At 69.4% G+C, this 57,671-nt stretch carries 45 protein-coding genes (1 of these 45 running past the window's edge); 19 read left to right on the top strand and 26 right to left on the bottom strand.

Annotated elements, in window-relative coordinates:
- A protein-coding gene (locus D7Y15_RS10285) for a hypothetical protein (RefSeq protein WP_120574693.1) crosses the window boundary here: on the top strand, positions 1–124 show its 3' portion. It extends 59 nt beyond the left edge of the window; 124 of the gene's 183 nt are visible here — the last part of the coding sequence; its start codon lies beyond the left edge, outside the window; its stop codon occupies positions 122–124.
- 24 nt (positions 125–148) lie between these two features.
- Here D7Y15_RS10285 and D7Y15_RS10280 read toward each other — a convergent pair whose 3' ends face one another.
- From D7Y15_RS10280 to D7Y15_RS10270, 3 genes are all read right to left on the bottom strand, one after another.
- Entirely contained in the window at positions 149–679 is a 531-nt protein-coding gene (locus D7Y15_RS10280; protein WP_120574724.1) for a TspO/MBR family protein, read from the bottom strand.
- Between the two features lie 96 nt (positions 680–775).
- The gene (locus tag D7Y15_RS10275; RefSeq protein ID WP_120574694.1) at positions 776–1,546 is read right to left on the bottom strand and encodes a ferritin-like domain-containing protein; all 771 of its coding nucleotides are present in this window, start codon (positions 1,544–1,546) and stop codon (positions 776–778) included.
- Positions 1,543–2,748: a hypothetical protein gene (locus tag D7Y15_RS10270; RefSeq protein WP_120574695.1), complete on the bottom strand. Its 1,206-nt coding sequence runs from the start codon at positions 2,746–2,748 to the stop codon at positions 1,543–1,545. Before D7Y15_RS10270 ends, D7Y15_RS10275 begins: the two co-directional genes overlap by 4 nt.
- A 282-nt stretch (positions 2,749–3,030) precedes the next feature.
- Between D7Y15_RS10270 and D7Y15_RS10265 the strand changes: the two genes are divergently transcribed.
- Genes D7Y15_RS10265 through D7Y15_RS10255 form a run of 3 tightly spaced genes read left to right on the top strand, consistent with a single transcriptional unit; the run spans position 3,031 to position 6,956 of the window.
- Positions 3,031–5,379 (top strand): CHASE2 domain-containing protein, encoded by a 2,349-nt coding sequence (locus tag D7Y15_RS10265; RefSeq protein ID WP_121752438.1) that lies wholly within the window; start codon positions 3,031–3,033, stop codon positions 5,377–5,379.
- A 27-nt stretch (positions 5,380–5,406) separates the two neighbouring features.
- Positions 5,407–5,970 carry an SH3 domain-containing protein gene (locus tag D7Y15_RS10260; RefSeq protein ID WP_120574725.1) on the top strand — a complete coding sequence of 188 codons (564 nt, stop codon included), beginning with the start codon at positions 5,407–5,409 and terminating at the stop codon, positions 5,968–5,970.
- The gene (locus D7Y15_RS10255; RefSeq protein ID WP_233604881.1) at positions 5,970–6,956 is read left to right on the top strand and encodes a M48 family metalloprotease; all 987 of its coding nucleotides are present in this window, start codon (positions 5,970–5,972) and stop codon (positions 6,954–6,956) included. The genes D7Y15_RS10260 and D7Y15_RS10255 overlap by 1 nt, the downstream gene beginning before the upstream one ends.
- A 10-nt stretch (positions 6,957–6,966) precedes the next feature.
- On the opposite strand, the gene D7Y15_RS45620 is transcribed toward D7Y15_RS10255, so the two are convergent.
- Genes D7Y15_RS45620 through D7Y15_RS10235 form a run of 3 tightly spaced genes read right to left on the bottom strand, consistent with a single transcriptional unit; the run spans position 6,967 to position 11,803 of the window.
- Entirely contained in the window at positions 6,967–8,745 is a 1,779-nt protein-coding gene (locus tag D7Y15_RS45620; protein ID WP_233604880.1) for a hypothetical protein, read from the bottom strand.
- 9 nt (positions 8,746–8,754) lie between these two features.
- Positions 8,755–9,717 (bottom strand): ParA family protein, encoded by a 963-nt coding sequence (locus D7Y15_RS10240; RefSeq protein ID WP_120574697.1) that lies wholly within the window; start codon positions 9,715–9,717, stop codon positions 8,755–8,757.
- A gap of 49 nt (positions 9,718–9,766) precedes the next feature.
- Positions 9,767–11,803 carry a HEAT repeat domain-containing protein gene (locus tag D7Y15_RS10235; RefSeq protein ID WP_121752437.1) on the bottom strand — a complete coding sequence of 679 codons (2,037 nt, stop codon included), beginning with the start codon at positions 11,801–11,803 and terminating at the stop codon, positions 9,767–9,769.
- A 238-nt stretch (positions 11,804–12,041) separates the two neighbouring features.
- On the opposite strand from D7Y15_RS10235, the gene D7Y15_RS10230 reads away from it, so the two are divergent.
- Entirely contained in the window at positions 12,042–12,923 is an 882-nt protein-coding gene (locus tag D7Y15_RS10230) for a nitronate monooxygenase family protein (protein WP_120574699.1), read from the top strand.
- Between the two features lie 423 nt (positions 12,924–13,346).
- Entirely contained in the window at positions 13,347–13,721 is a 375-nt protein-coding gene (locus tag D7Y15_RS10225) for a helix-turn-helix transcriptional regulator (protein ID WP_120574700.1), read from the top strand.
- A gap of 14 nt (positions 13,722–13,735) precedes the next feature.
- On the opposite strand, the gene D7Y15_RS10220 is transcribed toward D7Y15_RS10225, so the two are convergent.
- Both D7Y15_RS10220 and D7Y15_RS10215 read right to left on the bottom strand, forming a co-directional pair.
- The gene (locus D7Y15_RS10220) at positions 13,736–15,133 is read right to left on the bottom strand and encodes a sensor histidine kinase (RefSeq protein ID WP_120574701.1); all 1,398 of its coding nucleotides are present in this window, start codon (positions 15,131–15,133) and stop codon (positions 13,736–13,738) included.
- Between the two features lie 46 nt (positions 15,134–15,179).
- Positions 15,180–15,806, bottom strand: a complete 627-nt coding sequence (locus D7Y15_RS10215) for a phospholipase D-like domain-containing protein (RefSeq protein WP_120574727.1) — start codon at positions 15,804–15,806, stop codon at positions 15,180–15,182.
- Positions 15,807–15,931: 125 nt separating this feature from the next.
- Here D7Y15_RS10215 and D7Y15_RS10210 point away from each other — a divergent pair, with 125 nt between their 5' ends.
- The 5 genes from D7Y15_RS10210 (at position 15,932) to D7Y15_RS44105 (ending at position 26,461) form a co-directional block, all read left to right on the top strand.
- Positions 15,932–16,603: a TetR/AcrR family transcriptional regulator gene (locus D7Y15_RS10210; protein WP_121752436.1), complete on the top strand. Its 672-nt coding sequence runs from the start codon at positions 15,932–15,934 to the stop codon at positions 16,601–16,603.
- A 32-nt stretch (positions 16,604–16,635) separates the two neighbouring features.
- Positions 16,636–18,087 carry an aldehyde dehydrogenase family protein gene (locus D7Y15_RS10205; protein WP_120574703.1) on the top strand — a complete coding sequence of 484 codons (1,452 nt, stop codon included), beginning with the start codon at positions 16,636–16,638 and terminating at the stop codon, positions 18,085–18,087.
- Between the two features lie 27 nt (positions 18,088–18,114).
- Positions 18,115–19,554: an aldehyde dehydrogenase family protein gene (locus D7Y15_RS10200; protein WP_120574704.1), complete on the top strand. Its 1,440-nt coding sequence runs from the start codon at positions 18,115–18,117 to the stop codon at positions 19,552–19,554.
- Positions 19,555–20,052: 498 nt separating this feature from the next.
- Positions 20,053–25,914 (top strand): RHS repeat-associated core domain-containing protein, encoded by a 5,862-nt coding sequence (locus D7Y15_RS10195; RefSeq protein WP_158629030.1) that lies wholly within the window; start codon positions 20,053–20,055, stop codon positions 25,912–25,914.
- Between the two features lie 46 nt (positions 25,915–25,960).
- On the top strand, positions 25,961–26,461 hold the full coding sequence (locus tag D7Y15_RS44105) for a hypothetical protein (RefSeq protein ID WP_147451965.1): 501 nt from the start codon (positions 25,961–25,963) through the stop codon (positions 26,459–26,461).
- A 164-nt stretch (positions 26,462–26,625) separates the two neighbouring features.
- Here the strand turns inward: D7Y15_RS44105 and D7Y15_RS44660 are convergent, their stop codons facing one another.
- Positions 26,626–26,781 (bottom strand): hypothetical protein, encoded by a 156-nt coding sequence (locus D7Y15_RS44660; protein WP_158624285.1) that lies wholly within the window; start codon positions 26,779–26,781, stop codon positions 26,626–26,628.
- 297 nt (positions 26,782–27,078) lie between these two features.
- On the opposite strand from D7Y15_RS44660, the gene D7Y15_RS10190 reads away from it, so the two are divergent.
- From D7Y15_RS10190 to D7Y15_RS10185, 3 genes are all read left to right on the top strand, one after another.
- A complete protein-coding gene (locus D7Y15_RS10190) occupies positions 27,079–32,970 on the top strand; it encodes an RHS repeat-associated core domain-containing protein (RefSeq protein WP_158629029.1) in 5,892 nt (1,963 codons plus the stop codon).
- Positions 32,967–33,191: a hypothetical protein gene (locus D7Y15_RS44100; RefSeq protein ID WP_126933088.1), complete on the top strand. Its 225-nt coding sequence runs from the start codon at positions 32,967–32,969 to the stop codon at positions 33,189–33,191. Before D7Y15_RS10190 ends, D7Y15_RS44100 begins: the two co-directional genes overlap by 4 nt.
- 144 nt (positions 33,192–33,335) lie before the next feature.
- Positions 33,336–33,725, top strand: a complete 390-nt coding sequence (locus D7Y15_RS10185) for a hypothetical protein (protein WP_120574707.1) — start codon at positions 33,336–33,338, stop codon at positions 33,723–33,725.
- Between the two features lie 538 nt (positions 33,726–34,263).
- Here the strand turns inward: D7Y15_RS10185 and D7Y15_RS10180 are convergent.
- On the bottom strand, positions 34,264–35,886 hold the full coding sequence (locus D7Y15_RS10180) for an ABC-F family ATP-binding cassette domain-containing protein (RefSeq protein ID WP_120574708.1): 1,623 nt from the start codon (positions 35,884–35,886) through the stop codon (positions 34,264–34,266).
- Between the two features lie 159 nt (positions 35,887–36,045).
- Positions 36,046–36,408 (bottom strand): cupin domain-containing protein, encoded by a 363-nt coding sequence (locus D7Y15_RS10175; RefSeq protein ID WP_120574709.1) that lies wholly within the window; start codon positions 36,406–36,408, stop codon positions 36,046–36,048.
- 74 nt (positions 36,409–36,482) lie between these two features.
- Between D7Y15_RS10175 and D7Y15_RS10170 the strand changes: the two genes are divergently transcribed.
- Complete coding sequence (locus tag D7Y15_RS10170; RefSeq protein WP_121752433.1) at positions 36,483–37,109, top strand: phenylalanine--tRNA ligase beta subunit-related protein; 627 nt, start codon at positions 36,483–36,485, stop codon at positions 37,107–37,109.
- Between the two features lie 7 nt (positions 37,110–37,116).
- On the opposite strand, the gene D7Y15_RS10165 is transcribed toward D7Y15_RS10170, so the two are convergent.
- Entirely contained in the window at positions 37,117–37,614 is a 498-nt protein-coding gene (locus tag D7Y15_RS10165) for a gluconokinase (protein WP_121752432.1), read from the bottom strand.
- Positions 37,615–37,797: 183 nt separating this feature from the next.
- On the opposite strand from D7Y15_RS10165, the gene D7Y15_RS10160 reads away from it, so the two are divergent.
- Complete coding sequence (locus D7Y15_RS10160; protein ID WP_121752431.1) at positions 37,798–38,616, top strand: cadherin-like beta sandwich domain-containing protein; 819 nt, start codon at positions 37,798–37,800, stop codon at positions 38,614–38,616.
- Between the two features lie 6 nt (positions 38,617–38,622).
- Here the strand turns inward: D7Y15_RS10160 and D7Y15_RS10155 are convergent, their stop codons facing one another.
- From D7Y15_RS10155 to D7Y15_RS10120, 8 genes are all read right to left on the bottom strand, one after another.
- Positions 38,623–40,725, bottom strand: coding sequence for a neutral/alkaline ceramidase (locus tag D7Y15_RS10155; RefSeq protein WP_120574729.1), 2,103 nt, complete (start codon positions 40,723–40,725; stop codon positions 38,623–38,625).
- Between the two features lie 203 nt (positions 40,726–40,928).
- On the bottom strand, positions 40,929–42,971 hold the full coding sequence (locus D7Y15_RS10150; protein WP_233596637.1) for an ATP-binding protein: 2,043 nt from the start codon (positions 42,969–42,971) through the stop codon (positions 40,929–40,931).
- Positions 42,972–43,177: 206 nt separating this feature from the next.
- The gene (locus tag D7Y15_RS10145; protein WP_120574712.1) at positions 43,178–43,846 is read right to left on the bottom strand and encodes a DapH/DapD/GlmU-related protein; all 669 of its coding nucleotides are present in this window, start codon (positions 43,844–43,846) and stop codon (positions 43,178–43,180) included.
- 33 nt (positions 43,847–43,879) lie between these two features.
- On the bottom strand, positions 43,880–45,682 hold the full coding sequence (locus D7Y15_RS10140; protein ID WP_121752430.1) for a histone deacetylase: 1,803 nt from the start codon (positions 45,680–45,682) through the stop codon (positions 43,880–43,882).
- A 115-nt stretch (positions 45,683–45,797) separates the two neighbouring features.
- Positions 45,798–46,526, bottom strand: a complete 729-nt coding sequence (locus D7Y15_RS10135; RefSeq protein ID WP_120574714.1) for a phosphatase PAP2 family protein — start codon at positions 46,524–46,526, stop codon at positions 45,798–45,800.
- A 74-nt stretch (positions 46,527–46,600) separates the two neighbouring features.
- The gene (locus D7Y15_RS10130) at positions 46,601–47,038 is read right to left on the bottom strand and encodes a biopolymer transporter ExbD (RefSeq protein WP_121752429.1); all 438 of its coding nucleotides are present in this window, start codon (positions 47,036–47,038) and stop codon (positions 46,601–46,603) included.
- Positions 47,038–47,451 carry a biopolymer transporter ExbD gene (locus D7Y15_RS10125; protein ID WP_121752428.1) on the bottom strand — a complete coding sequence of 138 codons (414 nt, stop codon included), beginning with the start codon at positions 47,449–47,451 and terminating at the stop codon, positions 47,038–47,040. Before D7Y15_RS10125 ends, D7Y15_RS10130 begins: the two co-directional genes overlap by 1 nt.
- A 136-nt stretch (positions 47,452–47,587) precedes the next feature.
- On the bottom strand, positions 47,588–48,022 hold the full coding sequence (locus tag D7Y15_RS10120; RefSeq protein WP_233604879.1) for a hypothetical protein: 435 nt from the start codon (positions 48,020–48,022) through the stop codon (positions 47,588–47,590).
- Between the two features lie 135 nt (positions 48,023–48,157).
- On the opposite strand from D7Y15_RS10120, the gene D7Y15_RS10115 reads away from it, so the two are divergent.
- Together D7Y15_RS10115 and D7Y15_RS10110 are read left to right on the top strand one after the other, a co-directional pair.
- Complete coding sequence (locus D7Y15_RS10115) at positions 48,158–48,622, top strand: SMI1/KNR4 family protein (RefSeq protein WP_121752426.1); 465 nt, start codon at positions 48,158–48,160, stop codon at positions 48,620–48,622.
- A 108-nt stretch (positions 48,623–48,730) separates the two neighbouring features.
- On the top strand, positions 48,731–50,137 hold the full coding sequence (locus D7Y15_RS10110) for an NAD-dependent succinate-semialdehyde dehydrogenase (RefSeq protein ID WP_121752425.1): 1,407 nt from the start codon (positions 48,731–48,733) through the stop codon (positions 50,135–50,137).
- Positions 50,138–50,151: 14 nt separating this feature from the next.
- Here D7Y15_RS10110 and D7Y15_RS10105 read toward each other — a convergent pair whose 3' ends face one another.
- On the bottom strand, positions 50,152–51,276 hold the full coding sequence (locus tag D7Y15_RS10105; RefSeq protein ID WP_120574720.1) for a hypothetical protein: 1,125 nt from the start codon (positions 51,274–51,276) through the stop codon (positions 50,152–50,154).
- Positions 51,277–51,423: 147 nt separating this feature from the next.
- Here D7Y15_RS10105 and D7Y15_RS10100 point away from each other — a divergent pair, with 147 nt between their 5' ends.
- A complete protein-coding gene (locus D7Y15_RS10100) occupies positions 51,424–52,398 on the top strand; it encodes a COX15/CtaA family protein (RefSeq protein ID WP_121752442.1) in 975 nt (324 codons plus the stop codon).
- A 3-nt stretch (positions 52,399–52,401) separates the two neighbouring features.
- On the opposite strand, the gene D7Y15_RS10095 is transcribed toward D7Y15_RS10100, so the two are convergent.
- From D7Y15_RS10095 to D7Y15_RS10075, 5 genes are all read right to left on the bottom strand, one after another.
- Positions 52,402–53,889 carry a glycine betaine ABC transporter substrate-binding protein gene (locus tag D7Y15_RS10095; RefSeq protein ID WP_121752424.1) on the bottom strand — a complete coding sequence of 496 codons (1,488 nt, stop codon included), beginning with the start codon at positions 53,887–53,889 and terminating at the stop codon, positions 52,402–52,404.
- Complete coding sequence (locus D7Y15_RS10090) at positions 53,889–54,638, bottom strand: ATP-binding cassette domain-containing protein (protein WP_121752441.1); 750 nt, start codon at positions 54,636–54,638, stop codon at positions 53,889–53,891. Before D7Y15_RS10090 ends, D7Y15_RS10095 begins: the two co-directional genes overlap by 1 nt.
- Before the next feature lie 15 nt (positions 54,639–54,653).
- Positions 54,654–55,553, bottom strand: a complete 900-nt coding sequence (locus D7Y15_RS10085; protein WP_199745910.1) for a hypothetical protein — start codon at positions 55,551–55,553, stop codon at positions 54,654–54,656.
- Between the two features lie 150 nt (positions 55,554–55,703).
- Positions 55,704–56,387: a DUF4142 domain-containing protein gene (locus D7Y15_RS10080; RefSeq protein ID WP_120574722.1), complete on the bottom strand. Its 684-nt coding sequence runs from the start codon at positions 56,385–56,387 to the stop codon at positions 55,704–55,706.
- 130 nt (positions 56,388–56,517) lie between these two features.
- Positions 56,518–57,540: a hypothetical protein gene (locus tag D7Y15_RS10075; protein ID WP_121752423.1), complete on the bottom strand. Its 1,023-nt coding sequence runs from the start codon at positions 57,538–57,540 to the stop codon at positions 56,518–56,520.
- Between the last annotated feature and the right edge of the window lie 131 nt (positions 57,541–57,671).

Genomic DNA, 57,671 nt, shown 5'->3' with positions numbered 1-57,671 from the left:
TGTCCGGGTGAAGGTCGGCGGGCGCATCCAGGAGGTGCGCTGCACCTCGGAGAACCAGGCGCGCTACTTCGCGGCCGTGCTGTCCTTCAACAACGCGGTCCCCCCCTCGCGCATGCGCCACTAGCGCGCGAGGAGGAGGCGCCCGGCGTCAGGCATTGCGCCGGGCGATGTCGGTCGACAGCACGTTGGCGAAGGACACCCAGCCCAGGTACGGGGCCATGAACCATGGCGCCTTGCGGTCCACGCGGCTGGCGGCGGCGGTATACGCCGCGATGCTGCCCAGCAAGGCCCAGTTCTCCACCGCCGCGGCCTTGAGCTGGCGCTTGCGGAAGAACAGATGGGACCACGCGGCGTTGAGCCCCAGCTGCACGAACCACAGGCCCAGCGCGCGCGAGCGCTCGGCGCCCGCCGGTGAGCCCCAGATGCGCCAGCCGGACACGGCGATGAGTCCGTAGAGCGCCGTCCACACCGGCCCGAAGGCCTGCCGCGGCGGTTGGTAGGGCGGCTTCTTCAAGTGCTTGTACCAGCGGCCCTCCACGGCCTCGCGGGTGCTGCGCGCGTTGAGGAAGACCGCGCCCGCGGTGAGCGCGCTGAAGGCACCCAGCGCCACCAGCGATTCACGGTTGAGCGTGGCATTGTGTTCCAGGCCCTCGGAGCCTCCCAGCTCGCTGAGTTGCATGTCGTTCCTCCCGGACGTGGCGAAGCCGTTGTGCGAGCCCACAAGCTGTGTCCTCGCACAACGGCCTGCCATGTCCGCCTGCCTGCCCGGCTGGCCTCAGGGCTGCGCGGGGACGGACGCGGAGTCCATGGGGGCACGCGCCTCCGTGGCCACTCCTGACGCGAGCCAGCCCTTCACCAACGCCAGGTGCTCGGCCTCCGCGTCCAGCGCCAGCGTGAAGCGGTCCGCGAGCGTGTCATGGCCCAGGCCGCGCGCCAGGTCGATGAGCAGCTCCCAGCTCGCGTTGTCCGTCAACTCCGCCACCAGCAGCGCCTGCGTGGCCTGCCGCAGGTTGGTGCGCGGGTCGGAGATGGCCGCGGGCACGCCCATGGAGATGACCGAGGTGAGGTCCGCCGACGGCGTCATCGCCGTGGGGTCCGCGCCCAGCTTCTCCAGCGCCTCCGTCAGCAGCGCGAAGTGGCTCAGCTCATCATCGAGGATCTTCATGAGCAGCTCGCGCGACGGGCCTCCCTCCCAGCTGCCGAAGACCTCCAGCTTGGAGAGCGCGCCCTCGTAGAGCCGGACGCCGGTGCGCTCGAAGGCGAGCCGTTCGCCCAGCTTGTCGATGAGCACGGTGGGCTTGCCGCCCTTGAGCATGTCCACCGCGGTCTTCGCCATGCCCTTGAGGCTCGCGGGCGGCGGGACGCGGCCCAGGCCGTCACCGGCCTCCCGCATGTACTGCTTGCGCACCTCCGCGATGGCCTGCGCGTCACCCGGGCTGCTGGGCTCCGCGCGCTCCGCTTCCGCGATGATGTCCTTGCTGTCCACGGGTGACGTCTTGATGCCGGTGCGGTTCATCCCCACGTCGGCGAGGGTGTCCTTGCTCATTGCAGCCTCCTGCCTTCCAGCACCGAGCCCATGCGCTCCGCCTTCGCGGCGAGCTCCGTGCCCGGCCTCCATTTGTATCCAGCCGCCGCCGTCTCCGAGGGCGACCCTTCCGAGTTCAGCTGCGCCTGGTACACGAGCGTGCGGTGGTCCGGAGGCAGCTGGGACTTGTCCACGTACTCGGTGCCGTCGGAGCGCATGTCCACCTCCTGCGAGAGGACCTTGCGCACGAACTCGCGGTGCTCCTTGAACGCGATGGGCTCCGGCAGCGTGCGGGGCAGCACCTCCGCGGGGTCGCGCTTCTCCAGGCTCTTGAACAGCTCCATCACGTAGTGGAGGTGTCCCAGCTCGTAGTCCACGAACCGCTGCCACACCTCCTTGATGCGCGGGTTCGTCTCGTACGCGAGGCACGAGTGGTAGTTGTAGACCTCCATGGCCTCGTGGAGCATCCACTTCTCCAGCAGGGACTCGCCGGGGTCCATCAGCGAGCCGTACTGGGTGACGTGCTGCTCCTCGATGGAGGCGATCTCCGCGTAGAGCTGCCGCGCGACGGGGTCCGTGAACGTGGGGCCCACGGTCATGTAGTAGTCGTGCGTCTGGAACTCGGACGCGGTGATGGTCATCGCGTGCAGCTTGGACAGCGGATCCGCGGCCTTGCGGTCATACGGGCGGCGCAGGTCGTCCAGCGGATGGCGGTGCTCCACGGACGTGGGGCGGCCCGGAATGATGTCCGTATAGGACTGGGTGATGTTGTTGGGGTCCTGGCCTTCCAGCCGATCGTAGAGCGCGGAGTAGCGGTACAGGTGGTCGAAGTCCTCCAGCATCCCGAACCGGTACGTCTGGGCCAGATAGGGGTCGGGCTCGTGGATGGCCACGCTGGCCGTGACTTCAATGGCGAGCTGCTCGAAGCCGAGCGTGGTCTCGATGACCTTCTGGTCCGGCGGCGTGAGCCAGTTCACCAGCGTCTGCTGGTGGTGCTCCGCGCGGCGCACCAGCGCCAGGTGCGGACGCAGCTCCAGGCTGAGCCGCGCGAAGATGTGTTTCATGCGCAGGGCATCCGCTTCGATGCCGTTCATCAGGATGACGCGCGTCCGGGTGAATGCGTCGTCGTCCATCTTGCTGTAGGGCCGCCGCACGAGGTCCTTCCAGGTGAAGGCCTGACGCTCCACGGGGACGCCTTTTTCTTTGAACAGGTCCAGGGCCACGAGGTGACTCCTTCAGGGCAGGGACAGGGCATTGAAACGCGGGCGATGAAGGTCACCGCCTCGGGTCCCATGGAGTTGAAGGTTGTGGGCCACGCGCCGTCGGCAACAGACGGGCAGCCGTCGCCCGTAGGCCTCCAGGGACTGCGACGGCTCGCCGGGTCTCCTGCTTCGCAGGCCTCTCTGGGTCCTCCTGGATGAAGGTCCAGTTCCGTCCTGCCCCGCACGTGCCGAGGGGGCATCTCCCGGAGTAGCGTCTCGCCATCGACCTCGTGGGGAGGGTCCGTGGCGGGTGAGACGTGGAAGCTGATCCAGGAGCGCTGGCGCCATCACGGACGCGCGATGCTGGGCATCGCGCTGGCAGCCACACTCATCGCGTGGGCGTGCGAGGAGGCGAAGGTCCTCGAGAGCACGGAGCACATCGCCTACGACGAAGCCCTGGTCCGGTTCACTGGTGGCCGGAAAGAGTCCAAGCAGGTGGTCGTGGTGGCCATCGACCAGGACTCCATCGATGAAATCAGCCAGAACGCGCAGCTCCAGATCAACTTCGGCAACTGGCCGTACACGCGCACGCTGTGGGCGAGCATCGCGCAGGAGCTGAAGGCCCAAGGAGCCAGGGCCGTGCTGTTCGACGCGGTGATGGACGAGCGGACGGCCGACGAGTCCGTGGACTTGGGCTTCGCGCAGGTGCTGCGTGAGACAGGCCTCCCTTTCTACCTGGGCATGTCGACCAGCGAGTCGGCGAAGCGACTCGTCCACGCGGACCTCCAGGCCCCCGTGCCGCTGACCGTTCCCGAGGCCGCTCCCGCCGCCAGCCCTCCAGAAGACGACTCCTTCCCCGAAGAGGAGGAGTTCAAGGAAGCACCCGCTCCGGCCACGCCTGTGCTGACGCCCGGAGCCCTGGCGCGGGCACTCGCCTTCCCCGCGCGTCGGGCGGAGGGGGAGCCGTTGCCCAGGATTGGGCAGATGCCATCGAAGCCGGCACCGAAGCCCCGCTACCCGGTGCCTCCGACGCCCGCGCTGGTCAGCGCGGTGAACGGGGTCGGGCTGGTGGACATGGAGGCGGATGGAGATGGCTCCATGCGCCGCACGCGCTTCGCGTACACGGACGGCACCAATACCTACGTGACGCTGCCCGTGCGCATGATGGCGGACCTGCTGGGCGCGAAGGAGGTCGTGTTCTCCGGCCGCACCCTCCGCCTGGGTGAGCACACGTGGCACGTGGACCCGGACGGCAGCGCGGCGCTGGACTACGGCGGTCCGCTGGAAAAACGCTTCGTGGCGGTGAGCCTCTTCGACGTGCTGAACGACTGGATCCACCGTTCCAAGGGCGAAAAGCTGGACCTGGCCGCGGACATCTTCCAGGACAAGGTCGTCGTCATCGGCGGCACGGCGGTGGGCCTCAACGACATCAAGGCCACGCCCTTCTCCGCCGCGGAGCCCGGGCTGGTGAAGCAGGCCACGGTGGTGGACACGCTGCTGTCGGGCACGTTCATCACCCGCGCGCCCCTGGCCGTGGACCTGGGCCTGACATTCTTCGTGGCGCTGGTGTCCGTGGTGCTGCTGATGACGGCGCGCTGGACACCGCTGGAGGTGGCTTGGCCGGTGGCGCTGATTCTGGGGCTGCACGTGCTCACGGGCCTGCTGCTCAAGACGGCGCACACGCACGTGCTGATGGCGATGCCCGCGCTGGCGGGCGTGGGCGCGAGCGTGGCGGCGCTGGCGTTCAACCACCTGGTGGCCAACCGCGAGACCCAGTTCATCCGGCAGGCGTTCCACCGCTTCATGGAGCCGAAGCTGGTGGAGCAGATGATCCGCTCACGGCAGCTGCCGCGCCTGGATGGGGAGAACAAGGAGATCACCGCGTTCTTCAGCGACATCCGCGGCTTCTCCACCTTCAGCGAGCGCTTCAAGGAGGACCCGCGCCAGCTGGTGCGCATCCTCAACACGTACCTCACGACGGTGAGCGGGGCGCTGCTGCGCGAGGGCGGTTGCCTGGACAAGTACATCGGCGACGCGGTGGTGTGTCTCTTCGGCGCGCCCATGGCCCAGGAGGACCACGCCGTGCGAGCGTGCCGGGGCGCCCTGGCGGCGAAGGCTGCCGTGGAGGCGCTGCGCGTGGACTTCCGCGAGAAGGGTTTCCCGGACGTGTACACGCGCATCGGCGTGAACAGCGCGGTGAACTTCGTGGGCAACTTCGGCAGCGACCAGCTCTTCAGCTACACGGCCATTGGCGACGGCATGAACCTGGCCGCGCGCCTGGAGGGCGCGAACAAGGCCTACGGGTCGGTCATCATGATTGGCCCGCGCACGTACGAATTGGCGCACGAGCACATCGAGGTGCGCGAGCTGGACCGGGTGCGGGTGGCGGGCAAGACGGAGGCCGTCACGGTGTACGAGCTGCTCGCGCTCAAGGGCCAGCTGGACGCGTCCACCCGTCACACGGTGGCGCGCTACCACGAGGCCCTGGGGCTGTACCGTGAGGCCCGCTTCGCGGAGGCCGTGAAGGTGCTGGAGGCGGAGGCCGCGCGGTCGCCGGAGGACGGGCCCACGGCGAAGCTGCTGGAGCGCTGCCGCGAGTATCAGGAGGCGCCCCCGGAGAAGTTCGATGGCGTCGCGAATCTGGAGAAGTGACGGCGTATCAGGTTGGGGAGGATGACGATGAGACGATGGACCTGGGGCGTCGTGCTGCTGGCGCTGGGACTGCCGGCGACGGCCGCGTGGGCAGTGAAGAAGGACGAGAAGCTCTACGTGAAGGCGCGCAACACCCGCGTGCTCAAGAGCGCGGTGCCCACTGCGGACGTGGTGGCGGTGCTCCAGCCCGGGCAGCAGGTGACGTGGAAGGGCGCGGACCCGAAGAACGCGCAGTGGCACCAGGTGACGGAGCCCGGAGGCAAGGCCGGCTACGTGTTCCAGACGAACCTGTCCACGAAGCCGCCCGACATGGAGCTGGTGTCCAAGGACGGCAAGACGCGCGGCATCGACACGGCCTCCTTCGTGTCCAGCGGCGCGGCGGTGAAGGCGCTGAGCCCCGGCGCGGAGAAGTACGGCAAGGAGAAGGGCGGCGACTACGCGGTCGCGGTGTCGCAAATCAAGGCGCTGGAGGCCCTGGCCCTCAAGGTCACGCCCGTGGAGATCGACGCGCACGTGAAGCAGGCCGGGCTGTTCCCGGTCGTGGCGCCCAACACGAAGCTGGGCCCCCAGGCGAAGAAGGCGGTGAAGTGATGCGCTCGCGCATGGGATTGCTGGCGGTGGCGGGCCTGGGGCTGTGCCTCACGTCCTGTGCCCAGATGGCGAAGGGCCTGAGGGCCGCGAACCTGGGCGAGGACGCGAACCGGCTGGCGACCGCGGCGGAGAAGGTGGAGTCCTGCGACAAGCTGAAGGTGGAGCCGGCCATCCAGGAGGAGTACGCGCTGGGCAGCGCGCTGGCCATCCACTGGGCGCAGCAGAGCGGCGGGCTGATGCTGTCAGGCGCGGCGGAGGAGAAGCTGAATGCCTACGTCAACACGGTGGGCCGCAACCTGGCCATGCAGTCCCCCCGGCCGGAGCTGAGCTGGACGTTCGGCGTGCTCAAGGACGCGGAGAACTTCAACGCCCTGTCCGCGCCCGGTGGCTACGTGTTCGTCACGCGCCGGTTGCTCCAGGGCGTGGACAACGAGGCGCAGCTCGCGGGCGTGCTGGCGCATGAGATTGCCCACATCGTGCTCAAGCACGCGCTGCAACAGTACGTCTCCGTGAAGGTGAGCACGTGCAAGGGCGCCGCGGTGACGGGCGCCGTGGTGTCCACGGTGGCCTCGAAGGTGGTGGGCGCGAGCCGGGCGGACGGACGGCTGGACCTGGACTCGGACACGGGCCTGATGGGGAAGATGGTCGAAGGCACCGTGGACGCCTTCAGCAAGGGCAACCGCCGGGACGAGGAGCTGGCGGCGGACGCGCTCGCGGTGGAGCTGCTGCTGTCCGCGGGCTACGACCCGGGGGAGTATTCGCTGTTGCTCGGCAAGACGACCGGGGGCGGCGGACTCCTGGCGAACCACCCCAGCGCGAAGGACCGCAGGGAGCAGATTTCCAGGCTCGTCGAAGCGCGGCGGAACAACGCGGATCCGCTCGCGCGGGTGGACGTCGCGTCGCTCCAGCGGCCGGCCCTGCCCGCGGCCTTCGCCGTCGTGGGGCCCGTGAAGAAGTCCACGGGCGTGGCGAAGGACGCGAAGTAGGCGGAGGCCTTCAGCGCACCGTGGCCTGGCTCAAGGCGCGGTGCACGGACTCCAGGGCCTTGCGCGCCTCCAGCAGCTCGGCACGCTCGGCGGTGAGGGACGCGACCTGCTGGGCCAGCACGTCGCGCTCGCCCTGCAGCGTCTCCACGGCGCGGCGCAGGGAGGAGGACTCGTCCTTGGCGCCTTCCAGCTCCACGGCGAGGCGCTCCTCCTCCGCCAGGCTGTCGGCCAGGGCCGCCTTGCCCCTGGTCACGACCTGCTCCAGCGCTTCGTGCTCCTTCGCCGCGGCCTGGAGGGCCTGACGGGACTCCTGGAGGGACAGAAGCGCTTCGTCGCGCTCGCCTTCCAGGGAGGCCAGTTCGCGCTCCAGGTCGGCGAGCAGCTTCACGCGGCCCTCCATCTCCGCGGACAGGCGGCGGGCCTCGTCCATGCGGAGGCGGGCCTCCTCGGTGGCCTTCTCCGCCTGACGGCGGGCGACCTCGAGGTCCTGGGTCAGCGTGAGGTTGGCCGCCTTGACCTTGGTGAGCTCCGCCTGGAGGTGGGTGATGCGCTCCACGGCGCGCTGACCGGCTTCCGCGACGGTGGCGGGCAGCGGCTCCGGGCGAGGGTTCTCGCGCACGGCCTTGAGGCGGGCCTTGAGCTTCTCGCGGCGGGATTCGGAGTCGTCCTCGCGGGGAGGCGCGGGCGTCTGCACCTCGACGGGGGCGGGCGCGGCTTCCTGTCGGGCCACCGTCTCGGTGGTGGTGACGGTGGAGGCCTGGACGGCAACGTACGTCGTCATGGGCTCGGCCTCGGAAGGCATGCGGAGGGCCTGAACGCCCATCCGTCCATCGAACTGTACTCCGGGAGGCGGGCCCGCGAACGTGGCCGGCATGCCCCGGGGGGCTTCCGCCTGCGCCATCGCCGGGGGCGGCGAGGCGAAGGTGACTGGCGCGCCCCGAGTGTCGGCGCGAGGGGCTTCCGCCTGGGGAGGCACCGGCGCGGGGACGGCTTCCGCACGCGGAACAACCGGAGCCGGGTGCTCCACGCGGGCCACGTCGGTGCGCAGCGCTTCCGTGTGCGTCACGGAGTGGGCCAGGGGCGCCACGCGCGTCGGGTCCACGTGCGTGGCGGCTTCCGGACGCGCCGTCAGCGCATCCCAGCGCGCGGCGGCGGGCGGGGGCGGCTCCACGTGCGTGGGCGTCGGCTCGGCGCCCAGGGGCTCCTGGCCGAAGGCCTCGACCGCGGACTCCCGCTGCTGCGCGACGGACACGTTCCACGCGGACGCGGCGACGGCTTCCGCCACTTCGCGGTGCGACACCGGCGGCACGGCTTCCGCGTCCCAGACGGACTCCTCGGGCGCGGTCTCCTGCGCCACGTTCCAGCCGGGCGCGGTCTCCTGCGAGTCCGAGTCCAGCCACGGCGCAGGCGCAGCCTCTTCCTCTTCGCGGTGAGCCTCCGGGGACACCAGCGCGGACAGCGCGTGGGACACCGGCGAGAACGAGGGCGCCGTCACCGCCGGCAGCCCCTGCGCGGCGGCGGGCGGCGCGGTGTGCCTGGGCGGTGCGTTCAGCGCGGCCTCCATCGCCTCGGCGGCGGTGGGACGCGGGCCGGCGCGGCGTTCGATGCGCGAGCGCACCTCGGAGGACAGGTCCGGCGACTCCGCGACGGGCGCAGTCGCTTCCGGCGTGGTGGGCTCCGCGGCGGCGGCGGTCCCCGTGGGGTCGGCCGGGTCGAGGGCACCCGTCAGCGCCCCCAGGCGGAGGCGCGGCTTCGCGCGGGACACGTTCTGTTCGAAGGCTTTCTTCATGGGGAAATCTCAGCCGGCTTTCGTCGCGGTGCCGGCCTTCACCGCCGCGGCGTGCGCGGCCACCAGGCGCGGCAGCACGTTGTCCAGCATGGCCTGGATGTCGTTGGCGCCCTTGGACGTGGGGTCCGCCACGAACACCGGGCGGCCCTCGCTGGAGGCCTGCGCGAACTTGGTGCACTGCCGGATGATGGTGGGCAGCAGGTACTCGGGGTAGTGCGTCTGGAGCGCCTCCAGCGCCTCCTTCGCCAGCTTGAAGGTGGCGTTGAAGGAGTTCACCACGATGAACACGTGGTCCAGCACGTGGTTGAGGTCCTCCTCCAGGCTCTGCACCGTTTCGAACAGCAGCTTGAGGCCGTGGAAGGACAGGAAGTCCGCGAGCACCGGCACGAACAGGTCGTTCGCGGCCATCAGCGCGTTCAGGTTGAGCAGGCCGAAGGACGGAGGCGCGTCGAAGACAATGAAGTCGTACTGCGACTCCACGTCCTTGAGCGCGTTGCGCAGCTTGAACTCACGGCCGGCCATGGGCATCAGCGCCAGGTCCACCGTGGACATGCTCAGGTTGGACGGGATGAAGTCCAGGTTGGGCAGGGTGGACTTCTGCACCACCTGCGCGAGCGGCGTCTTGCGGACGAGCACGTCCAGCAGCGTCTTCTCGAAGTCCTCGCCCTCGTAGCCCAGGCACTTGGTGGCGTGGCCCTGGCTGTCCAGGTCGATGAGGAGGACGGCGTAGCCCAGCTCCGCCAGGCGCCACGCGTAGGACGTGGACAGGGACGTCTTGCCGGTGCCGCCCTTGAAGTTGAGGAAGAGCTGCCGGCGCAGGCCCGCGGTGGGCGGGAACTTGTTGAGCGTCGTGCGCAGCTCCCACACGTCTTCCGGGCCGTAGGCGTCCTTGCGCAGCTCCGAGGGGATGGACTTCGGAGTCACGCCGAGCATCTCGGCTACCTGCTTCGAGCTGTACGTCGGCGCTTCCATGAACGACCCTTCGGATGACGTGTGAGGCCTGGGCGGGTTGCACCTTGCCTCAAGCGGCGAAGTATTTGTGCCCCCTTCGCACGATGGCCCCTCGGGCCACCAGCAGGGCAACAGCCTCCTGGGCCAGCTCCGCCGGAGCGGACAGCCCGGACGTCAGCTCGGCGAGCGAGCGTCCGCGAACGGCGACCCGCACCTCCTGCAACATCGCCCCACACAGCGCTTCCACGGGAGACGGTCCGCGCTTGGGAGGAACCGGCGGCTGGGCGGCAGGCGCCGGAGCCCGGGCCGGAGGAGGCGCGCCCATGGCGACCAGCGCGGCCTGCACGGGCGTCCGCCGCACGGCGGGCTGCGCGGGCGCGGCGGGAGGAACGGGGGCTACCGGGCGCGACGGCGGCGCGGCAGGACCCGAAGCGAAGGAAACGGGACCACCGTTCGCGACCCGGGCGGGCGCCGGAGCCGCGGCGTGCATCGCGACCGGGGCGGAGCGGGCCGCCCCCACGGTGGCGACCGCGAGCGCGGGGGCGGCCATCGGCGTGGCGGTCCACTGCGAGGTGTTCGCGGCGACATCCGCGAGCGACACCGGCACGGCCGCGTGCGCGGGAATCGAAGGGAGGGGCTGCGCCGCCGCGACCGGGGCACTCACCTGCGGCGCGCCCATCACGGCCACCGGCGGCACCTGCGCCACCGTCACAGGCTGCACGGCATTCACCGCCACGGGCTGCGCCATCTCCGCGACCACGGGGGCCGCGCGCACGGGCTTCACTTCCAGCGTCGCGCGCACGGGCTTCACGGGCAGCGTCGCCAGCCGACGGATCTCCCGGCGCCGGTGCGCATCATCCAGCGCGACCACCGCGGACACGTCGTGCCCCAGGATGCGCGACAGGCTCTGCGCCGCCGCCTTGCGCACGCGCGCCTCGCCGTCGTCCAGCGCGCCCAGCAGCAGCATCCGAGCGTTCTCGCCCCGGCCCGCGCCCAGCGCCAGCGCCGCCAGCGCGCGGACCTCCGGATCCGTGTCGTGGATCGCGTCCTCGCCCAGCCGCCGCGCCGTCTCCCCCTCCAACCCCAGGGCCAACAGCGACGCGCGCCGGCGCACCGACCGGTCCGAATCCTTCATCGCCTGCGCCAGGTGCGGCGCCGCGTCATTCGGGGCAAGCACCAGCAGCGCCTTCAACGCCGCGATGCGCACCTCAGGCACCGGCGACGACAGGAGCGGCGACACCACCGACGCGCCCTCCTCCCGGCACAGCCCCGCGAACGCCTGCACCAGCGCCACCTGCGCCGTCGCGTCCGTCTCCGCGTGCAGCGCCGCCGCCAACGCGGGTGCCGCCGCCGGATGCGCCAGCGCCTTCAGCCGCTCCGCCGCCCGCACCCTCGCCGCCGCGTCCGCCGCCGACAGCTCCCGCACGGAGAACCCGAACAGCGTCTCGTCCGTGGTGCTGCCCGTATGCCCGGACAGCTCCGCCATCTGCTCCGGGCTCACCCGCAGGCGGCCCTCGCTCTGCAGCCGCTGCGCCTCGCGCGCCACCGGCGACAGCCCCGACTCCGCCGCGCCCGACGACACCGTCGAAGCCCGGGGCGGAATGGCCGGCGCGGGGCGCTCCGCCCACGGCACGTTCGGATCGGAGGACTTCAGCGGCACCGCCGGCCCGTTGAAGGGCGCGCGCATCGCCGGCACGTCCCCGCGGAGGATCACCTCGCTGCGCAGCTGGGAGATGAACGACGCCAGGTCGAACCCCAGCTCGTCGTCATCGTCCGAAGCCATGGCGCGTGACTGCCCGGAGGAGTGGATCCGGCTCGCGTCCAGCAGCTTCGCCATCAGCTGGTCGCGCTCCAGTCGCAGCGCGTGGTTGAGCCGGGACAGCTCCTCGCGCTCGGCCTGCGCGCGGGCGCTCTTCACCTCCATCGAGGCCACCTCCCGGCGCAGGTCCAGCTCACGCTGGTGCCGCTCCGACAGGTCCTCCTTGAGGTGCGAAAGCTCGTCGCGCGTGGACGCCAGCTCGCCATGCAACTGCTGCGCACGGGCCTCGAAGTAGACGATCTTTTCGAGTGCGCTCTTGAGCAGCGCGTCCGGACGCTCGTCACTCACGACTGGCTCTCGCCTCCCCGCGAAGGCGCTCGGCGGCGCTCCCCGGTTCGCTTCACCGAAGGGACTCCCCGGTTTCCCGGCTCGCCGCCGGGGCAGGCACCTTATGTCAGCCCTACGTGCTACGTAAACCACGGAAACACCAGGGGTTTTCCCCTGCTGGGGCACGCTGTGATTGACAACGCCGCCCGGGCCGATTTTTCGGCCTCGCGCTCGCGCGCACGCATGCTCCAATGCGCGCATGGCCCCTTCGCGCATCGATACCGCGGTCACCCGGATGTTGGGCATTCGCTATCCCATCATCGCCGCTCCCATGTTCCTGGTGTCCAACGCGGCGCTGCTGGAGGCCGCCGGACGCGCGGGCGCCATCGGGGCGGTGCCGTCGCTGAACTACCGCACCGCGCAGGCGTACCGGGACTTCCTGAACACGTTCCCGAAGGACGTGCCCTTCGGCGTGAACCTCATCCTCAAGTGGGCCGAGCGCCTGGAGGAGGACGTGGCCGCGACGGTGGAGCGCAAGGTGCCGCTGGTCATCACCAGCCTGGGCGACCCCACGCCCATCGTGGAGCGCGTGCACGCATACGGCGGCAAGGTGTGGAGCGACGTGATTTCGCTGCGCCACGCGGAGAAGGCCGTGAAGGCCGGCGTGGATGCGCTCGTCGCGGTGGGCAGCGGCGCGGGCGGTCACGCGGGCAACCTGAGCCCCATGGTGCTGGGCCCGTGGCTCAAGGCGGAGTTGGGCGTGCCGGTGGTGCTCGCGGGCGCGCTGTCCACGGGGCGCCACCTGGCCGCCACGCTCGCGCTGGGCATGGATGGCGCGTACGTGGGCACGCGCTTCCTGGCCACGGAAGAGGCCGGCGCCGCGCCCGACTACAAGCAGGCGCTGGTGGACTCAGGCCCCGAGGACCTGGAGTACACGAAGGAGGTCACCGGCGTGCACGGCAACTTCATCAAGAGCGCGCTGGAGCGCTTCCGCGCGGGCCAGGGCAAGGCGTGGAAGGACACCTGGAGCGCGGGCCAGGGCGTGGCCTTCGTGAAGGACGTGCTGCCCGCCGCCACCGTCGTCGAACGCATGGTGCGCGAGTACTCCGAGGCCCGCGCCGCGCTGCCGTCCGAATCCTGAAGCAGCACTGAAGCAACCCGGGTGTCGAGCCCCGCTTCCGGCCCCTTCCGCCGGAAGCGCGCGGTCTCCCCGGACCCGCGAAGTCGTCGCGAATCGCACGAAGCTACCTGGCACGTCGGGCGACCTCTCAAGGCCTTCCCGTGACGTCTTGGGAGGGGCGGAAGCGTGCCCGACTACCACCCCGGTTCGGCGCGCGTGACGCGCAAGCAAAAACACCCGGGAAGCCTTGCCAGACGCGCGCGTGGGAACGGCGGAAACGGCGGATTGTCGAGGGTTTGCGGGCCCCGTCCGAACGCCCGGGGATGTCAGACCCCACTCTTAATCTGTGTCTCACGAGGTCACGCAAGGCAGCGACTTCTCCCCGGTACCTCTCCGTCTGAAAAGCGGGGGGAGAAGCTCCTCTTTCGACAGGTTTTCCACGCCATGGAACAACGACTGGCAACCCTTATTGGAAACGCGGTGCGAGTGGCCCGGCAGCGGCTGGAGCTGACGCAGGCCGATGTCGCCGAGCGCGTTGGCATCGCCACCGAGGTGTACGGGCGGCTGGAGCGCGGGCACATGCTGCCCAGCGTGCGGACGTTGCGGAAGCTGTGCCTCGTGCTGAGCTGCTCGTCGGACGTGCTGCTCGGGCTGAGCGCGACGGCGGCGGTGACGGAGGACGGCGCGCCGCAGGTGGCGGAGGATCCGCCGGAGTACCGTGAGCGTCCGGAAGTGCGCCGCCTGCTGCGCACGGTGCGCAAGCTGGACTCCCCGCGCCTGCGCCTGTTGGGTCAGGTGGCGCACGCGCTGGAGCGATGAAGCGCTGAAGGGGGCTACTCGGCCGCGGGCTCCGCGTTCGCGTCCACGGGCGCCGGTGCTTCGCGGTGGACAGGGGGGGATGCAGCTCCGGCGACGGGCAGCCGGAGGATGAAGCGCGCACCGCCTTCGGCGCGGTTCTCCGCGTCCAGGGTTCCGCCCGCGCGCGCCACGTAGTCGCGGCAGAGCGCCAGGCCCAGGCCGGTGCCCTTGCCGGGCGGCTTCGTGGTGAAGAAGGGCTCGAAGAGGCGCGACAGCGCGGCCTCGGGGATGCCCGGCCCGTTGTCCTCCACCTCCACCCGCACGCGGCCGTCTTCCATGCGCGCGCGCAGCATCACGTGCGCGGGCTTGCTGGAGCGGGCGGCCTCCAGTGCGTCCGCGGAGTTGAGCAGCAGGTTCACCAGCACCTGCACCAGGTGGCGGGCCGTGACGCGCGCGGGGGACAGCCCCTGTGCCACGTCGCGCTCCACCACGCCCAGGCTGCGCAGGCGCACCGAGGCCAGCCGCTGCGCCTCGGCCAGCGCCTGCGCGACGTCGCAGGACTCCAGCTCGTCGGGGGCTTCACGCGAGAACAGGCGCAGGTCGGTGACGATCTGCTGGATGCGCAGCACGCCCTGCTGCGTCTCGTCCAGCACGCGCAGCACGTCCTCCAGGTCATCGGGCGAGCCGTGCGCCCATTCCTCCTGGAGGTAGTGCAGGTTCGACTTCACGTACGCGAGCGGGTTGTTCACCTCATGGGCCACGCCCGCGGCCAGCTGCCCCACCACCACCAGCCGCTCCACCTCCGCGCGCTGGCGCTCCACGCGCACGCGGCGCGACTCGCTCTCCGCCAGTTGGCGCAGGGCCTCCACGCGCTCCAGGTGCGCGTTGCGCTCGGCCGCGCGCAGCTTGCGGAAGGCCTCCGCGCCGTGCGCGGACACCGCGAACACGAAGAGGAGGCTGATGCACTGGCTGACGAACGCCATCCAGGGCGCGTGCGCCAGCCACATCATCAGCAGCACCGCCACCAACGTGCCGGCCATGGCGGACCACACCGGCAGCCGCTGGCCCGGGACGAAGACGGCGACGAAGAGGGGCACCGTGTAGAATGACGGGAACAGCGGGCTGGACAGGCCTCCAGTGAGCTGGATGCACACGGCGAGCGAAGTCAGGCTGACGACGCCCGCCGTGATGCCGCTGAACGGAGGGCGCAGCCACCCCGCGCCGACCGCGGTCCCCAGCACGAGGAACGACACGGTCCAACCCAGGTTCACCAGGAGGTAATCCGCGCGGAAGCCACCCAGGACCAACGGGTGTGCCAGCGAGCCCAGCGCGATGATCAGCGCGCACCACCAATACGTGCGGCGCCGGACCCGCCGGCGGGCCCAGACATCCGCGTTCGCGTCGTCCCACGCGCTGGAGGTTGGAGACGTCACCCCGGCCCGGACCGCCCGGCCGCGCTGCGCGGCGCGAAGTACAGCGTCATGTCGAGTCCTCCCGTGGACGTCGCAGCCGGCGGGACTTCCCCAAACGCACCGCGTCCCGTCCCCGTTTCTTCGCCTGTCCGCCGCCGGAGGGCAAGATGGGGTCAGGACACACCGCGCGAAGTCGACATCCCCGGCACTCGGCACCGGTCCACACGGCCTCGAAGAGGGCGGTGGTCCGGTCGATGGTGTCGAAGTCCTCCGTCACGAAGCCCATCTCGAAGTTGCGGACGTCGTCGCCCTTGGCGCCCAGGCCCGCGCCGGTGAGGTTGGCGCTCCCCAGGTAGACCCAGGCGCCGTCCACCACCACCGCCTTGAAGTGGACGCGCGGGCACACCTTCAGCTCCAGGCCCCCCTTCACCAGTCGGGAGCGCGCGTCGAACGCGGCCCGGAACGGCCGGCTGGGCAGCTCCGCATGTAACAGCCGCAGCGCCACGCCCCGGGCGGCCAGCCCATCCAGCACCTCCAGGAGCGGAACGAAGGCCCCCTTCGAGCGCTCCACGTACATGGCCTTCACGTTGGCGGTGGCCATCCACACCGACTCGCGCGCGTGGGCCAGCTTGCGCAGCACCACCTCCTGGTACAGCGCGCTCCCCGACAGCAGCTCCGCGTCGATGGGCCTCATCATGTCACCCAGCGTCGCACACTGGATTACACGAAACCATCCCCCTCCCCTCGCGAACGTCCTGCGGTGGAAGGAGACCCAGGCGCCCGCTTGACCGGTGACCGGCGGTCATTTAACTCCGGGTCATGGAGGGAGCACTGGCCGCGAAGCGGGTCGTTCCACTGCGGGCGCGGCGGGACGAGGACAAGGAAGCGCGGCGGCGGGAGCTGCTGGACGCGGCGCGAGCGCTGTTCGAGGCCACGTCGTTCGCCGAGGTGAAGATGGCGGACGTCGCGGCGCGCACGGGCCTGGCGAAGGGGACGGTGTTCCTCTACTTCCCGACGAAGGAGGCGCTGTTCCTGGCGCTCCTGGACGACCTGCTCACCGCGTGGTTCGCGAAGCTGAACGGGCGCCTCGCGGAAGACGGCACGTGGACGGGCCACCAGTTGGCGCGCACGGTGGCCGACTCGCTGAAGGGCGAGGAGACCTTCACGCGGCTCCTGGCGCTGGCGCAGACGGTGCTGGAGCAGAACGTGACCGTGGAGCAGGCGCGAGCGTTCAAGGAGCGCGTGCTGGTGGCCATGGGGACGACGTCAACGCTGCTCCAGCAGCGGCTGCCCTTCCTCACACCCCAGACGGCGGGCCAGCTCATCCGCTACGTGCACGCGCTGGTAACAGGCCTGCGGCAGATGGCGGACATCGCGCCCGTGGCGCGCGAGGTGTTGACGCTGCCGCACATGGCGCCCCTGCGCGTGGACTTCACCGCTGAATTGACGACGGCCATCACCACCCTTCTTCGCGGGCTCGAGACCCGCTGACCCTTTGCGTCTTTCTTGAAACGGAGCCCGTCATGCTGGAAGCCGTCGCGTCCCTCCTCCCCCAGGCCACGGTTGAAGTGGACCGCATCCGCGCGGTGTTCGAGTCGCAGCGCGCGAACCGCTGGAACCTGTCGCGCAGCACTCCCGCGGAGCGCATCGCGAGGCTGCGCAAGCTGCGCGAGGCCATCATCGCGCGGCGCGAGCAGCTGGCGGAGGCCATCCACCAGGACTTCCGCAAGCCTGCGATGGAGGTGGAGCTGACGGAGATCCACCCGACGCTGGAGGAGCTGAACCACACGGTGAAGCACCTGAAGTCGTGGATGAAGCCCAAGCGGGTGGCGACGCCGCTGACGCTCAAGGGCGCGTCCAGCCACGTGCGCTTCGAGGCGAAGGGCGTGGTGGTCATCTTGTCGCCGTGGAACTACCCGTTCCAGTTGCTGGCGGCGCCGCTCATCGCGGCCATCGCCGCGGGCAACGCGGTGATGCTCAAGCCCAGCGAGAAGACGCCGCACACGTCGCGCTTCCTGGCGAAGCTGGTGCGAGACATCTATCCGGAGAACGAGGTGGCGGTGTTCGAGGGCGGCGCGGAGGTGGCGGAAGTGCTGCTCCAGCAGCCGTTCGACCACTTCTTCTTCACGGGCAACCCGAACATCGGCCGCAAGGTGATGGCGGCGGCGACGAAGTTCCTGTCCAGCGTGACGCTGGAATTGGGCGGCAAGTCGCCGGTCATCATCGACGAGTCGGCGAACCTGAAGGCGGCGGCGGAGGCGCTGGCGTGGGGCAAGTTCGTCAACGCGGGCCAGACGTGCGTGGCGCCGGACTACATCTACGTGCCGGCATCGAAGCAGCAGGAGTTCCTGGAGGCGTTCAAGGCGGTGCTGACGCGCTTCTACGGCGCGACGGAGGCCGAGCGTCAGGCGAGCCCGGACTTCGCGCGGGTGGTGGACCCGGCGGCGTGGAGGCGGATCAAGGAAGTGCTCGACCGCACGGTCGCCGCGGGGGCGAAGGTGGAAGCGGGCGGTACGGCGGACGGGCCGTCGCGGTACGTGGCACCCACGGTGTTGTCCGGGGTGACGACGAAGATGCCCATCATGGAGGCGGAAATCTTCGGGCCGGTGTTGCCGGTGCTGACGTACGAGCGGCGCGAGGAGGTCTACGCGCACATCAACGAAGGCGGGAAGCCGCTGGCGCTGTACGTGTTCTCGCAGGACTCGAAGAGGGTGGAGGAGGTGCTCCAGCACACGACGTCCGGCGGGGTGGTGGTGAACAACGTGCTCATCCACGTGGCGAACCCGAACCTGCCGTTTGGCGGGGTGGGGATGAGCGGGTTGGGGAACTACCACGGGCACTACGGCTTCAAGACGTTCAGCCACGAGCGGGCGGTGATGGTTCAGTGGATGAAGTCGCTGGCCGCGGTGTTCTTCCCGCCGTATCGGGGAAAGACCCAGGAATGGGCTTCCAAGGCGACCCGGATGCTGGAGTAGGTCCTGGGGAGGGAGAGAGGAACCGGCATGCGCGTGGTGTCAGTGGAGGAGGCCCTGGTCCCGGGAGACCTGCAGGCGGTGTTCGACCGCCTCCAGGCGCGCCGCTGGGAGCTGGCGAAGACAGGGCCCAAGGAGCGCCTCGCGCGGCTGGAGAAGCTCAAGGCGCTGCTCCTGGAGCGGCGTGAGGAGCTGGCGGACGCGCTGCACGAGGACTTCCGCAAGCCGCCCGCGGAGGTGGAGGCGACGGAAATCCTCCCCGTGCTGCTGGAGCTGGCGCACGTGCAGAAGCACCTGAAGGCGTGGATGAAGCCGCGCAAGGTGGGGGCGCCGCTGCTGCTCGCGGGCACGAAGAGCGAGGTTCATCCGGAGCCCAAGGGCGTGGTGCTCGTCCTGGCGCCGTGGAACTACCCGTTCCACCTGCTGGTGTCGCCGCTGGTGGCGGCGGTGGCGGCGGGCAACGCGGTGCTGTGCAAGCCGAGCGAGAAGACGCCGGGCACGGCGCGCTTCCTGGCGCAGCTGCTGCGGGACGTGTTTCCGCAGGACGAGGTGGCGCTGGTGGAGGGCGGCGCGGAGGTGGGCGAGGCGTTGTTGCGGCTGCCGTTCGACCACTTCTTCTTCACGGGCGGGCCGCGCGTGGGCCGGCGGGTGATGGAGGCGGCGGCGCGGCACCTGTCGGGAGTGACGCTGGAGTTGGGTGGGAAGTCGCCGGTCATCGTGGATGCGTCAGCGGACGTGGACGCGGCGGCGGAGCGGATTGTGTGGGGGAAGTTCCTCAACGCGGGACAGACGTGCATCGCGCCGGACCACGTCTGGGTGCACGCGTCGAAGGAAGAGGCGCTGCTCTCCGGGATGAAGGCCGCGCTGGAGCGCTTCTACGGGAAGACAGAGGAGGCACGGCGCGCGACGCCGGACTTCTGCCGGATGGTGGATGACGGCGCGTTCAAGCGCGTGTGCCGACTGCTGGATGAGTCCGTGGCGGGAGGAGCGCGGGTGGTGGCGGGCGGCGGCGTGCACGCGGAGACGCGCTACATCGCGCCGACAGTGCTGGCGGACGTGACGCCGGAGTCGGCGGTGATGGACGAGGAGATCTTCGGGCCGCTGTTGCCGGTGCTGCGCTTCGAGTCACTGGATGAAGTGGTGACGCAGGTGCGCGCGGGCGGCAAGCCGCTGGCCATGTATGTCTTCAGCCATGAAGAGGCCACGGTGGAGCGCCTGCTGAAGGAGACGAGCGCGGGCGGCACGGTGGTGAACAACGTGGTGTTGCACAACGTGAACCCGCACCTGCCCTTCGGAGGCGTGGGGCAGAGCGGGCTGGGCGCGTACCACGGAGAAGCGGGCTTCAAGGCCTTCAGCCACGAGCGCGCGGTGGTGCGGCAGGGCCGCACGGCCTTCACGAACCTCTTCTTCCCGCCGTACCGGGGCAAGGCGCAGCGACTGGCCCGGCTCGCGAGCAAGCTGTTCGAGTAGCCCGGTGGGGCCCCGTGCTCGCGGGGCCCCTGGGACTTCTCCGCTGCGCAGGCCCGGGGCTTCCTGGCCCGTGCGCGCGACGTACTCCGGGTAGCCGCTGAAGCAGCTCGTCTCTCATTTCCTGGCACTCCGACTGGCAGGAGGCCTTCGCTTTTCCGTGCGGCGAGAGCCGAAAGTGTCGGGGCCCGGAAGGAACGGGGCCCGGTGCGACTGGCGGGCAGGTTGAGCCACTCCGCAAGGACATACAACCCATCCCATCCCCTCATTGCCCTACCTGGCTGACGACCGGCAGGCTATGGGCCGACTTTGTCTTTCGGGGGATGGATGCAAAAGCAATCTCTATCCAGGCCAGTTCCATGGCCATGGCATGGCCTCCTGCTGTTGTTGGGAGGGGGGCTATGGGGATGCTCCGGACAGGATGTTCCCTCTCATCCCGACGAGTCCTGCCTCTCCTCCATGTGCGGCGGATCGGATGGCGGCCTCTCAGGCGATGCCGGCATGGATGGAGGCGGAGTGCCGGCGCCCTCGGCCATCGACCCCACCGTCCCGACGGACTTCGGCGCCTCCATCGAGTTTCTCTACAGGGGTCCGAACCCGATACAGGTGGACGTGGCCGAGGGGGCCCTGGAGCCACGCCGGGTTGCCGTCATCCGCGGGAAGGTGTTGGGAAGGACTGGGCAGCCCATCGTGGCTGCTCGCATCGATGTTCTCGCCCACCCCGAGTTGGGCCACACGCTCACGAATGCCCAGGGTGAGTACTCGCTCGCGGTAAATGGCGGAGGGGCACTCACGATCGACGTGGAGAAGCCAGGGTTCCTGCCCGTCCAACGACAGGTGAATGCTCCGTGGCGCGAATTCATTCCGCTCCCAGAGGTGGTCTTGACCGCCTTGGACTCCAACGTCACAGCCATCACGCCAGGAACCGCGGAGCTCCAGGTCGCACAAGGCAGCGTGGTGGAGGACAGCGCTGGCAGCCGCCGAGCCACCCTGCTGTTCGCGCCCGGAACCCAGGCGGCGATGTTCCTGCGCGACGGGACCCGTGTTCCCCTGACAGGTCCATTTCACGTGCGCGCGACCGAGTACACCGTCGGGAGCGAAGGCCCCGCCGCCATGCCCGGCATGCTGCCCGCCACCAGTGGCTACACCTACGCCGTGGAACTGAGTGTCGACGAAGCGCTGCAGGCAGGCGCCACCGAGGTGCGCTTCAGCCCACCCGTCCAGGGATACGTGGACAACTTCCTGGCCTTTCCACCGGGTCTCGTCGTGCCCTCCGGCTACTACGACCGGCAGCAGGGGCGCTGGCGCGCCTCGGAGAATGGGCGGGTCATCGCGCTCGTTGGAGAACGCGAGGGACTCGCTCAAGTGGATGCGGACGGGGACGGAGCACCTGACGACCGAGAGCAACTGACGGCCCTGGGCTTCACCGATGCGGAACGTGCGCGCCTGGCCGCCTTGTATGCCGTGGGCAAGAGCCTGTGGCGGGTGCCCATCACGCACTTCACGCCGTATGACTTCAACTGGCCTTTTGGGCCTCCACCGGATGCGCAAGAACCCCAGCAACCCGAGCCACGAACTGAGACACCGGAGGCCCAGCCCGACTGTGAAAGCGGAAGCATCATCGAATGCCAGAACCAGACGTTAGGAGAGATCCTGGCCATTCCGGGGACGCCGTTCCAGCTTCACTACCGCAGCGACCGGGCCGCCGCCCGCACCGCAAACCGGGCCCTCCGGATTCCGCTGAGCGGAGGTCACGTTCCCGCAAGCCTGAAGAACATCGTCCTCATCGTGAACGTCGCGGGACAGGCCTTCGCTCGAACCTTCCCCGCGCGTCCGAACCAGAGCTATCGCTTCGTATGGGATGGTCTGGATGCTTTTGGCCGGCAGGTCTGGGGGGAACAGACCGCCCGCATCCGGATCGGCTACGTCTACGGGTTGAGCTACTACGCGAGCCCGGATGATCAGTACCAGGCCTGGGCCCGGTATGGAGAGCGAAGCACCCGGTTCGAGGGCTCTGACGGCCGGGACACGACGCTGTGGCAGTTCCACACCGCCACGGTGGTGTCCCTGCCGGACTTCAGCCAACTGGGAGGCTGGAGCCTCGACGCGCATCATGCCTACGACCCGTGGCGGAGCACCCTCTATCTGGGCCAGGGAGGCGCCCTTCCCGGGCGGGAATCCCTGGGCAAGACGCCCCGGGTGCTGACCACCGCGACGCCCACCTTCAGTGGAGACCACGGCCCGGCGAAGCAGGCGCGCCTCGCGGCGCCCCAGGGGATCGCCGTCGCGGCGGACGGAACGGTCTACATCGCGGATACGGGCAACCACCGCATCCGGCAGGTGCGGCCCAATGGGGTCCTCTCCACGGTGGCGGGCAACGGGGTGAAGGGCGCGACGGGAGATGGTGGCAGGGCGCTCATCGCCAGTCTGGCCTCTCCCGAGGCGGTGGCCGTGGGGCTAGACGGAGCGCTGTACATCGCGGACACGGGCAACCACCGCATCCGTCGCGTCACGTCAGACGGACTCATCTCCACGGTGGCGGGCACGGGACTCGCGGCGGACGGCGGAGACGGGGGGCGCGCGACCCTGGCGAACCTGAATGCTCCCGCAGGCGCCGCAGTAGGACCGGACGGCAGCATCTACCTCGCGGATACCGGCAACCACCGCATCCGTCGCGTCACGCCAGACGGCATCATCTCCACGGTGGCGGGCACGGGTGCTCGTGGCAATGCGGGAGAAGGCGGACTCGCTGTCGCGGCGAAACTGGATACACCTCGTGCACTGGTCGTGGGCCCCGAAGGCGTCCTCTCTTTCGTGGACTCAGGCAACCGCCGCCTGCGCCGTGTCGATACGGAGGGCAGGCTCTTCACGCTGCTCACTTCACCGGACGAGGAGGAACTGCGCACCGGCAGGACACGCGGGCAGAAGCTGTACGACGAATCGCCGCGAGGCTGGCTTTGGGGCCTTGCCCTCGGCCCTGACGGCAGCCTCTACACGTCATCCTCGCATCGATGTCTCCTGCACCGCCTCTTCCCGGATGGAAGCGCATGGGCCATCAACAGCGGCGGATGCGGAGGCGCGCCCTCGGACGAAGGCCCCTCCGCGAGCCTCACCGCGCCCAGGGGGCTCGCCGTGGCCCTTGATGGCAGCCTCCTCGTGGCGGACGCGTCCCAGTTCGTCATCCGCAGGGTCTCATTGGACGGCGCTCTCTTTGTCTTCGCCGGAGGGGGACCGGCGGCACCGGTCGTCACCGCCCCCGCGCCGCCCCAATATCCAGTGGGGACCCTGGAGACGCCCTGTGGCCAGGTCGATGACCTCGTGCCCTCCTCCGACGGCAGCGAGCTGTATGGCTTTGGTTGGCAGGGGCGGCACCTCTGCACCCTGGAGTCCTGGGCGCTCGCGGTCAGGTATCGCTTCTCCTACGACGAGAGCGCGCGGTTGGTTTCGGTCACGGACGGGGCCGGCCTCATCACCCGGATTGAACGGGACGCGGCAGGGGCACCCACGGCCATCCTGGCCCCACACGGCCAGCGCACCGAGTTGAAGACAGGGCCCGATGGATTGCTCGCCTCCATCGTCCGGCCAGGCAGGGAGCGCGTGGCCCTGACCTACCAGGAGGGCGGGCTGCTCTCATCCCTATGTGACGAACACGGCGGGATGCACCTGTTCGAATACGGCCCGGAAGGCTGGCTGACGAAGGACTCCCAGCCCTCGGGAGGATTCAAGGCGCTCACACGGACGAAGGAAGACACCGGCTACACGGTGGCGCTCTCCACCGCGCTGGGGCGCACCCGGAAATACCAACTGGAAGACCTGGAGTCAGGCGTCCAGCGGCGCGTCACCACCGCGGCGGATGGGACGGCGTGGACGACGCTGCGCTCACCGAATGGCACCACGGTCTACACCGCGCCGGATGGCATGGTGACCACGGTGGTGGAGACGCCGGAGCCCCGCCTGGGCATGCAGGCGCCGCTCGTGGCATCGCGCACCGTGAAGCTGCCGAGCGGGCTCACCTCCATGTCCACGCACCAGCGGGAGGTGACCCTCCTGCCCCAGGGCACGCTGCTGGACGTGGGGACACAGACAGACACGGTGACGGTGAATGGCCGGACCACCACCGTCCGCTATGAAGCCTCCGGACGAAGGCTCCTCTCCACCAGCCCCATGGGCAGGGTGTCGGTCCTCACGCTGGACGCGCAGGGACGCCTCCACAAGGCCGAGGCGCCAGGCCTGCTTCCGGTGGCGTTCACCTACGACGAGGGAGGCCGCCCCGGTTCCGTCGTCCAGGGGAGCCGGCGAAGGGCCTTCACGTATGGAGCGGACGGCGCCTTGCGCTCCGTGGTGGATGGGCTGGACCGCGCCAGCGTCCTCACGCGGGACGAGGCAGGTCGCATCACCTCCAGCACGCTTCCGGGAAACCGGGTCACGGGTTTCACCTATGAGACGGGGGACGCGCCCGCTTCGATGACGCCACCCGGGCGGCCCTCACACGCATTCCAATACACAGCCACGGAGGCACTGGCGTCGTATGAGCCTCCTGGCGGGAGCGCCTTCGCGTCGGGCTACACCTACGACCTGGATGACGCACTCACCGGGCTCCGACAGCCGGGCGGCACCGTGTCCTTCGCCTACGACGCCGCGGGGAGACTCGCCACCCTGGACATCCCTGGCACGCGGGTCACGACTGGCTATGACGGCGCAGGACGTCTCCGCTCGCTCGCGAGCACCTCCGGGGTGGGGCTCGAGTTCAGCCACGACGGTCCGCTGGTGACTGGCGTTTCCTGGAAGGGCGCCGTGACAGGGTCGCTCCAGTACGGCCATGACGCGGACTTCCGGGTCGCGACGTCCGCCGTCAATGGCGAGTCGCCCGTGGCGTATGCCTATGACCTGGACGGACTGCTCGTCTCGGCGGGAGCGCTGACGCTGTCACGGCGCGACGACAACGGCCTGCTCTCGGGAACACGGCTCGGCTCGGTTTCCACCGTTGAAGCATCCAATGCCTACGGAGAGCAGGAGTCCTGGTCCGCCGCTTCTGGAGCCGTCTCGCTCTTGTCCTACCAACTGGAGCGCGACGAGTTGGGCAGCATCGTCCAGCGGACCGAGACGGAGGGGACCACCGTCCATACGGACGTCTTCACCCATGACGAGGCCGGACGGCTGGCCTCCGTCACCCGCGACGGAGTCCTGCTGGAGGCGAACACCTACGACGCCAATGGCAACCGCATCTCCGTCCTCCGAGACGAGTTGCAAACAGCCACCCATGACGCCCAGGACCGGCTGCTGTCCTTGGGGGACAAGACCTATAGCTACGGCGCCAACGGGGACCTTCAGACGCGCACGGAGGGAGCGCACACCACCCAATACGCGTATGACGCGCTGGGTGCGCTGGTGCACGTCGAACTCCCGGACGGCACGCAACTCGAATACGTGCTCGACGCGGCGTCGAGGCGGGTCGGCAAGAAGGCGGATGGCACGCTCATCCAGGGCTTTCTCTACGAGGGGCGGCGGGTCGTCGCGGAGCTCGATGGCGCGGGAAACGTCGCCAGCCGCTTCGTTCATGCCACGCGGGGGCATGCGCCCGATTTCATGCTCAAGGGAGGGATCACCTACCGCATCCTCACGGACCCACTGGGAAGCCCGCGCCTCGTCGTCGACACCCGGAACGGGACGGTGGTGCAGCGCATGGAGTACGACGTCTGGGGCAACGTCGTCGCGGATTCGAACCCCGGCTTCCAGCCCTTCGGCTTCGCGGGAGGCCTCTACGACCGGGACACGAGACTGACCCGCTTCGGGGCGCGGGACTACGACGCCGAAACGGGGCGCTGGACGGCCAAGGACCCCATCCGGTTCGCAGGCGGAGATTCGAACCTCTATGCCTACGCCGCGAACCAGCCCCACCAGTTCATCGATCCTGATGGACGGCGCATCGTCTCCATCGCCCCTGCGCTACAGTCCGCGTTCAACAACATCAAGGCCACGGAACTGGGCCGGTTCACCGTCGACACGCTGGAGAACAGCCCGCATGAGTTCAGCTTCAGTCAAGGGAGCCAGATGCGAGATCGTGAGGGGAATCGCACTCCGGGCCATTCACGCCGGATGGGAAACGTATGCTCCGCGCGGCCAGACGGAACCCAGCGATATCTCGCCCCTCAAGCCTTCGTGAGCATCATCGACACTCGCCTCGCCCCCAGGTCTGGGCACTCCGTCGAGGAAGTCTTGTTCCATGAGATGTGGCACAGCACCCAGTTTTCACAAAATCCATATAAAACATCTTTCGAAGGACTTATCTTCCTTGAAGTTGAAATGGAAGCCCAGAGCATGACAACGGCCTTCCTGGACGAGGTTTTCAATGCCAACCCATAGGACGTCCTGGCTTCTCCTGGCTGGAGCCACAGGAGGTTTTTTGACCGTGCATTGGATGAACTCGACGAGTCCGGTCGCGCCAGAAGCATCATTACCCGATGCGTCACTCAACGCTTCCCCTCAAGCGCAGCCCATGCAATCCATTGCCCTATTGACTCGACTCCGCCATGGCATGACACGAGCCGAAGCGGAAGCGCTCGGACAAAACCTCACATTGAGCGGGTACCCGGCGAGGGTGACCTACTGGTTTTCCTCTGACGAAAAGCTTGAGAACCTTGGGGCCTCGGTCGTTCGCAGGGAAGCGCGCTGCGCAACGGCGTTCAAGGCCCTCCACGATGAGGCAGTTTCCGTTCTTGGCTCTCCCACCTCCACCAACCGCGAGGTGGGAGGAAAGCAGTGCGAAGACTGGACCCTCAGTGACTCAGTGCTTCGCATCTGCTGCAGACAAATCGCCCCATCGGACGGAGGAACCGGCTGGATGCTCCTGATGGCGATCAAGTCCTTCTCTCCTCACAAGATGATCGACATTACAAACGGCTTTCACTGAGATTCATGATGGAGCTCGGTCCCAGACTCGATACCTTCAGGATCCTCACGTTCGCGAGCGGCAAGCCATGAGCATCCTGGACGAGGCAGATCGAAAGCTGACCGACAACGAGTGCGCCGGCGCTAGGGACGACTACCGCGTGGCCATGCGGCAGCAGGAGCCATCTAGCTGCGCAGCCCCGGGGCTTCCTGGCCCGTGCGCGCGGCGTACTCCGTGTAGCCGCCGCCGTACTTGTGGATGCCGTCCGGCGTCAACTCCAGCACGCGGTTGGACAGCGCGCCCAGGAAGTGCCGGCCGTGGGGCACAACAATGTTGTGCACTCGTAGCATGACAGCGCCTGATGCGACTCGCGGGCAGGCCAAGTAGTCCCGTAAGGACAAACAAACCATCCCAGCCCCTCGTTGACCTGCCTGGCTGACGACCGACAGGCTATAGGCCGACTCTGTCTTTCGGGGGAACGGATGCAAGAGCAAACCCGGCCCAGGCTGGTCCTATGGCCTTGGCATGGCTTCCTGCTGTTGTTGGCAGGGGGGCTGTGGGGATGCCCCGGACAGGATGCTCCCTCTCCCCCTGACGAGGTCTGCATTTCCGCCACGTGTGGCGGAGTGGACGCCGGCATGGATGGAGGCGGGGTGCAGGCTCCCTCGGCCATCGACCGCACCATCCCCACCGACTTCGGCGCCTCCATCGAGTTTCTCTACAAAGGCCCGAACCCGGTGCAGGTGGGCGTGGCCGAAGGTGCCTTGGATACACGCAGGATTGGCGTCATTCGCGGGAAGGTGATGGGCAGGAATGGACAGCCCATCGTGGATGCCCGCATGGGTGTCCTTGCCCACCCCGAACTGGGTCATACGCTCACGAATGCCCAAGGTGAGTACTCGCTCGCAGTGAATGGCGGTGGGGCACTCACGCTCGAAGTGGAGAAGCCAGGGTTCCTCCCCGTCCAGCGACAGGTGGATGTCCCGTGGCGCGAATTCGTTCCCCTTCCAGAGGTGGTGTTGACCGCCTTGGACTCCAGCGTCACGGCCATCACACCGGGAGCCACGGAGCTCCAGGTCGCGCGGGGCAGCGTGGTGGAGGACAGCGCCGGCAGCCGCCAGGCCACCCTGGTGTTCGCGCCCGGAACCCAGGCGGAGATGCTCCTGCGCGACGGGACCCGTGTTCCCCTGACCGGACCGTTTCACGTACGCGCGACCGAGTACACCGTGGGCCCCGAGGGCCCCGCGGCCATGCCCGGCATGCTGCCAGCCACCAGCGGCTGCACCTACGCCGTGGAGCTGAGCGTGGACGAAGCGCTGGAGGCAGGCGCCACCGAGGTGCGCTTCAGCCCGCCGGTCCAGGGATACGTGGACAACTTCCTCGCGTTTCCAGCGGGTCTCGTCGTGCCCTCCGGCTACTACGACCGGCAACAGGGCCACTGGCGCACCTCGGACAATGGGCGGGTCATCGCGCTCGTGGGGGAACGCGACGGGCTCGCTCAAGTGGATGCGGATGGAGATGGCGCGCCTGACGACCGCGAGCAATTGACCGCCTTGGGCTTCACCGATGCGGAGCGTGCACGCCTGGCCGCCTTGTATGCAGTGGGCAAGAGCCTGTGGCGGGTGCCCATCACGCACTTCACGCCGTATGACTACAACTGGCCTTTTGGGCCTCCACCGGATGCGCAAGAGCCCCAGCAACCCGAGCCACGGGCTGAGACACCAGAGGCCCAGCCCGACTGTGAAAGCGGCAGCATCATCGAATGCCAGAACCAGACGTTGGGAGAGGTCCTGTCCATCCCCGGGACGCCCTTCCAACTTCACTACCGCAGTGACCGGGCCGCTGCCCGCACCGCGAACCGGGCCCTCCGGATCCCGCTGAGCGGAGGCCACGTCCCCGCGAGCCTGAAGAACATCGTCCTCATCGTGAACGTCGCGGGACAGGACTTCGCCCGAACCTTCCCTCCGCGTCCGCACCAGAGCTATCGCTTCGTCTGGGATGGCCTGGATGCTTTCGGCCGGCAGGTCTGGGGAGAACAGACCGTCCACATCCGAATCGGCTACGTCTACGGGTTGAGCTACTACGCGAGCCCGGATGATCAGTACCAGGCCTGGGCCCGGTATGGAGATCGAAGTACTCAGTTCGAGGGCCCTGGCGGCCGGGGCACGACGCTGTGGCAGTTCCACACCGCCACGGTGGTGTCCCTGCCGGACTTCAGCGGACTGGGAGGCTGGAGCCTCGACACGCATCATGTCTACGACCCGTGGCGGAGCACCCTCTACCTGGGCCAGGGAGGAACCCTTCCCGGGCGGGAGCCCCTGGGACGGACGCCCAGGGTGCTGACCACCGCGACGCCGACCTTCAGTGGAGATTACGGCCCGGCGAAGCAGGCGCGTCTCGCCGCGCCCCAGGGCGTTGCCATCGCGGCGGACGGAACGGTCTACATCGCGGATACGGGCAACCACCGCATCCGGCAGGTGAAGCCCAATGGGGTCATCGCCACGGCGGCGGGCAACGGGGTGAAGGGCGCGGCGGGAGATGGCGGCAGGGCGCTCCTCGCCAGCCTGGATTCTCCCGAGGCGGTGGCCGTGGGGCCAGACGGAGCGCTGTACATCGCGGATACGGGCAACCATCGCATCCGCCAGGTCACTCCAGACGGACGCATCTCCACGGTGGCGGGCACGGGGCTCGCGGCGGACGGTGGAGACGGAGGTCCCGCGCCCCTGGCGAACCTGAATGCTCCCGCGGGCGTCGCGGTGGGACCGGACGGCAGCATCTACCTCGCGGATACCGGCAACCACCGCATCCGTCGCGTCACGTCAGACGGCATCATCTCCACGGTGGCGGGCACGGGTACCCGTGGCGCATCGAGGGAAGGCAGGCTCGCGATCACCGCGGACCTGGACACACCGCGCGCCCTGGTCGTGGGCCCTGAAGGCGTCCTCTCCTTCGTGGACTCGGGCAACCGCCGTCTGCGACAGGTGGATACGGAGGGCAGACTGTTCACGCTGCTCTCCTCACTGGACGAGGAGGAGCTGCGCATCGGCAGCAGGTCCCGCGGGCAGAAGCTGTACGAGGAGTCCCCGCGAGGCTCACTCTGGGGCCTTGCCCTCGGCCCTGACGGCAGCCTCTACACGTCGTCGTCTCACCGATGCATTCTGCACCGCCTCCTCCCGGATGGCAGCGCGTGGGCCATCAACAACGGCGGATGCGGAGGAGAGCCTTCCAAGGAAGGGCCCCTCGCCAGTCTGACAGCGCCCAAGGGGCTCGCCGTGGCCCTCGATGGCAGCCTCCTTGTGGGGGACGCGTCCCAGTTCGTCGTCCGCAGGGTCTCCTTGGACGGCAACCTCTTTGTCTTCGCCGGAGGGGGGCCGGCGGCACCGGTCGTCACCGCGCCCGCGCCGCCCCAGTATCCGGCAGGGACACTGGAGACACCCTGTGGCCAGGTCGATGACCTCGTGCCCTCCCCCGACGGCAGCGAGCTGTATGGCTTTGGCTGGCAGGGGCGGCACCTTTGCACCCTGGAGGCCTGGACGCTCGCGGTCAGGTATCGCTTCTCCTACGACGAGAGCGCGCGGTTGGTTTCGGTCACGGACGGGGCCGGCCTCATCACCCGGATTGAACGGGACGCGGCAGGGGCACCCACGGCCATCCTGGCCCCACACGGCCAGCGCACCGAGTTGAAGACAGGGCCTGATGGATTGCTCACCTCCCTCGCCCGGCCAGGCAGGGAGAGCGTGGCCCTGACCTACCAGGAGGGCGGACTGCTCTCGTCCCTGCGAGACGAACGCGGCGGGATGCACCTGTTCGAATACAGCCCGGAGGGCTGGCTGACGAAGGACTCCAACCCCTCGGGAGGATTCAAGGCCCTCACACGGGTGCAGGGGGATACCGGCTACACGGTGACGCTCTCCACCGCGATGGGGCGCACCCGGAAGTACCAGTTGGAAGACCTGGAGTCAGGCGTCCAGCGGCGCATCACCACCGCGGCGGATGGGACGGCGTGGACGACGCTGCGTTTACCGAATGGCACCACGGTCTCCACCGCGCCGGATGGCACGGTCACCACGGTGGTGGAGACGCCGGAGCCCCGCCTGGGCATGCAGTCGCCGCTCGTGGCATCGCGCACCGTGAAGCTGCCGAGCGGGTTGATCTCCACATCCAGTCACCAGCGAGAGGTGACGCTCCTGCCCCAGGGCACGCTGCTGGACGTGGGGACGCAGACGGACACGGTGACGGTGAATGGCCGGACCACCACCCTGCGCTACGAGGCCGCTGGAAGACGTCTCCTCTCCACCAGCCCCATGGGCAAGGTGTCTGTCCTCACGCTGGACGCGCAGGGACGCCTCCAGCAGGCGGAGGCGCCGGGCCTGCTTCCGGTGGCGTTCACCTACGACACAGAGGGCCGCCCCGGGTCCGTCGTCCAGGGGAGCCGGCGGAGGACCTTCGCGTATGGAGCGGACGGCGCCTTGCGCTCCGTGACGGATGGGCTGGACCGCGCCACCGTCTTCACGCGGGACGAGGCCGGTCGCCTCACCTCCAGCACCCTTCCTGGAAACCGTGTCACGGGATTCACCTATGAGACGGGGGACGCGCCCGCCTCGATGACGCCCCCCGGACGGCCCTCACACGGCTTCCGGTATACGGCCACGGAGGCACTGTCGTCCTATGCGCCTCCTGGAGGGAGCGCCTTCGCGTCTGGCTACACCTACGACCTGGATGATGCGCTCACCGAGTTCCGACAGCCGGGCGGCGCCGTGTCATTCGCCTACGACGCCGCGGGGCGACTCGTCACCCTGGACATCCCGGGCACGCGCGTCACGACTGGCTATGACGGAGCAGGGCGTCTCCGCTCGCTCGCGAGCACCTCAGGAGTGGGGCTCGAATTCAGCCACGACGGTCCACTGGTGACCGGCGTTTCCTGGAAGGGAGCCGTGGCAGGGTCGCTCCAGTACAGCCACGACACGGACTTCCGGATCGCGACGTCGTCCGTCAATGGCGGGACGCCCGTGGCGTATGCCTATGACCTGGACGGACTGCTCGTCTCGGCGGGAGCGCTGACGCTGTCACGGCGCGACGACAATGGGCTCCTCGCGCGGACACATCTCGGCTCGATCTCCACCGTTGAAACCTCCAACGCCTACGGGGAGTTGGAGTCCTGGTCCGCCGCTTCCGGGGACGTCCCGCTGTTGTCCTACCAATTGGAACGCGACGTGCTGGGCCGCATCGTCCGGCGAACTGAAACCGAGGGGACCACCGTCCATACGGACGTCTTCACCCATGACGAGGCGGGACGGCTGGCGTCCGTCACCCGCGACGGTGCCCTCCTGGAGGAGAACACCTACGACGCCAATGGCAACCGCACCTCCGTCCTCCGGGGCGAGCTGCAGACGGCCACCCATGACGCCCAGGACCGGCTCCTGACCTTTGGGAACAGGACCTACAGCTACGGCCCTGGCGGGGACCTCCAGACACGCACGGAGGGAACACGCACCACCCAGTACGCGTATGACGCACTGGGCGGGCTGGTCCATGTCGCGCTCCCTGACGGCACGCAGCTCGAGTACTTGCTCGACGCCGCGTCGAGGCGTGTCGGCAAGAAGGTGGATGGCACGCTCATCCAGGGCTTCCTCTACGAGGGGCGGCGGGTCATCGCGGAGCTCGATGGCGCGGGGAACGTCGTCAGCCGCTTCGTCCATGCCACGCGGGGCCATGCGCCCGACTTCATGTTCAAGGGAGGCATCACCTACCGCATCCTCGCGGACCCGCTGGGAAGCCCGCGCCTCGTCGTCGACACCCGGAACGGGGCGGTGGTGCAGCGCATGGAGTACGACGTCTGGGGCAATGTCGTCGCGGATTCGAACCCCGGCTTCCAGCCCTTCGGCTTCGCGGGGGGCCTCCATGACCGGGACACGAAGCTGACCCGCTTCGGGGCGAGGGACTACGACGCCGAAACGGGGCGCTGGACGGCCAAGGATCCCATCCGATTCGCGGGCGGGGACTCCAACCTCTACGCCTACGTGGGTAACGATCCAGTCAACCTGATTGACCCGAGCGGTCGTTTCGCGGGCCCCACGCCCGTCGTGACGGTCGCGGCGGGAGTCTCCCTCAACTGGGTCGCGGGAGCAGGAATCGCCTTCTCAGGCGGATGGCTCGCGGGCACCTGGCTCAATGAGAACTTCCTGGAGGCTCCCATCCAGGCCTTCCTCTGGAACCACTTTGGGAATGACACAACAAGCACTGGCCCAGCCTGCTCCAGCGCATCTACTGAAGGATACGGAGACATTGGTAGTTACTCCGGCCCTATCGATCCAGACGATTTCCTAGGCGCGGCTGAAGAATGGTTGGGCCCCAATTACCGCCACATCGCACCAGGAGTTTACAGATCCGCAGACGGGCTACGGCAAGTCCGGATGACCGACGGTGACTTGAGCGGCCGCGGGAGAACACCGTACCCGCATGGGCATTTCGAAGCGCTGAACTCCTTTGGCAAAGTCATTGAGAACGACCACATCCCACTATCCCCATGAAACTCAGAGCGATCATCAAATCAAAAACAGTAAAATCAATGGGCAAACCCGTTGCTTCGATTGAAATCGCAATCGAAGAAGGCGCCCTCTACTTGTTCCGCCAGGGAGTCAACGGGGAACCACTCGGTGACACATGGCACCAAAACCTTGAAGAGGCCATAAGTCAGGCAAAATTTGAGTTCTCGGTGGACGCTGCGGACTGGGAACATATAGAGGATTGATTTCAGCACATGCGTTCATGGCCTCCGGCAGCCGCCCTTGAAGCTCAGGAACCGGTGACGACTGATGCTCGACATCGAACGTGACATGGTGGAACTCGATCCCGGACCACTCAACCATGAGCCCTGGGCAGGCAAGGGACTCCCATGATGTACATTGGCGCCGTCTTTGGCGGTCCTGAACTCGCCGACGCCCCCATTGAAAAGGCGATCCGTCTGATCGGGAAGGCGCGAGGCCCGATAGAAAAGAGCGATTCCGGAGCATTGGACATCGTCTTCCATGTGCCCGGCTCTCTCCTCAAGCCAGAGTTCACGGGAGTCCGCACGGCAAAATTCTCGCGCAAGGAACGAACGCTCATGCTTCAGATTGCCGTTCCAGAGGAACAAGTCCATACACCTGATGTCCGTTGGTTACTGGACGCGATACGCGAGGCCGTTCGACTTGCGCGCCCCAAGTTTGAGCGTGCCGGAATCGAGTACCTGGAGAAGGAGCACCTCTCCATTGTGGACAGGATCCAGCGGGAAGTCCTGAAGTAGCCCGAACAAGAACCACAGGCCCTGAAGGCATCCCTCATGGATGAGATTTCAATGCCAACCCATAAGACATCCTGGCTTCTCCTGGCTGGAGCCACAGGATTTTTTTGACCAGGCATCGGATGAGTTCGGCGAGCCCAGCCACACCGGACGCATCGTTACCGGATGCGTCGCAAGCCTCTCCCCTCCCCCTGTTTGCTCGACTCCGCCATGGCATGACACGCGCCGAAGCGGAAGCCCTCGGACAAGGCGCCACACTGGGCGGATACCCGGGGAAGGTGACCTACGGGTTCTCCCCCGACGAGCAACTTGAGAACTTCGGGATCTCGGTCTTCCGCCGGGAAGCGCGCTGCGCAACGGCGTTCAAGGCCCTCCACGATGAGGCCGTTTCCGTTCTTGGTGCTCCCACCTCCACCAATCCGGCTGGATGCTCCTGATGGCGATCAAGTCCTTCTCTCCCCAAGAGAAGTTCGACATCCGAGACGGCTTCCATTGAAGCAAAGACGCCCAGAGCGCTCCCACGCTCTGGGCGACTGATACGTCAGCTGCGCAGACCCGGGGCTTCCTGGCCCGTGCGCGCGACGTACTCCGTGTAGCCGCCGCCGTACTTGTGGATGCCGTCCGGCGTCAGCTCCAGCACGCGGTTGGACAGCGCTCCCAGGAAGTGCCGGTCGTGGGACACGAACAACATCGTGCCCTCGTAGCGCGAGAGCGCCGTGATCAGCATCTCCTTCGTGCCCATGTCCAGGTGGTTCGTGGGCTCGTCCAGCACCAGGAAGTTCGGCGGGTCGTAGAGCATCTGCGCCATCACCAGACGCGCCTTCTCTCCACCCGACAACACCCGGCACTTCTTCTCCACCTCGTCGCCGCTGAACCCGAAGCAGCCGGCCAGCGCCCTCAGCGAGCCCTGCCCCGCCCTGGGGAACGAATCCGACAGCTGCTCGAAGACCGTCTTCTCTCCGTCCAACAGGTCCATGGCGTGCTGCGCGAAGTAGCCCATCTTCACGCTGCCACCCAACGCCACCGTGCCTTCATCCGGCTGCGTCGAGCCCGTCACCAGCTTCAGCAACGTGGACTTGCCCGCGCCGTTCACGCCCATCACACACCAGCGCTCCGCGCGGCGCACCAGGAAGTCCAGGCCGTCGTAGATGGTCCGCTTGCCGTAGCCCTTGCTCACGTTCTTCAGGTTCACCACGTCGTCACCTGAACGCGGCGGCGGCTGGAACTCGAAGAGCACCGTGGAGCGGCGCTTCGGCGGCTCCACCTTCTCAATCTTCTCCAGCTTCTTCACCCGGCTCTGCACCTGCGCCGCGTGCGACGCGCGGGCCTTGAACCGCTCGATGAACTTGATCTCCTTCGCGAGCATCGCCTGCTGACGCTCGTACTGCGCCTGCTGCTGCGCCTCGTTCTGCGCGCGCTGGCCTTCGTAGAAGTCGTAGTTGCCCGAGTACGTCGTCAGCGAACCGCCGTCGATCTCCACCACCTTCGTCACGATGCGGTTCATGAACTCGCGATCGTGCGACGTCATCAGCAGGCCGCCCTCGTACCCCTTGAGGAAACCCTCCAGCCAGATGAGCGACTCCAGGTCCAGGTGGTTGGAGGGCTCGTCCAGGAACATCGCGTCCGGCCGCATCAGCAGGATGCGGGAGAGCGCCACGCGCATCTTCCAGCCGCCCGACAGCTTGCCCACGTCGCCGTCCATCATCTCTTCGCTGAAGCCCAGGCCCGCGAGGATTTCCCGCGCGCGGCCCTCCAGCGCGTACCCGCCCAGCTCCTCGAACCGGCCCTGCACGACGCCGTAGCGCTCGACGAGCTTCTCCATGTTGTCCGCCTGGTCCGGGTCACCCATGGCGGCTTCCAGGTGCTTCATCTCCGCCGCGACGGTGCTCACCGGGCCCGCGCCGTCCATCACTTCGGACACCGCGCTGCGGCCGTTCATCTCACCGACGTCCTGGCTGAAGTAGCCAATCGTGACGCCCCGGTCGATGGAGACCTGTCCCTCGTCTGGGTACTCCTGGCCGGTCATCATCCGGAACAGCGTCGTCTTGCCCGCGCCGTTCGGGCCCACCAGGCCCACCTTCTCGCCCTTGTGGAGAGCGGCCGACGCCTCGATGAAGAGGATCTGCTGACCGTGTTGCTTGCCGATGTTGTCGAGACGGATCATGTGCGTACCGAAAAGGCCCGGGGAATCAGGCGGCGCGCCCTTATGCCACGAGCCGCCCGCCGGAGGGATGGTTCCGAACCCCCAACGGCCCCAGGTCCATCCACGCGGCCGGGCAGGCAGGCCCCCGCCCGGGATTCCGCCCGGCTTGGAACGCGGGCCTCAGTCGTCCCGGTGCACCGTGCCCGGGGAGAACGCCGGGGTGCAGATGGCCACGTACTCCGCGCCGTCCTCCTCGGGGGTGCTGTAGCGGACCCACTCGCCGGGCTCGCACACCACCGTCTGGCCGGCGTGGACGTCCATCACCCCGCCCTTGTGCTCCACCCGCAGCGTGCCCGCGAGCACCAGGGTGATTTCACGGAACTCGGGCGTCTGGCCCGGCTCCTCCCACCCGCCGGGGCTGCGCATGTGGGCCACGCTGATGTTGGACGTCTTGGAGTTCACCCGGCCCACGTACTCGTCGATGAGCTTCGGCTTGTTGCCCACGGCCGTCACGCGGATGGGCTTCGGGATGAGCGTGGGCATGGCGAGGCTCCAGGGGAGGACGAAGGGAACAGCAGCCATCCCTACCCTACCAGCGCGTGGCGTAGAGTGCCGCCGTGCTGACCGTCGACAACCATCCCCTCCTCGACCTCATCGCCTTCACCTCCACTTTTCCCGCTCCCCTGGGGGACCTGCCCGCGCCCGACTGGCTGCAAGCCCTGCTGAAGCCCGGCGCCACCGCCCCCATCCAGAGTGACGACGCCGTCCGGGGCGCCGTGCGCGACCTGCTCCGCCACGGCGGCTACAAGCCCACGGGCCGGGGCAAGCCCGCGTCCGAGTACCTGGTGCGAGCCTCCGGCGACGGCACCCTGGGCACCATCAACGCCGCGGTGGACGCCTGCAACGCCGTGTCCCTGCACAGCGGCCTGCCCATCAGCGTCGTGGACCTGGACAAAGCCCAGGCCCCGTTCCGCGTCTCCACCGCCATCCAGGGCGACCGCTACGTCTTCAACGCCTCCGGGCAGACCATCGACCTGGAGGGCCTCTTGTGCCTCTTCGACGCGCAGGGCCCGTGCGCCAACGCGGTGAAGGACGCCCAGCGCACCAAGACGGACGCCACCACGCGCCGCACGCTCACGCTGCTGTGGGGCACCAAGGAGCTCAAGGGCCACACCGAGCGCGCCTTCACCTGGTACCGCGAGTTGCTGGAGCGCCTGGGCGCCACCGTCGAGCCCGTGCGCTGAAAAAGCCCTACGCCCCGGGCTCCAAGGCCAGCCCCGTCACGATGCGCTCCACGATGCCTTCAGGCGGGGGCGTCACGTCCACGGTGAACGCGTCGTCGGGGACCTCCAGCGTCTCCAGTTGGCTGTCGAGCAGCGACGCCGGCATGAAGTGCCCCAGGCGCTTCTGGATCCGCTCGCGGATGAGGGACGCGGACGCGTGCAGGTACACCCAGCGCTCTCGCGCGGGGTCCACGGTGAGCCTGGCGCGGTAGAGGGCCTTGAGGCCGGAGAACGCCAGCACCAGGTCCTCGTCCGCCTCCAGCGCCTTCTCCATCCTCGCGCGCAGGAGCTCCAGCCACGGCTGCCGGTCCACGTCCGTCAGCGGCGTGCCCGTGGCCATCTTCCGGCGGTTCTCCACCGAGTGCAGGTCGTCCGCGTCCACGAACGTCCACCCCAGCCGGTCCGCGAGCGCCCGGCCCACCGTGGACTTCCCGGTGCCTGAAACGCCCATGACGATGACCACCATGCCGTTGCCGCCTCCCTCGGGTGTCGCGCGCTCCCTCATGCTGCGGCCTTCCCGCCCCGGGTGCCACGCGAGAAGCACGGCCGGTGACACACCGGACGTGAGCGTCCGCTGCCCAACGCCGCCAGGCCCGCCCCCGCCATGCTTTCCACGTCGCGGCGGGGAACCGCTACCCTCCGCGTCATCATGACTTCTGTGGGAGCACCCCCCGGCCGGACACTCGCCCGGCTCCTCCTGTGCAGCTGCCTGCTCGCGCTGGTGTCCCTGACCGCCTGCCGCGACCCCGCCGCCGCGGCCGGCACCGCGCTCTTCGTCACCGCCCAGTTCGAGCCCGCCCTGAACCTCACCCGGCTGCGCATCTCCGCCACCGCGGACGGCGCCTCCGTGCCCACCACGCTGCTGCCCGAGGACTCCAGCCGCGCGCTCGTGAACGGTGAGACGTTCCGCGTCCTCCTGGACGGCGCGGCCAACGGCACCCAGGCCACCATCCGCGTGGACGGCCTGCGCGACGACGCGACGGTCGCCACCGGCGAGGCCACCGCCACCGTGCGCGACGGCTACGAGGTGGAGGTCACCGTGCGGCTGACCGCCTCCAACGGCGGCACCTTCTGCGTGGACTGCCCGGACGGCTGCTGCCGCGAAGGCGTGTGCACGTCCCGCACCTTCCGCACCTGCGGCGTGGGCGGCGTCGCCTGCGAAATCTGCGACTCGGACCGCGCCGACACCTGCACCAACCGCGGCACCTGCGGCTGCGGCACTGGCCCGTCCTGTGACCTCAACGCCAGCCGCTGCAACGGAGGCAAGTGCGTCTGCGGCCTCGGCAATGCGTGCGGTCCGGGGCTCGCATGCATCAACGGCTTCTGCAAGTGCGACCCGTCCACCTGCGCCGGCTGCTGCGAAGGCAACAGCTGCATCCCCGCGCCCAACAAGAACCAGTGCGGCAAGGGCGGCGAGGCCTGCAAGAAGTGCGACAAGCGCTGCAACCCGGACGGCTCCTGCGACTGACTCGCGCTAGCGCACGGTGAACGGGCGCGAGCTTCCCGCGTACGGGTGGATGCGCCCGTCCCAGCCGGACTTCCAGTTCCCCTCGTGCACCAGCCGGTACGTGCCCGGCTGCGTGTCCCGGGGAATGGGCCACGTGATTCGCACCTTCGAGCACGCGAGCGTGGGCACGCAGAACTCGCGCTGCCAATGGTACAGCGCGACGCCGTCCCCGTCGTTCGCCACGTCCCGCCACGTGCCGTCCGGCTCCCGCCGCTGCACGCGCAGGAAGGTGCCGCCTGTCTTCAGGTCATTGCGCGGATGGCCGCCCCAGAAGGTGACGCTCGCCGTGTCGCCACGCGCGTAGGAAGCCTTCGCCTCCTCCGAGACGGCGCCGAAGTCCACCCAGAGCAGCTTGTCGTCGAACACCACGCCGGGCTGCAGCCCCACCACCACCTTGCGCAGGTCGCGCGGCGTGGGACCGGGCGGCACGGACGCCCCTTCGCGCAACGCGCTCGCGAGCCCCGTGAAGGACTGTTGCAGCGCCCCCAGCGTCCACGGGCCGAAGTGCGTGGACGCGCCCTCGTAGTCCTGGCGCGCGTACTCCTCGCGCGTGGCCACGTAGCCCGAATAGTCGTTGGCCGGTCCCGCGATGACCACGTCCGTCACGCCCGTACCCTGGAGCTGCGCGCGCACCGTGTCGCGCAGCCGGCGGCCCGCCATGGTGGTCACCTCGAAGGGCACGGCCACCAGCGCCAGAGGGCCTACCGTCACCACCTGCAGGGGCAGCACCTCCGGGGTCCACGGGTAGGGCTTCATGGTGCCCATCTCCAGGACGATGGGCTTCTCTCCCTGGCAGGGCGTGGTGACGGCGGCGCAGGTGAACTGGCTCCACACGTCATGCACGTTCTCGCACGTGGCCCCTTCCGAACCGAAGCCGGGCCCGTCCTCCGCGCCCGCCAGCATGGACAGGCCGATGGCCGCGGGACAGGTGCGGTGCGTTCTGCCGTCCGTGAACGCGGGCGCGACGTCCACCGCGTCCATCTTCACGTAGGCGTGCCGGTAGTCCACGCCGCCCATCACCGGCATCCCGGCGGTGGACCACAGGTGCTCGGCGAAGTCGTATTGCTTCTTCGCGGACAGGGCCGCGTCCTCGAAGTCGTTCGCGCCGCCGCCGTTCGTGCCGCCCAGGATGTTGGGCGTGACGTCGCCTTCATTCGAGTTCGCGAACGCCGCGACGAAGGTGTCCGGGCCTCCGGGCGTCCGTCCTCCCTTCTCCACCTCGAACGTGTGCGCCGCGAGCCCCTTGTTGTCGCCAGTGATGTACGTGTTCGTGTTGCCGAAGGACGTTGCGTGCACGGCGAACCAGTTGACGAGCCCCAGCTCGCGCCCATCCGCTGCCGTCATCCGGAGCAGCGTCATGCGGTTGTCCACGTTGTCGGGATAGCGGGCGCGCTCGGACTCCGGGTTGCGCAGGTAGGCCTCCGGTGAGCGGTTGATGCTGGCGCCGTGCAGGTCGCCCGAGGACAGCCGCAGCGAGCCCTCGGCCAGGCGTGCGTTGGCGCGGAGGATGGAGTCCGTGATGCCGGAGACGATGGCCTCGAAGTTCTGGGGCACGAAGCCGAAGGTGGTCAGGTTGTAGAACGTGTAGTGGCTGAAGCCGCCCGGCCCGGAGTGCGTGTGCGTGGCGCTGAGCAGCACGTTGTCGTCGGAGAACGTGTCGCCCAGCTTCGAGCGCAGCCGCTCCACCACCTGCTGCTTCACCGCCTGGAACACCATGCCCAGGTCCGCGCTGACGAAGGCCACGCGGCGGCCGTTGCATGGCGAGGCGATGACGAACGCCCGCGAGTACAGTCGCAGGTGGATGCCCTCCGTCTTCTGGGACACCTGCCCGTAGCCCATCATCCCCACCTCCGCCGCGGGGCCGGTGATGTCCGAGCGCGCCGCGCCAATGAGGAAGTTCGCCGAGCCCGCGCACGCGTCCGCCGGAGCTTGCGCCGGAGCCGGAGCCCGCGGCGTTCCCTCCTGCGCGCTCGCCGTGGACAGCCGGGGGGTAGCGCCCGGCCCCAGCGACAGCACGCAGCCCAGCAGCAACCCGAGCACGGGAGCGAGGCGGGCGTTCAGCGTGCGCATGACATCCTCCACGGCCTCCGGAAGGGAAGGCCCCCGGCGGCGGCGGGTCCCAGCGTGTCGCTGTCGTCCCCTGGAGGGGAGCGCACGCGAGGGCAGGCCGTCCGACGCTCCACACTCGAACACGGGAGCGCGGCGGATTCAGTCCATTTCGCGGCAGCGGACGGGCGGCCCGCTCCGCCGCATGGACGCGGAATGCGGGCTGGTCAGGCCCCGAGTGTGGGCCGCGCGGCGACGTGCAGGGTGACGCGGAAGGTGGCGCCGTGGCCCTGCGTGGACTCCGCGGCGATGGTGCCGCCCAGCGCGCGCACGATGGTGTCGCAGATGGACAGGCCCAGGCCGGTGCCCTGGCCCGGCGCCTTGGTGGTGAAGAAGGGGTCGAAGATGCGGCGCAGCAGCTCCGGCGCGATGCCCCGGCCCGTGTCGCGCACCTCCACCACCACCCGGCCGTCGTCGTCCACGCGGCTGATGAGCCGGATCTCGTGCTCGTCCGTGAAGCCTTCCGGGATCGCGTGCGCGGCGTTGATGACCAGGTTGAGGAACACCTGGAACAGCTTGCCCTCGTTGGCGCGCACCGTCGGCACGACGCCGTACTGCTTCACCAGGCGGGCGCGCGGCCGGATTTCACTGGCCGCCATCTGCGCGACGGAGTCCAGCACGCGGTGCAGGTCCACCGACTCCTCGTGCGCGTCGTCCACGCGGGAGAAGACCTTGAGCTGGCGGACGATTTGCCGCATCCGCTCGGAGCCCTCGCGCGCGTCGTCCAGCACCTGCTGGTACTCCAGCAGCTCCTCGGCGCCCAGGGGCCGGGGCATGGGGCCCAGCGCGCGGTGCAGGAACTCCAGGTTGGAGAGCACGTAGGACAGCGGGTTGTTCAACTCGTGCGCGATGCCCGCGGCCAGCATGCCCATGGAGGCCAGCCGGTCCCCCAGCATGAGCTGCGCCTGCATGTGCTTGCGCTCGGTGAAGTCGCGCGCCACCGTCACGCGCGCGGGCACGCCGTCAAAGAGCACGCCCAGCGTCACCAGGTCCGCGCTCACCACCTGCCCGTCGCGGCGCACCAGCGGCACTTCATGCGAGCGGGCCGCCAGCGCCCCGTCCTGTGCCTCCTCCAGGTGGCGGCGCGCGACCTCCTGGTCCTCGCGCCGCACCAGACCCAGCAGGTGCCGGCCCAACAGCTGCGCGGGGTCCTGGTAGCCCAGGTAGTTGGCCATGGCCGGGTTCACCGACAGGAGCATGCCGTCCGTGGTGTGCACCACCACGGGGTCCGGGAACCCTTCGATGAGCAGGTGGAAGCCGGCCTCCGTGCGGCGCAGCGCCGTCTCCGTGCGCACGCGCAGCGCGTCCGTGGTGTGCTGCTCCAGCGCCAGCGACAGCGCGCCGGCCGCGCCGGACAACAGCTTCACCTCCACGTGCGACCAGGGCCGCGCGTCGTCGCAGTTGTCGAAGCCGATGAAGCCGAACGATTCGCCGTGCACCACCAGGGGCAGCACCAACAGCGAACGGATGCCCTGCGCCAGGAGCACCGGCGCGTTGTCCGCGCCGAAGTCCTCCGGCGAGCCCTGCACGGCCTCGCCCCGGTGGAGCTGCTCAAGCTGGTGCAGCGTGAAGGCCTGGTCGATGGGCCACGCTTGCGTGTCCGGGTTGTCCAGTTCGCGCGAGATGCCGGGCGCGCACCACTCCGCGCGCTGGGACTGGAGCATCCGTCCGGAGGCGTCGCGGTGGAACTCGAAGACGTAGGCGCGGCTGGCGCCCGCGACGCGGCCCAGCGGCTCCAGGACGGCGTTGTAGAAATCCCCGGAGCCCTCTGGCGCGAGCAGCTGCCGCTGCACCTCCACCATCGCGCCCAGGTAGCGCTCGCGCGTGGCGGCGGCCTCCTCCGCCAGACGGCGCGGGGTGACGTCCACCAGCGTGCCCAGCACACCGCCCAGGTGCTCCGGGTCGCCCGTCACGGACAACTCCACCCAGCGCGGCTGCGTGCCGCCAGACAGCCGCAGCTCCAGCCGCGAGGGCACGTCCGTGCGCGACAGCGCCGTGCGCAGCAGCACCCGCGCCTGGTCCCGGTCCTCCGGGTGGAACAGCTCCACGAGTACGCGGCCCAGCCACGCGTGCACGGGAGCTCCGACCAGGCGCTCCCAGGCGGGGGTCGCCAGGACGAGGCGGCCCGCCGCGTCCAATTCGAAGAGCGCCTCTCGCAGGAGCGACCCGGCGCGCTGGAAGCGACGCGTGTCCACGAGGTCGCCCGCCACGGATGACTGCCCCAGAGCAGCGGCGCTCCCCGTTTCGCGTTGCTCCTGCCCCACCGCGGCCTCCTTCAGCACGGATGAAACGAAATGAAACCTGGATTGGAGGGAAACCCACCCGGTGCGTCCGGGCCCGACCCCTCTCTCCGTCTCACCGCGGCCCGAAGCATAGGGCGCTCGAATGTTTCAAAGTCAATGGACCCACCCTGGACTCAGGGGTTTCCCTCGGAGTCGGGAGGCTCCCAGCCCCCTGGAATTCCGGAACGGGGGCGTTGACGGCGATCCCCAAGCAGGCGTGCAGGCACGCCACCAACGATGGCCCACGGGGGCACGTCGCGGGTGACGACGGCGCCCATTCCAATCACCGCGTGGTCGCCCACGGTGACACCGTCGGTGATACCCGCGTTGGCGCCCACCCAGACGTCCTGGCCAATCACGATGCCCTTCGAGGTGACGGGCTGCTCGCGCACGGGGCGATCCGGCGCGAGGCCATGGTCGAAGGCATAGAGCGTGGCGCCGGTGGCGATGCGACTGCCTTCGCCGATGCGGACGCCGCAAGTGCCGCCGTCCAGGCTGACGCGCGCGTTGAGGCTGACGCGCGACTCCAGCACCACGGGCCCGTGCACGAAGACGTCCGCGCCAATGCTGCACCCCGGCCCGATGCGCACGGTGCGGCCGGGCTCCGCGAAGATGCGCGCCTCCGGGGCAATGAAACATCCTTCGGCGATATCAACTGTCTCCAGCTCGCGCAGGCGGTCCTGCACCTCGCGCTGCCAGGCCTCCGCCCACTCGCGGTGGCGCGGCTTGAGACTGAAGTAGAGCCACGGCATCCACGACAGCCGCAGCTTGTGTTGTTCACGGCGTTGCGCGTTCAGGTCCACGTGTCCTGACCTACCACGGGCCCCGCATCGGCTTCACAGGGGCTCGGGCTTCACGGGCGGAGCGGTGACGGGCTCCGGTGCTGCCGCGGGTACCACGGTGAAGTGGCAGCGCTCGCGCTCCTTCGCCACGGCCTCCGCGTCCAAGGACACGGGGGTCAGGTGGCAGAGCATGTCGTCCGGCTCCCACGGGTACGGCTGGCCGTCCAGGCGCACGCGCCCTTCGGCCACGGCGCGCGTGGCCTCCACGAGCGACAGCGAGGACAGGTCGCGCATCAGCGCTTCGAAGCGGCCCTGGCGCTCCGGGGTGGAGAAGTGGAAGCGGCCGCGCGCGACGACGGCCAGGTGGTACCACATGGGCCGGAAGGCCACGCCGGCCAGGCCCAGGCGCTGGGCCATGGCGAGCAGCACCTCGGTCGTCTCGCGAGACAGGCCCAGGCCGGGCACCTCCTGGCCGGGCAGCTGCGGACGCTTGTCGCTGAAGCGCGCGCGGGGATGGCGCAGGGACAGCCAGTTGGCGAAGAGGAAGGTCTCGCCCTGGATTTCCTTCTTCTCCACCACCGAGTCCGACAGCAGGTGCTCGCGGCCGCCCGCGTGGCCCAGCACCATGATGCGGTCGCCGGTGCCGCCGGTGGAGGCCACCTGCACGCGCAGGCGGCTGTAGCCCAGGCGCTCCACGTACGACAGCAGGCCGTAGCGGAAGAGCGCGTACTCGATGCCCTGCGCGGTGTAGTGGCCCAGGACGCGCGGCTGCACCTCTGGCCCCAGCCGCAGCGGGCCCTCCAGGTCCTCCAGTGAGAAGGGCTCCCAGTGCGGTGCCTTCCCGGCGGTGTTGGCCTTCTCCGGATCCAACATGTGCGCGATGCGCTGGAAGCGCGCGCTCAACGGGTCATAGCGCGCGGTGATGCGCTGGTGGCCCAGGCCCGCGAGCACCAGCACCGTGCCCGCGAACAGCTTCCAGGACTCCGCGTGGTAGCCGCCCCCGGGCAGCCACACGCTGGCCTGTCCTCGCAGCGCGGCGGCGATGGCCACGTCGCGTTTGCGCGCCCCCTGGAGCGTGATGCCCACGCGCCCGAAGCGGTCCCCGGACAGCACGTCCCCGCCGGCGATGACGAAGGTGATGTCCGAGCGGGGCATGCGCGCGAGCAGGTCCTTCACCTTCTGCACGTAGGTGACGTCGTCGCAGCCATCCGGCACGCGTGTTTCATCCACGCCGGGGGGCAGCACGCCCCAGTCGCTGCCGGACACGGAGCCGATCCACGCCTTGGGTTGTCCGGCGAGGCACGCGGCGGTGCCGTCCGGCGGGTGCGCGTCCAGGTCCAGCACGGCCACGGAGCCGTCGAAGCCGGAGGCGCGCAGGTCCGCCACGGACACCGCGATGTCGTTGACGGTGCAGAAGCCGCCGCCCTTGTCCGGGCGCGCGTGGTGGAAGCCACCGGCCATGTTGACCACGGGCCCCTGTCGCGCGAGCGCCAGCCGGGCCGCGCCCAACGTCCCGCCGCACACGAGCCGCACGCTGTCCAGGAGCGCGTCCACGGGCACTTCCGACGGGTCGGTGGCGTAGATGCGCGCGAGCGTCGCGGGGTCGGAGAGGGACTCCAGGTAGCGGGCGTCGTGCACGCGCGCGAGCTGCGCGTAGGACACGGGCACGGGGTGGCGCACGTCCGCGGCGCGCACCACGCCGGCCTCCAGCAGGTACCAGGTGGTGAAGTCGGTGCCGCGCGGCTCGATGCCCACGGAGGACTCGATGCCGGTGAGGGGAAGGCGGTAGGCCTCGTCGTAGAAGACGTGCACCCGGCCGCGTCCCAGGCCCAGCTTCCAGAGCCACGCTTGAATCATCCGCGCCTCGCGGGTGGCAGGAGATGGCGGGCGTTCACGGGGACGAGGGACACAGGGAGAGGTTCGAAAAGAGTGATGGCCCCTTCATCACGCTTGGGGGCCGTGGGCGCAAGGCTCATTCCACGGGACGCTGGGCCTCTTCCCGCAGGGCGGGGCTGCGGCGGCGCACGGTGCGGGCGGCGACGGTGACGAACAGGGCCCACGCGAGCCCGGCCACCCAGCCACCGAGCACGTCCGTGGGGTAGTGCACGCCCAGGTACACGCGGGTGCAGCCCACCAGGACGGAGAGCACCAGGGCCACGGAGAGGAGGTAGACCTTCACGCGGCGGTGCTCGGCGAACTGGGCCAGCAGCGCGCCCAGGGTGAGGTAGGTGATGGCGGACAGCATGGCGTGGCCGCTGGGGAAGCTGGTGGACATCGTCTCGGTGAGGTGGGGCACCACCGAGGGGCGCGGGCGGTGGAACAGGTTCTTGAGCAGCGCGTTGAGGATCCACCCGCCGACGATGGCGGACAGCACGAAGAGGCTGGTGCGGTAGCGGCGGGCCACCACGAGGAAGCCGCACACGGCCGCGGTGAGGAGCGCCAGGACGGGGAAGCCGCCCAGGGACGTCACGTCGCGCGCGGTCTCCGCGAGCCACCACGGGCCTCGGGGGAGCCCTGGGTCTTCGGGACGACGCAGGGAGCGCACGATGCGCTCGTCGATGTCCTGCGTGTCGCCTTCATGCACTTCATCCGACAGGACGACGAAGCCCAGGACGCACGCGACCACGAGCAGCAGCAGCCCCAGGGGCCGCGTCACCATCACGTCCCAACCCGACACCCACCGCCATGGCCCTCGTGACATGACCGTGACTTAGGACAGCGGGTGCGGGCTGGCCACGGGCTTTTCGCGGCGAGTGTCGGGCAGGCTCCAGGTGCTCAGGGGTTCTGGACGGACAGGCCCAGCGCTTCGGCACCGGCGGCCTTCGCGCCGTCGAGGGCGCTGATGAGCCGTGTGTAGGGGGCCTGCGCGTCCGGCTGGAAGAACAGGCCGCGCTGGCCCTTGGGACGGGCCTCCAGGAAGGCGCGCAGGCGTGGCACGAATTCGGCTTCGCTCACGGGCTCGCCTTCCAGGAGCAGCGAGCCGTCCGCGGTGAGGCGCACAAGGCCGGGGGCCAGCTCCTTCGACGTCGGGGGCTCCTCGGTCGGGGTGGCCTGCGCGGACGGGAGCTGGAGTTGGAACTCGCCGCGCATGAGCGGGGTCACGACCATGAAGATGATCAACAGCACGAGGACCACGTCCACGAGCGGCGTGACGTTGATGTCCGACTGGATACCGGACTGGGGCTTCACCACGACAGGGCGTCTTGCGTGCATCAGTTCTTCCTCATGGAGACACCCAGGGACACCTTCAGCGCACCCGCGTCCCGCGACTGTTGCAGCACACCGAGCACGTCGCCGCAGGTGAGCGTCGCATCGGCCTTGAGGAGCAGCTTGCGGTCGGGCCGGGTGCGCAGTTCCTCCTGGACGCGTTCCTGGAAGCGCGCGGCATCCGGGAAGGACTCGTTGCCGACGTACAGCGCCTTGTCGGCGGTGAGGGAGAAGACCAGGGGCTCGGGCTTCTCGCGCGGCTCGCCCTGGGCGGCGGTGGGCAGGGTGACGTCCTTGTCCTGCTGGGCCAGCGGGGTCACGACCATGAAGATGATCAGCAGCACCAGCACCACGTCGACCAAAGGGGTGACGTTGATGTCGGCCTTCACTCCGCCCCTGCCTCCCACGGCCATTCCCATGCACAACCTCCGCGCGAGCTACTGCGAGTCGGAAGCCATGGGACCACGGGGCCAGGATGCCGTTGGCCGTGGGCACCCGGTGGTTCGGTCATGATTCAGTCACGGGTGCGGGGCAGAGACGACGATGGGTCGTTCCTCAGACGTCCTGATAGGCGTAGGGCATGTCGGGAACATGGGGCCTTGCCAGGCCTGAGAGGTACACGTCGGCACCGGCCATGCGGCACGCATCGACGGTGTTGAGCACGAAGCCGGGACCTGAAGGGACGCCGTCGTCGAACCAGCGCAGCAACAACTCATGAGCGAAGGAGTCGAGCACCAGAAGGGCCGCCATCGGGTCCGCGAGCGCTCGTGACGGCTCCGGCCAGTCGAGAGCACGCAGCGCTTGATCCAATGGATCATCCGGCGCGGGGAAGCGCTGGTAGTCCTCCACCAGATCGGCCCAGTCCTGTTCGAGCAGCGCCACGGCGTAGGCACCAGGCAAGGTGACTTCGTAACGGACCTCAACGATGCCCGGTGTCCGCCAGTGCTGGCTGAAGTTCATGGTGCGCACGCTCAAGGCGTCCACCAACACCGGGCGGCCCTCCACGAGGTATCTGGCCGTATGGGGCGGAACGGGGAATCGGGGCCGCCACTCGTTCTGATAGGTCATGGTTCCTTCGGCAGGATACTGGAGCAGAAGAGAGAACGCTGAAGCGGGGCCGAGGTCATGCGGACGACCCAAAGTGGATCATTGCTGAGCAGCGCGGACCTGGATGCGTTCGAGCAGCGGTTCAGGCTCAAGCTTCCACTGCCGCTTCGTGAGTTCCTGCTGGCCACCAACGGAGGCCGGCCGGAGCGCGACCTCTTCAAGCTCCAGGGCCTGCCGGGGAATCCCATCGGCCGGCTCCACTTCTTCTTCGGGCTCAACGACCCCGTCGAGTCATGCAACCTCGACTGGAACCTGGTGGTCTTCCGGGATCGCCTTCCACCAAGTCTGCTCCCCATCGCGACGACAGAAGGCGCGGACAAGGTCTGCCTGTCCGTGACCGGCCCCACTGCGGGCCAGGTGTTCTACTGGGACGCGCATGCCCGGCCGGGCACGAACAGCGTCCACTTCCTGGCGGAGGACCTCGACACCTTCATCTCGGCGCTCCAGTCGGACGCGCTGTCACCCACCGTCCTGGAGTCCTGAGTCACGGTCTCGCGGCGTACGCCCCTGGACGCTCGGACTCCGGAGGCATTGTCACGGGAGCGTGGCCTGTTATCACCCGGTGACGTTCTCACCGGGAGGCACCCGCACATGGCCATCGCCACCATCAGCCCCACCACCGGCAAGACGCTGCGCACGTTCGACGTGCTCTCGTCCGAGGAACTGGAGCGCAAGCTGCAACGGGCCGCGGATACGTTCCGCTCCTACCGCGAGACGTCCTTCGCCGACCGTGCCCGCTGGATGCGCCGCGCCGCTGAAATCCTCGAAGTCGAAGCCGGCCGCTTCGGCCGCATGATGACGGAGGAGATGGGCAAGCCCCTGGAGGCCGCCAAGGCGGAGTCCATCAAGAGCGCCACCGCGTGCCGCTACTACGTCACCCGCGCGGAGAAGCTCCTTCGCGACACGCCCATCGACGTGGATGGCGACACCGCCTTCGTGCGCTATCAGCCCCTGGGCCCCGTTCTCGCCATCATGCCGTGGAACTTCCCCTTCTGGCAGGTCGTGCGCTTCGCCGCCCCCGCCCTCATGGCCGGCAACGTGGGCCTCCTCAAACACGCCAGCAACGTGCCCCAGTGCGCCATCGCACTCGAGGAGATCTTCCGCACCGCTGGCTTCCCTGAAGGCGCCTTCCAATCGCTGTTCATCGAGACGTCGGAGGTGAACCGCGTCATCGAAGACCCTCGCGTGAAGGCCGTCACCCTCACCGGCAGCGAGGGCGCTGGACGCGCTGTCGGCGCCGCCGCGGGCCGTGCCATCAAGAAGGTCGTCCTGGAGCTGGGCGGCAGCGACCCGTTCATCGTCATGCCCAGCGCGGACCTGGACAAGGCCGTGCACACCGCCGTGTCCGCGCGCCTCATCAACAACGGCCAGTCCTGCATCGCCGCCAAGCGCTTCATCGTCGCCGAACCCATCGCCCAGGAGTTCGAACGCCGCTTCGTCGAACGCATGAAGAGCATGGTGGTCGGTGACCCCATGGATCCGAAGACCGATGTCGGTCCGCTCGCCACGCCCGGCATCCTCGAAGGGCTGCACGCCCAGGTGCAGGAGAGCGTGAAGGCCGGCACCCGGCTGCTGCTCGGCGGCAAACCCCAGGGCGGTCCCGGCAACTTCTACCCGCCCACCGTCCTGGCGGATCCGCCGCCGAAGGCCCCCGCCTTCCATGACGAGCTCTTCGGCCCCGTGGCCACGCTGCTGCGCGCCCGCGACCTGGAGCACGCCATCGAGCTGGCCAACGCGACACCCTTCGGCCTGGGCGCCAGCGTGTGGACCCAGGACGCGAACGAACAGCGCCGGCTCATCGACGGCGTCGAGGCCGGCATGGTGTTCGTCAACGCGCTCGTCGCGTCCGATGCGCGCCTGCCCTTCGGCGGCGTGAAGCACTCCGGCCACGGCCGCGAGCTGGCCGACCTGGGCATCCGCGAGTTCGTCAACGCCAAGACCGTCCGCATCACCGGCGCGTCCGGCACCCCGCCACCGTCAAAGCACGCGGGCGAATAACCCCGCCCCGTCCGTCAGCGCGTGCGCACCCGGCCATCCACGGGCGCGCCGTGCACCTCTTCCAGCGCGGACGTCACGGCGTCCACCTCCGCGCCCAGCTGCTCCACGCTGTGGCGCAGGCCCGCGCCGGCCACGTCCGCGTCCGCCGCGTCCGCCGAGCGCACCCGCAGCACCTGGGCGTAGAGGTTCTCCAGGGTGTAGGCGAGCCGCGTGAACTCGGCCTCCAGCCGGTCCGCCGCCTTCGTCAGCTCCGCGCGCTGGCGCACCTGTTCATCCAGCACCTGCAACGCCGCGCGCAGCCGGTCGCGCACCACCACGTCCTCCTCCGCGGCCCAGCGCGTCTCCAACTTCTTGCGCTCGTCCGCCAGCCGCTGCACGTCCTCCGGCGGCGCCACCGTGCGCAGCTCTCGTTCGCGGCGGACGAGCTCGTGGCAGCTCTTGCGCAGGTCCTGCACGGTGCGCTCCGGCGAGCGCACCATCTCCTGCAACACGCCCTTCCCCGCACGCAGCTCCGCGAGCAGCTTCTCGCAGACGGCGTCCACGCGCGTCAGGCGCGGATCCACCGGCGCCTCCGGCACCTTCGCCTGGGGCAGCACCGGCGCGGGCGGTTCCTCCACGCGCGTCAGCAGGGGGTTGTTGCGCGCGCGCAGGTGCTTCGCGGCCCCCTTGAAGAAGCCGAGCGCCACGAACAGCAGCCACCAGTACTGATGCGGAAAACGCACCACCGTGGCCACGCACGCCAGCGCGACGACGAGCTGCCCCACGCCCACCACGGGGTTGCGCGAGGCCTCCTCCCGAGCCGCCTTTTCCGCACGCTTCGCATCGCGGTGCGCCTGCTGCTGAGCGATGTACGCGTCGCGTTTGGCATGCCGCTCCGCGCGGCGCAGGGCGTCCTTCGACTCGCGCTCCCACTGCTTCTCCCACCGCTGGCGCTCCCGCTCCGCGCCGCGCTCCCACTCCCGTTCCCAGCGGTCGCGCTCCTTCTCGGTGGGCAGGCGGCCCATCCGGCGCACCCACGCTTCCAGGGCCGCATCCTTGCGCGCGCGCCCCTCCTCGATGGCCGCTTCCAGCCGGCGCAGGCGCTCGGCCGCGTCGTGGGGGGGCGAGGAGGCAGGGGGCGCTTCGCGGTCTCGGGGCACGAGGTGACGCTAACAACTTCCCCCGGGGTTGGGGACTGTCGTGGGTAGCCCCATAAGCGCAGGTGTTGAGCCATTGGCGCGCGGCGGGCAGGCGGACACGGCCACGCGGTGGTCCCCTGTAAACGGATGCGGTACTGGGAGGACACGATGACCCTTCCCACCGCCGCGACCCGCCGCTTCCAGTGGTTCAGCATGGGCGTGCTCCTCTACACCCTGGGCGTCATCCTCTGGGGCGCGTTCGTGCGCGCCACCGGTTCCGGCGCGGGCTGCGGCGACCACTGGCCCGTCTGCAACGGCGAGGTGCTGCCGCGCGCCCCCACCCTCCAGACCCTCATCGAGTACACCCACCGTGTCACCAGCGGCCTGGCCACGGTGCTCGCCGTCGTCCTCTACGTCTGGGGCCGCCGCGAGTTCCCCAAGGGCCACCCGGGCCGCCGCGCGGCGTTCTGGGCGCTGGTGTTCATGCTCACCGAAGGCCTGGTGGGCGCGGGCATCGTGTTGCTCAAGTACGTGGCGCAGGACGCGCGCCTGGGCCGCGCGGTGTGGATGGGCGTGCACCTGACCAACACCTTCCTCCTGGTGGGCGCGCAGACGATGGTGGTGTGGGCCTCCAAGGGCCGCGCGCGCATGGTGCTCCAGGGCCAGGGCGTCGTGGGCGCGCTGCTGGGCGGGAGCATCGTCGGCATGCTGGTGCTGGGCGTCAGCGGCGCGGTGGCCGCGCTGGGCGACACGCTCTTCCCCGCCACCAGCCTCACGCACGGCTTCGAGCAGGACCTGTCGGAGACGGCGCACGTGCTCTTGCGCCTGCGCATGTTCCACCCGGCCATCGCGGTGGCCATGGGCGCGCTGCTGGTGTTCGGCGGCCGTCAGGTGGCGCGGCTTCGGCCCTCGCCGGACGTGCGGCGCGCGTCCACGTGGCTCACCGCCATGTACGTGGCGCAGCTGTGCGCGGGCATCATCAACCTGGTGCTGCTGGCGCCGGTGACGATGCAGCTGGTGCACCTGCTGCTCGCGGACTGCGTGTGGATGTGCGTGGTGCGGCTGTGCGCGGCGGGGCTCGCGGAGGACGCGCCGCGCCTGGAGCCCGCCGCCGAGCCCGCCTCCCGCGTGGAGCCGGTGTAGCGCTCAGCCGCGCAGCCCTCGGGGCACCAGCACCCGGGCCACCGCTTCGAAGAGGCCGCTGACCGCGAGCGCGAGCACCGCCGCGGGCACCGCGCCCTCCAGGATGAGCCCCACGTCGTCCAGGCGGATGCCGGTGAGGATGGGCTGGCCGTAGCCGCCCGCGCCCACCAGCGCGCCCAGCGTGGCGGTGCCCACGTTGATGACCGCCGCCGTCTGGATGCCCGCGAGGATGGACGCCGCCGCCATGGGCAGCTCGATGCGCCACAGCCTCGCGCCGGAGGGCAGGCCCAGCGCCTCCGCGGATTCGCGCACCTCCCACGGAATGCCCTGCAGCCCCGCCGCCGTGTTCCGCACGATGGGCAACAGGCTGTAGAGGAACAGCGCCGCGATGGCCGGCTTCGAGCCGATGCCCAGCAGCGGAATCATGAACACCAGCAGCGCCAGCGACGGCACCGTCTGGATGACGCTCGACAGGCCCAGCACGCCCTGCCCCAGGCGCGGACGGCGCGCGGCCACCACGCCCAGCGGGATGGCCAGCGCGATGGCCGCCATCAGCGACAGCCCCACGAGGAACAGGTGCTCGCGCGTGCGCTGCCAGATGCGCGCACCCCGCCCGTCCGTGTGCACCTCCGTCGTCAGGCCCAATGAAGCCTGGAGGAAGTCCGCCGCCACCTGGGCCTCCGGCACGTGCTCCAGCCGCGCGCGGGCGTTGAGCTGCACCATCTCCGCTTCCGTCAGCGAGCCCTCCAGCCGGCGCAGCGCCTGGACCACCCGAGGCGCTCGCGTCTCCAGGTCCGCGCGATAGAGGAGCACGGCGTCGTACGCGGGGAAGTGGTGTCGGTCGTCCTCCAGCACGCGCAGCCCGTAGGCGGAGATCTCCGCGTCCGTGGAGTACAGGTCCGTGAGCTGGATGGCTCCGCTCTCCATGCCCCGGTACGCCAGGTCGTGGTCCAGGCCGCGCACGTCGCGCTGGGGCAGGCCGTATGCGTCGCGCAGCGCGGGCCAGCCGTCGCCCCGCTGCATGAACTCGTTGCTGAAGCCCACGCGTAGGTCCGGGTGCGCCTTCAAATCGGAGATGCGTCGGATGCCCAGCCGCTCCGCCTCTGCTTCCTTCATGCCCAGCGCGTAGGTGTTGTTGAAGCCCAGCGACGCGCTCATCCGCAGGCCTTCGTCCGCGAGCGCCTTCCTCAGCGCATCGTCGTCCGGCAGCGCGCGCCCCACGAGCAACTCCTGCCTCAGCGTGCCGGTGTACTCGGGATAGACGTCCAGCTCGCCCCGGCGCAGCGCCTCCCACAACACCGTGGTGCCGCCCAGCTCGCGCCGGTGCGAGGCCCGCGCGCCCGCGTGCTCCGCCACCTGCGTCACCATCTCCCCGAGGATGACGGACTCGGTGAACTTCTTGGACCCCACGCGCACCTGGGGCCCGCCACCTTCAGTGCTCGTGCACGCGACGGTGAGCAACAGCAGCCACGCCAGCCACAGCGCGCGCATCATCCCGGCCTCTGCAGGGGCAGCGGGCGCTGCGCCTGGATGAAGCGCGTGACGAACGGATCCGTAGGACGCGACTCCAGGTCGCCCAGCGTGCCCTGCTGCACCACCTGGCCATCACGCATCAGCACGATGCCGTCTCCCAGGAAGGCCGCTTCCGCCAGGTCGTGCGTGACGAGCACCACCGTCTTGCCCAGTCGCTCGAAGATGCCGCGCAGGTCCGTCTGGAGGTCATGGCGCACCAGCGGATCCAACGCGCCCAGGGGTTCGTCCAGCAGCAGCACGTCCGGGTCCAGCATCAGCGCCCGCATCAACGCCACGCGCTGCCGCTGGCCTCCGGAGAGCTCGCCCGGGAAGCGCTCCAGCGCATCCTCCGGGAAGCGCGTCAGGTCCATCAATTGCGTCAGTCGCTCGCGGATCCGTGCCTCCGGCCAGCGCAGGTGCCGCGCCATCAACGTGACGTTCCTCGCGCCGGTGAGGTGCGGGAACAGGCCTCCGCCCTGGAGCGCGTAGCCCACGCGTTGGCGCACGGCGAGCAATGCGTCCGCGTCCTCCGGCAGGGGTTGTCCATCGAAGAGCACGCGGCCGGTGTCGGGCCGGAGCAGGCCGTTGAGCAGCCGCAGCAGCGTGGATTTCCCACAGCCGCTGGGGCCGATGAGCACCGTGGTGGCGCCATTGGGCAGACTCAAGTCCAGCGGGTGCAGGGCCTGCGCGGCACCGAAGCGCTTGGACACTCCTTCCAGGAGGAACACGAACGCCACGTCCCTTCAGCGCGGAGCGAACACGCCGTTGCAGGTGGTCGGAAAGGGGAAGAGCGCACCCGCCGGGAGGCTGCACGCCGCGAACAGGCCCCAGCCTTTGTAGTTCACGCCGCCGGTCCAGACCTGGACGTCGCCGCCACCCTCCTGCGCGGGCGCGGTGAAGCGGACGCAGCGCGTGGCCTGGCCCTCCACGTAGCAGTCGAGCACCTCCACCGGGCCGGCCCCCGGGAGCGCGTCGCGCAGCTCCTCCGCGCTCCGGTCGCGCCAGCGCTCCACCTGGCCCGCGCCCGGCGCCACCGGCCGGAAGATGCTCCAGGAGAAGGTGGACGCGTCACAGCGGATCCGCCCCGCGCGCGTCGTCGAGTCCGCGACCTCGCAGCCCTCCGGTACGAACAGCACCCGCCACGGAAACCGGGGTGGCATGACGAGCGCTGATGGCGACAGCGTGTCGCCCTCCGGATTGCCCCGCGTGGCCAGGTACGCGAACAACTCCAGACACCGGCCCAGCCCCGCGCGGACGTCGTCGCGCGCCACGCAGCCCAGCTGCCGCACGTGGCCCGCGGAGGGCGTCACCGCCGTGACGTAGCCGCCCACCGTGCAGGCGTTCTCACCGGAGCACCGTTCAAAGCGAAGGGACGGGTGCGGCTGTCCACCCAGTGGCAGCTCGCCTCGGGCTTCCGTGAGGCTCGAGCCGAGTCGCGCCTGGACGCGGGCACGGCCGGAGTCCACGGCCTGCGCCTCGCTCCGCCCGGGTTGTTCGTGCAGCCACACGGAGAGCGAGCCGCAGCGGTACGTGCGCGACGTGGCGCTGTCCGGGATGGGGACACAGCCTTCGAAGAGGGCGCGCGCGTCTTCGACGAAGGGGCCCGCGGGCGTCACGCCCTCGGAGGGGACCGCGGGGGCCACTGGCGCGGACGCAAGGCACGCGCTCAGCAGTCCCCCGAGTGTCACTCCCATCGCCGCGAGTGCCGTGCGCATCCGCAGGGGATAGGCGCCGGACCCGGCCGAGTCAACCGGCCCGTCGGCCCGACGCCCACCGCGCTACACACGCGGGCCCTACTTCTTCATCTGCTTCTCGAGCTCCTTCGCCTTCGTCTCGTTGCGGGCGACGACGCTCTCGGTGTCGCTCAGGAGCGCCAGGAAGCTGGCGTCGTTCTTGTACTCCTTGCGGCCCTCCTTGAGGACGTCCATGCCCTTCTTCTGGTCCTCCGCGATGCGCGACAGGAAGGCCTTGTCGAACTCGGGGCCCTCCTTCGCCTGGAGCTTGGTGATCTCCTCGTTCGACTCGTCGATGGCCTTGCCCAGCTTCTCGCCGGTGCCCTTCATCTTCTCCTGGTAGCCCTGCTGGACGCCGGAGCCGCCCGTGCCCGTCTGGTCCTCGGAGGTGACGTTGCTGTCGCTGAGGGCACTGACCTGCATCTTCTTCTGCTCGGCCCAGGTGCGCAGCTGGCTCTGGCTGTTCTCGTGGTCCTCGCGCAGCTTGGTGGCGAACTCCTTCACCTGCGGATCCGTCGCTTGCTGCTCCGCGAGCCGCGCCAGTTTGATCTGGCGGTTGTTGAAGACGGCCAGCTTGCCCACGTACTGCACGCGCTTCGCGGCCGCCTCACCCACGGCCTTGCCCTGCTTCGTCTCGTGCTTTTGCTGCTTGGTCTCCTCGTCGTTGGCGTGGGCCGAGAAGCCCATCAGCCCCGTCACGACCGCCGCTGTCACCGCCCGCGCCTTCCAATTCGTCTTGCTCATGGGCCCTGCCTCCCCCGCCTTCGCGGATGAACGTTTGACGGGGGCAAGGTGTGGACGCGGAAGCCGGGTGCCAGGGCCGCCTGGCTGAACGCCCTCCCCCCGGGTACGAGACCCGAGGGATGAAACCGCCTCACTCCACGGGCAACAGGCCGCGCACCACCGCGCCGCGCCCCAGCGCCGTGGCCTGGGCCCAACCGCGCAGGAGCGCCAGCACCTCCGAGGAGAAGGTGGGCGTGTCGAGCAGCGTGACGGTGGTGGCCATCCCGCCCGTCTGGGCCTGCTCGAAGCGCGCGGTGAGCCAGCAGGCCCCGGCGCCCACGAGCTCGGGCACTGTGCGCGACACCTCCAGCTCCAGCAGCGAGGACGGGGACAGCCACCCTTCCGCCCAGCGCAGCCGCCGCTCCAGCAGCGCGCTCAGGGATTCGCTCGCGGCCGTGGCCTGCGGCGGCAGGGGCTCGCCGTCGCCGGAGGGCAGGTACACCTCGCGCAGGAAGGGCGGCTCGCGGGTCAGCGCGTGCGCCGTCGCGCGCAGCCACAGGCGGCAGTCGCGCAGCACGTCCGCCGTGGCCGCGTCGAACGAGGGCAGCGGGTGGCGTGTCGGTGAGCGGCGGCTGCCCTTTCGGTCCGCCTCCACCTCCACGAAGGGAGACACGCGCGCGCAACCCTCCACCGTGCCGTCCACATCCAGCCCCAGCCGCTCCAACCGCGAGCCCCGGCCCAGGCCGCGCCACAGGTCCACGAAGGCCGCCGCCAGCGGCGCCGCGTTCGCGACCGAGTACGGCCGCCACTCCACGCGCTGACACACCACGCGCGCCGACGGCACCCGCGCCCCAGGAGGCCCCAGCCCCAGCGTCAGGTCCTCGCCGCCCACCGCCACGCGAGAGGCCAGCACGTGCCGCACGGGGCCTTCCAGCAGCCACACCTGCAGGGCGCCTCGCGGCACCGCGCCCTCCACGTAGCGCGCGCCCAGCAGCCACAGCTCGCCCTGGATGAGCACGTCCTCGCCCCGGGGCGCGTGCAGGTTCGGCCTCGAGTCCTGACAGCCCAGCACCCAGGCCCCGCGGCCCTCCTGGACCCAGCGCACCCGAAGACCCTCAGGCAACGCCTCCAACGCGCGCCGCGTGGCCTCCGCCTCGCTCATTCCCTCCGCCATTGGGCCCCTCTAACCAAACAGCGCTACGGTATTCTTACGTAATAGCTGTGATTCACCGCCCGTGTCAGCACGTTTTTCGTGGTTTCCCGAGTGGGTGACAGGAAACCCGGTAGGTCTGGGTGGGGTACGGC

The organism is Corallococcus sp. AB030, from assembly GCF_003668965.1.
Taxonomy (GTDB): Bacteria; Myxococcota; Myxococcia; order Myxococcales; family Myxococcaceae; genus Corallococcus; species Corallococcus exiguus.
Note: the sequence above shows the minus strand (reverse complement) of the source record. Positions and strands in the feature narration are given on the sequence as shown.

Coding starts and splice junctions, on each gene's coding strand:
- D7Y15_RS10280 (WP_120574724.1), bottom strand. CDS start 679: ATGCAACTCAGCGAGCTGGGAGGCTCCGAGGGCCTGGAACACAATGCC.
- D7Y15_RS10275 (WP_120574694.1), bottom strand. CDS start 1,546: ATGAGCAAGGACACCCTCGCCGACGTGGGGATGAACCGCACCGGCATC.
- D7Y15_RS10260 (WP_120574725.1), top strand. CDS start 5,407: ATGAGACGATGGACCTGGGGCGTCGTGCTGCTGGCGCTGGGACTGCCG.
- D7Y15_RS10255 (WP_233604881.1), top strand. CDS start 5,970: ATGCGCTCGCGCATGGGATTGCTGGCGGTGGCGGGCCTGGGGCTGTGC.
- D7Y15_RS45620 (WP_233604880.1), bottom strand. CDS start 8,745: ATGAAGAAAGCCTTCGAACAGAACGTGTCCCGCGCGAAGCCGCGCCTC.
- D7Y15_RS10240 (WP_120574697.1), bottom strand. CDS start 9,717: ATGGAAGCGCCGACGTACAGCTCGAAGCAGGTAGCCGAGATGCTCGGC.
- D7Y15_RS10230 (WP_120574699.1), top strand. CDS start 12,042: ATGGCCCCTTCGCGCATCGATACCGCGGTCACCCGGATGTTGGGCATT.
- D7Y15_RS10225 (WP_120574700.1), top strand. CDS start 13,347: ATGGAACAACGACTGGCAACCCTTATTGGAAACGCGGTGCGAGTGGCC.
- D7Y15_RS10215 (WP_120574727.1), bottom strand. CDS start 15,806: ATGAGGCCCATCGACGCGGAGCTGCTGTCGGGGAGCGCGCTGTACCAG.
- D7Y15_RS10210 (WP_121752436.1), top strand. CDS start 15,932: ATGGAGGGAGCACTGGCCGCGAAGCGGGTCGTTCCACTGCGGGCGCGG.
- D7Y15_RS10205 (WP_120574703.1), top strand. CDS start 16,636: ATGCTGGAAGCCGTCGCGTCCCTCCTCCCCCAGGCCACGGTTGAAGTG.
- D7Y15_RS10200 (WP_120574704.1), top strand. CDS start 18,115: ATGCGCGTGGTGTCAGTGGAGGAGGCCCTGGTCCCGGGAGACCTGCAG.
- D7Y15_RS10195 (WP_158629030.1), top strand. CDS start 20,053: ATGGATGGAGGCGGAGTGCCGGCGCCCTCGGCCATCGACCCCACCGTC.
- D7Y15_RS10190 (WP_158629029.1), top strand. CDS start 27,079: ATGGATGGAGGCGGGGTGCAGGCTCCCTCGGCCATCGACCGCACCATC.
- D7Y15_RS44100 (WP_126933088.1), top strand. CDS start 32,967: ATGAAACTCAGAGCGATCATCAAATCAAAAACAGTAAAATCAATGGGC.
- D7Y15_RS10185 (WP_120574707.1), top strand. CDS start 33,336: ATGATGTACATTGGCGCCGTCTTTGGCGGTCCTGAACTCGCCGACGCC.
- D7Y15_RS10180 (WP_120574708.1), bottom strand. CDS start 35,886: ATGATCCGTCTCGACAACATCGGCAAGCAACACGGTCAGCAGATCCTC.
- D7Y15_RS10175 (WP_120574709.1), bottom strand. CDS start 36,408: ATGCCCACGCTCATCCCGAAGCCCATCCGCGTGACGGCCGTGGGCAAC.
- D7Y15_RS10165 (WP_121752432.1), bottom strand. CDS start 37,614: ATGGTGGTCATCGTCATGGGCGTTTCAGGCACCGGGAAGTCCACGGTG.
- D7Y15_RS10160 (WP_121752431.1), top strand. CDS start 37,798: ATGACTTCTGTGGGAGCACCCCCCGGCCGGACACTCGCCCGGCTCCTC.
- D7Y15_RS10155 (WP_120574729.1), bottom strand. CDS start 40,725: ATGCGCACGCTGAACGCCCGCCTCGCTCCCGTGCTCGGGTTGCTGCTG.
- D7Y15_RS10140 (WP_121752430.1), bottom strand. CDS start 45,682: ATGATTCAAGCGTGGCTCTGGAAGCTGGGCCTGGGACGCGGCCGGGTG.
- D7Y15_RS10135 (WP_120574714.1), bottom strand. CDS start 46,526: ATGTCACGAGGGCCATGGCGGTGGGTGTCGGGTTGGGACGTGATGGTG.
- D7Y15_RS10130 (WP_121752429.1), bottom strand. CDS start 47,038: ATGCACGCAAGACGCCCTGTCGTGGTGAAGCCCCAGTCCGGTATCCAG.
- D7Y15_RS10125 (WP_121752428.1), bottom strand. CDS start 47,451: ATGGGAATGGCCGTGGGAGGCAGGGGCGGAGTGAAGGCCGACATCAAC.
- D7Y15_RS10115 (WP_121752426.1), top strand. CDS start 48,158: ATGCGGACGACCCAAAGTGGATCATTGCTGAGCAGCGCGGACCTGGAT.
- D7Y15_RS10110 (WP_121752425.1), top strand. CDS start 48,731: ATGGCCATCGCCACCATCAGCCCCACCACCGGCAAGACGCTGCGCACG.
- D7Y15_RS10100 (WP_121752442.1), top strand. CDS start 51,424: ATGACCCTTCCCACCGCCGCGACCCGCCGCTTCCAGTGGTTCAGCATG.
- D7Y15_RS10095 (WP_121752424.1), bottom strand. CDS start 53,889: ATGCGCGCGCTGTGGCTGGCGTGGCTGCTGTTGCTCACCGTCGCGTGC.
- D7Y15_RS10080 (WP_120574722.1), bottom strand. CDS start 56,387: ATGAGCAAGACGAATTGGAAGGCGCGGGCGGTGACAGCGGCGGTCGTG.
- D7Y15_RS10075 (WP_121752423.1), bottom strand. CDS start 57,540: ATGGCGGAGGGAATGAGCGAGGCGGAGGCCACGCGGCGCGCGTTGGAG.